The following is a 48,922-nucleotide window of genomic DNA, read 5'->3' as shown; positions in this document are numbered from 1 at the left end:
TTCTTTATGTCCAGACAGGGCAAATTGTCAAACAGTGCTTATGTGGGGGAGTCAGTTGTTGTTTAATTAAGCAGTCGGCGGCTGAGATATGCCGCCGCATTTTTTTTCTCACTAATAATCACATAAGTCATGAAACTTATTCAAAAATATCTTCAGCCCGGTCATTATGCATTAAGCATGGAGTTTACCGGCATCGTAGTCAGTGTACTAATTTTTATCACTATTCCTTATGCTATCAGGATGATAGATATAAGCGCAGCCCCGATCGATCCCGGGATCTATAGTGCGATCATCCTGGCAATTTCGGCCATCCTGATTTTCAAAGCAGGAACCTGGTGGATCATTAAGGTTATCTGGCCCGTGTTTGCTGAATACTCCGTCAGGCACTTTGAGTATAACTTCAAATCGCTGCAAAGCATTCAAAAGGTATTAATCTATCTTGGATTCTATTTATCTGTTTTTTACGCATTTGTCATTGTTCTGGCAGCTCTTATTTGAGCTTTAAGAACCATAAATAAGCTCAAATAAGACAATCATGGAAACAAGTCATAACAATCCGGACACATTAATCATGGTAATGATGAAACTATCGATTTTCTTTTTGCTCTGCCTTGCAATCCTCAATGCTCCGCATGTAAAAGGGCAAACGATTCCTGGTCAGGAGCCAATGATTAAGTTCAACAATCTTAATAAGTATGAAATGTTAATTCGGTCAGGTACTCAGACCGCTTTAGCCGGAGCCAATTCCAGGGCTTTGTTCCTGGCTGAAACGACTGCACCCTCCATATAGCCACCGTGAGAAATGGAAGTTTCTGTTCCGCAGAAATGCAGTTTGCCATTCATGTAAGCTTTAAGCAAGTCAGGATGACCATTATTCTGGTGTGGATGCGTGATCATCTGATTTCCAGCGCTTATGAATCTATCTGTCCAAATCTTGTCCTGGTAATCTGTTGCAGGCAGGGCTTCCTCTCCAAAAAGAGTGACAAGCTGCTTAATAACCAGTTCTCTTCGTACCTGTTGATCGTAAATTCCTGCACTTCCATTTAGGAAGCCGGTGAAACCGAACTTCTCCTCTTCAAAGTTAGTATGGTCGTACATCTCAACGATCAATCCTGCATGACTGTATAACATTCCCGAGTATCCTTTATTTCTCCAGAAGGGAACTTTGTACTCAACGACAAACTTTATTGCACCCATCATCCATGTTTGAACGCCAGGTAAAAGTTCTTGAAAGGCTTTAGGTAATGAAGGTGAATAACTAATTGTTGAAGCAAGTTGTGGCGGTATGCAGAACACAACTTTGTCAGCTTTAAATTGACTACCAGTATCAGTAAGGACGGACAGTTTATCACCAGACTCAATAACACTAATGACGGAATGGTTTAAAATTATCTTGCTGTTAGAAACCTCTTTAGCTAAAGTATCAATAATTGCCTGACTACCTCCAACGATTCGGTAAGATGGCTGCTCAGATTCCGGAACGTAGAATTGTTGACTAGGCTCGAAAGATTTAGTCTGAAATAAGGATATACCACCAGAGAACTGAGGATATTTACGCAAATTCAATTCCCCGAGTAAGGTGATTAACTCAGAATGCATATCTGAAAGCCAGGTAGCTCCAAGTTCTAAAGGTGTGTCCAGTTTACCTTTAACGGTGTGAATCCTTCCACCAAGTCTATCAGAGGCTTCGATAATAGTTATATCGGCTACAGAATTTTTTAAATAATACGCGAGAGTTAAACCACTAAGGCCAGCTCCGACAATAATGATACTTTGGGTCATTCGGCAAAGATAAAAGGACTGCTGATAGTGAATGTCAATGACGTGTCAGTTATGGATTCAGGCGAATAGGCGACCTGTATGTTCCCGAAACAGCGTCTACTACGAAAATATAACGGATTACTGATGCAGTTGATTAGTCACCTGCACACCTGAATTTAAGCAGGATTATTTCACCCTGTTTTGAAAGTGGAGCTGAGAACACTATTATTTGCGAATTTTAGACTAAAGGGCTAAAAAGCTAAAATTCCTTCATTTATCAGAAACACTTTGAAACACAAAACCCCTCAGAATTAATCTGAAGGGTTTTCTTTTGTGGGAGACAAGGGTTAGAACCTTGACTTTCCCGACCATAGGTCGGGATGCTCTGTACCAGCTGTGCTAATCTCACTTTTTTTAAATTAATCTTTTTGCTTCTTAAGGGGAGTAACTATTACTTCCCCAATTGAAAACTTACTTTCAACCATTATTGCTACAAGTTCTTCATTTAAGGGCAAATCCTTTTCATTAATAGCAACTTCTTTGGTTTCATAACCAATAAAAAGAATTTGTAATGTCACTTTCCTTTTTAGAAGCTCCTCCGGGATGGACAATTGGAATTTACCATTTATATCCGTTACAGCCTTAATTTTTGTCCCTTTAATAAGGATATGTACCCCATATAAAGGAATTTTAGTATGATCCATTACCAGTCCGCGGACCACGTTTTTCATACTATCAGTGAGGGAATTTTGAAGGTGGTTTGATCTAATGCTATTTATTTTTGAAAAAAATTGTCTTTTAATATCTGTTCCAAACGAGAATGAAGTTCCTGTCATACTCAGCAAGAAAATACCCGACAATATTTTGTAAAATCTTGAACTTATTCTCTTTGGCCTAGCAATTTCTATTGTCCGATTAATTTGTACATCAGTTAACAGGCCGCAAATTTTTTCAGTGTTCCCGCTTAGAATTTGAATTACCTGTGTGTCAGTTAATCCGGTAAAATCTACCACGTTCGTTGAGCATTTAGAACAATACTTACCGTTATCACTCTGAATCATTGAATCCCATTCTTTTTTACACGGATTGTTAATGTGTATTTTGTAGTATTCTCCTTTCATAGCTGAATCATCACTAGGCACCTTAAATATAATCTTTTAAATCTTCAATTTGATCTGCGGTAGTCCATTCAGATAGACCTTCGTACCAAACACCCTTTCTTCTGCCACTTTCATCTTTTTGTAGATGGATGACCATTCAGTTTGAAGAAACTTAAAGTTGCTCATCTATAATTCTATTTCATAAAAGTGCATGAAAATAATTTGCAGTATCGAACAATTCTACTTTTCTTAAGCTTTCTAACACTTCAAATTCATCCATATTTGGGTTTTTTCTATTTAACACCATTTCTTTGAATGCTTTGATGGCGATATCTTGATTTAAATCTATGATGTCTGTTAAAAAATCGTCTGCACTCTTAGCTTTTATACCAAATGAATTTAAATATTCCTCAGGGAAATCTTTAAGATTATTAGTCACGATTACATCGGCATTAGATTTTATGGCTGCTGCTACAACATGTCTATCGTTTTCATCAGGCAAAGTTAGATTCGCTATCAAACTTTCATAATTAGCAACTAATGCATCTGGGAAAGCACTATTTGCTCTTTGCACTCTTTTTTCTGCCTCTTCATTTGTTATCCCTTTCCGAATCATCACCTCTTTCCATTCATTAAAGATGGTATTACTCCATTTAGGTGTATACAATTCGTAATAGGCAAACCAAAACAACAAGTCGCGAATGACAATTGGATATATGACATTTGTATCTAAAACAGCTTTAAATTTTACACTATGAATCATATAAACCTAATTCTTCGTCTTGGTTCATTATATCTATTATATGCTTTTTCTGCTCTTCTTTCATTTTTTGTTTGTACTTTATAATATCTTCAAACATAATTCTACGATGTTTACCTACTTTTACAAATTCCATTTCGCCTTCCTCTAATAGTTTTACTAAATGAGGGCGTGAACATCCCAAAATTTCAGCTGCTTTTTGCGTGGTAACTTCTGTAGCAACTGGCACGATTGAAATTGGCTTTCCTTCACTCATGGCTTTTAGAATATCTCCTAAGAGTTGCAATGCACGAGAAGGAATTACAATTTTATCTTGTGTTTCTTCAATTTCTATTTCCGTTTCTGTTTCTTTGATATGCGTTAAAGCAGCAACCAAAGCTGCATAGGACTTTATGGCAACTTTTTGCTCTACTTTTGAAGGTTTATTGATGCGATCTAATGTTTCCATAATCTTTTGGTTTTAAAGTACAAATATACAAAATAATCAAAACAATCGAAACAATCGAAACAATCGAAACGATTTTGCAAAAACATTATTTTTATATCTGGCTTTTTACCCCAAACCTCCTTTAAAGGCCTTTTGCATCAGGCTGTTAAACAAACTCTCTGATTTCTCTAAACTTTTTTGTGCAATGGCCTTTTGTTCTTCTACTTGTTTCACTCGCTCTGCAAATTGGTTCTGTAAGTCAAGTGGCGGACAAAAAAGTTTATATGATTTCAAATCTGTAAAATTCAATCCCTCTGTCCGTAGAGTTTCCATCGATTACCAAAATTAATTTTCCAGTACAACATTCATTAGCTGTAGTACAGTTTATGACATCCACTAGTAAGGTTATTCAATAAGCTCCAGCTTTAGCTGGAGCTAAGATTTTGCTCGCTTTCGGGCTTTAGCCCAACATTCAGCAAGATATGAGGAAAATTACATGGGGCTTTAGCCCGATAGTTGGAATCTATCAACTGTCTGGAGAGTTTCCATTGATTAAAAAATTGATATTTTAGCGCAACATTCATTAGCTGTTGTACAGTTTAAGCGCAGCGTCTCTCCGGATTATGCAATGAAAAAGAGTCTTCAGACTCGATTACAGATTTCCGAAAATCAAGACGAATAATTAAATTATCCTGTAAATAAATTGGATTTTAACTCGATTTCTGTTTTTAGAATAAGTGATATGTACAAACAACATTTTCCTTAAAACAAAAAACCCCTCAGAACTGAATCTGAAGGGCTTTCTTCCGTGGGAGATACTGGCTCCGAACCTATTTCTATAATTAACTACAAATCAATAACTTACAAAGAAAGTCAATACCCAGGTAGTTACTTAGGTAACCAAACCTATTGACCTATACAAATATACTTATTTTTAACCTTAAAAGAGGTATTGCAGACTTAGAGTGAAAATAAATTAAAGGAGAGAGTTAGGTGTGGCAGGAGCCGAACACTATGCTCTAAGTATCTTTTTATCAGTTATTTACCGTAACGATCCAAACTTGGGTCACCTATTGGTTCTCATCCTGTTTGGTGAAACAAATATAAGATTTTAAACTTCCTGGGGAATAGATATTTTGTTTTCTATTAAAATACTTACAGGTTCATAAATATCAATATTTTGGACCTCTGTTTCGATAGAAATAACTAAACTATAACGAACGATCGAATCATACATGTTTTTATTCTTGCGTGTTCTATACCAACCATTCTTAGGATATATTGCAAGTAAGTTTCTTCTGGCTAATTCGACACCTGACACGGTTATAAAGTCTTTTTTAACGGAACCTTTGCTCCTTATTCTTTCTTTTAGTGTCCAATCTTCAGATTTTAAATCTGGTTTTTCGTCTGTGTTTTCTTCACTACCAACAGCTGAAGCTGAAATTCGCCTTTTGAAATCATCAATATCTTCAAGTGGTTTAATTAATTTAAAGTCCAACTCATGTGAATGATATCGGAAGCTATTTGCATACTGCCTATTTCCAGGATTTGGATCTATATAGTAAGATAGCGTTACTTTTAATGTAACGTCTTTATCGCCTATTTCATCTCTGAGAACATCTGAAGGCCACGGCAAAGCAAGAAAATGATATTCATTATATCTAATGGCTGAACCTTCCTTTCTGTAGGGCTTAATGGTGTTTTGGGCAATTATAGTTAATGAATTCTTCGCGCTGTACAAAGCCTTTTCTAATACAGGTACACCATATCCAACAGACCGTAGCAGAGCACGACGATCATCTTGTGAATTTAAATTTCTCGATCTTACCATTTCTTGAGTCCAATCGGCAGAATGAATCATTAATGCTCTGACGGTCTCTGGCCAATAATTTGGATAAGCTAGTTTAATTTGTGCAGCCATGTTTGCAGCTAATGCTACTGCAGCACTTGTATCGCCAAAAGTCTGAAAAATCTTTACTCTAAAATCACTATGGGTGGTGAGTAATCTTAATGTGTCGGCATGTGAACAATCATCTGCAATATTTCCACCTTCCATCACAATGTCCGGTTTATTAGGCCATTGTGGTTCCCAAGTCGCAGAGGTTGAATTAGAGGGGGCAAAGGCCCCGTTAGAGGCTAATGGCTTTAGATCACCAATAATTTTATCTTTTCGAGTATAACTACCTACAGTTATTACATTATAGGCCTGACCAGGGTCATGAATAGATTCGTAATAGTTTTTATCTGGATACTCGGAAGAATTTTCAATGTTTACATTTCCGCCACTCACTAATAGTAGTTGAGGTTGAGAAGGATATAAAAAATTCCCAAATGAGATTTTATCAGCAGAAGCAGAACTTGAAGAAGGTCTGCCGTAGAATATAAAATGCTTATTAGTTACTGATAAACAAAATACTCTTGGGTGATTTGGACGGTCAACTATTGGTGTGCTACAGGCCAATTCGGTTATTGCACCATACAGATCTGGATCATTTGGGGAATCGGGATTAAAAATTTTATAAGATTCTAGACCATGAAAAAGCTTAATGCGATGATTGTGAGCCATAGCATCAGTTAAATCACCATATAGAGCAAGGCCAGCCATTCCAGTTCCGTGTCCGCCTGAACCATATTTCCCCCAACTTGGGTTACGAGTATAAAGATGCGTATCTGGTAATACTGGAGCGATTAGAGGATGCTTATTATACACTCCACTATCTAATAGACATATTAAAACGCTTTTATCATTAAATACCACATCAGTCCTTTCAATTAGATCCTTTAACCATGCCTCCTTATCAGTTGACATAACGTCTGGATGAGTAAGAAAGTCATTCATTTCTTGCGGCTTACGTAATTCAGCAAGATTATCTAATAGAATTAAGGACTGGGCAAGTTGAGCAGCAGTTCCCTTAACTAAACGGACAGTATGTTCGGCAAACTCCAATTTAGAAGCGCCAATTTGAACGCCAATAGTTTTAAGATTTTGAAGAACCTTTTCCTGGCCGTCGGTAGTTTTTCGAAACCAAACTTCCCACCACGTATCCTGATCGTCTAATGGGAAATCATTCTCTGGATAATCTGCCCAAAAAGCTCTTAAAGTAGCTAGTTTGATGCTTTCGATGTTTCCAATTAAATCATTTGCTTTTGGAGTAGTTGTTAAATTGCCCTTTTTATCTTTTGTGTTCTCATTCAAATAAATACTTACTTTATTAAGGAAGTGACTAATCCCTCCCTGGGTCAGCATTAATACAACAGTAGACCTAAACTTTTCTTCATTTGGATGCTTTTCTCTTCTAATATTTAGAATCTGATACTTTGGGCTTTCTGAATTATCATTTAATTGATCGAACTTTAACTCAAATCCCCAATCAGAAGAAATTTCAACGTATATAGCATCATCTCTAATGATATTTTCAGGCAGTAACACATCCTTCTCAAGATTAAATTGGTTTCGTACTGTTTCGAGCTGATGTAATATCCTATTTCCATGTGCTGCTCTATTACGAGGCTTGACAGGAAATGTAACTACTACTGTTTTAGGATATTTGTATTGTTCCGAATTGGTAAAGCCTTCAATTGATAAGTGTGGTCGGTTAAAGTTATCAGCCATTATGCTTTTCTTTTACCCAAGGAAGCGATAAGATCAGATTTATTAAGTGTTTTTGCACCCGATAAAATCATTTCTTTAATAGTTTCTTCACAGGCTCGTACAATTTCCGAATAATTCAAACCTATAGCTTCATTAGCAACTTGTGAAAAACTAATCTTTTCCTTAAATCCAAAACTTTGCAAGTTTCGTTTTAAAGTATCTTGAATTTCTTTCTTTCCTGGAAGCGGATATTCTATAATGTCATCGAACCGCCTAAATAAGGCCTTATCTAGTGACTCTGGAATATTTGTAGCAGCTATTATTATGCTATTACTTTGATCTTTTTCAATATTAATTAAAAAGCTATTTAGGACCCTTTTAACTTCTCCAACATCTTGACCTTGGTTTCGATGAGAACCAATAGAGTCGAATTCATCAAATAAGTAGACTCCTCTATGATCCGGCATAGCATCGAATATTAAACGCAATTTAGTTATAGACTCGCCCATGAATTTAGACATCAGACCATCTAACCGAATAATAAATACGGGAATTCCAAGACTGCCCGCTAACGCTTGTGCCGTCATGGTTTTACCGCAGCCAGGAGGGCCTGTTAATAATAATTTTCTGCGAGGTGTAAGATTATGCTGTCTAAGAATTTCCCATTTTTGCTGTTCAACTATTAATTTTGAAAGAGCATTATGAATATTAGATGCTAAAACCATATCATTTAGCTTGATTTTAGGTTGAAAGACATCTATTAACTCATGTAACTCCCTTTTTGGCTGAGATATAGATATGGTTTTTCCTTGGTCTAGAAAATTTAAGGAGCGACTCTTTCTTGCTTTCTCAATTAGTAATTTAAGTTCGTGAGCAAACGTCGTATGTCCTTGACGTGCTTCGGAAGCTGCAATTTGCATAGCCGATGCAAAAAATCTATCCTCGTCGCTCTCCCCGAAAGATTTTATTAAACTTTTTATTTGATCCGCTGCTGCCATATTAAGGTTGCAAATTAACGATTAAAGTGAAAAAGATTTTTTAAAACTTTATACCCTGTAATCTAGGAATTGGTTAATGTTAAAATGATATTTTGTGTATAAATAACGGCCTTGTTAAGAATTAGATTGTTTAGCCCTACTTTATGCATATTGTCACATCAAGAACATTCATCGCAACCAACAGTCGGTAACTGGAGCCAACAATTTAAAGATATACCATTTAAAAGTACCAGTTTTGTAACTTTCACCCGCTTTTAAAAAAGGTATATAAGTCAAGATAAGCGATAGTGCTAATCAGAATCATTGCCATGGCAATAATTAGCAACTAATTTACTAATAATTTTAGTAAATTGTTTCAATTGTTTTTCCTTACCTATCATCATCAGAGAGGTAAGCATATTTCAATAATTCCCCGTTCGGTAGATTTTAGAAGTCTATTCTGGACTATAAAGTCTTTTTTATAATTTGATAGCTCTTATTTATCTTTTTGAACTGCTCATATATGTCTCTCCTTTGCTGCTCAAACTGGCCTGACATACTGAGTGAAAGCGCTTCTTCCGAAACTCCCGATTTTTGAAAATCATCATACTTTGTAATTTCAGAAATAGCTGAGGCTTTCGTGATATTACCTTTTTTTATTAATTCCATACCGATGTTAGTCCAATAAACAACTCCCTTGTTGCCAGAGAAGACTGTTTCCTCTTTAATAAAGAAGTCCCCAATTGTCATTGGCTTTATTAATCCTAAGGCTTCTTTCCATGCATCTTGTACAATCTTTATTGCCGTATCGTGATCATCATGGGTTGTAGTAAGGTCAGAAATATAAGCTTTAGCTTCTTCTACTAAAGCCTGATGGTATTCGAATAATGTTTTTTGGTATTCAAGTCTACTTTTCAGTTGTTGATTCTTGAATATTTTAACCTTAGCAACGTATCTTCTGGCTTGGTTCTCTGTCATTTCCGGTTGGCCAAATAGGTGTCTCAGCGCCTCTAAGCTTTTAGAGGGGATGGTACTGGAATAATTTGACTTATTGCTTTTTTCCATTTGTAATTAACATGAAACTTTGACATTTATCCTCTGCAGATTATTGGATCATCTAATTTAATGTTTTTTTAACCTTCTTGAAATTAGTTTTTAAGGCAATACTCTATTTGAGAATTCCTCGAAGCTCTGCTTCGGGTATTATATATTAAAATATGCCGAAATTTCGTCAATGGCGTAAGCATAAAAAAGGGGTTTCCCCCTTATATTATTCCTTCATCCTCAAATGAATAATATCCTTCAGAAGTCATTATTAAATGATCCAGGACGGCTATATCCAAAAAGCTTCCGGCATTTTTTAGTTTATGTGTTAATACGATGTCTGCCTCACTTGGCTTTAAATTACCAGAAGGGTGGTTGTGCGATAAGATGATGGAACTTGCGCAAGCCTTTAATGCAGTTGAAAAAATCAGCTTCGGATCAGCTACCGTTCCAGCCATTCCACCAGATGAAACTTCATATATCCCTATTACTCGATTTGCTCTGTTCAATAGGAGAATTTTGAACTGTTCTAAAAGTTCGATCTTATCGAGATCCCAGTTATTGAACAAAATGTCATACACTTCCTTTGAAGTTGATACTTTGGGTCTTTCAGAGGCTTTAAATTTTGGCCTATAGGTCACATTGATTTCTGATACATGGTACAATGAAATCTGATCTTGAAGCTTTTCCATAATCTTTGGTTTTAAATAGTTAAAAAATTAATTATGGTGCTTCCAGGGGCAAAAGGCTTAAATAGCGCAAAAGGAAACGGAATAAATGAAGGAAATGAGCATGGGGTTGTGTTTATGCCGTAGTCTTTTGCAAGCGTTTTATAGCCTGTGCCTAAATTTGTGCTATAATTGATTGCTTAACTCTCTTTGACACTGACCGCCTTTAGGTTCCTGTATTCCATCATCTTCTTAAATGAGTAGCCCCCGATTTTCCGAACGGAAAATCGGGGGCTACTGGCGAATTTTAAGAAATGCGAGCTATAGCCCGCACTCCTTTTAAATTTCAAACAAATTCTTAATTTTCCATTTTCTCAAATTCAGTACAAAGGCGAAAAGCATTTTGTGATTTGTTAAAGCCAGTACCAAAAAGAATAGATTTTGCTTTAGCTTCCTCGTTTTTATAGTCTTTCACATTTTGAAAATATCCGGTGATGGCATTGTATGCTCCAAAAAGTGTCCCTTTGGTGGTTGCGGTCTGTTGCGTTTGGTTACCAAATGCGTACTCGCATACGCTGCCGCATATATTATTAAAATAACTGGAATGTTCATCTTCCCTGCCATTCAGAACATTTTGTAAAATTTCCTTAGATGGTGCCATAGCCTGTTGAACCAGTTTCAAAACTTCTTTGTCTGTAATGCGGACTTTTGCCCAGCGGTTAAAAATTCCGTTTAGTTCATCCGAAAGCGTATTTGAAATGCCCATAACCTTATGCGCTTCTTTCAATTTATCGGGTGCGCTTTGGGTATGACGGATTTTAATACAATTGCTCATATTACCTAAAGCAGCATTCAGCGTATTGTTACATACTATCCGTACAGGGGTAAACGCTGCCGTAATGCTGCCATAGCCATCATGCGAAGTGGTCAGGAAAAGATATTTTTCAATCAGATCATCAGAACCCACACGAATATACCCCGGAAGTTTCGCAGTAATAAAAATCTTCTCTCCTTTTCCCAATGCTCCTGCGGTTTCGTAAAGAATGCCTTCTTTACCGCCTACAATTGCATCAAAAAAAGAAAACGCATCCCCGTTTTGTATCACTTCATATTCTTTACCAACTACCCCTAAAATTTGCTCGTTATCGGTGCGGATAGTTGCAAAAAAATCGGGAACATCGATTTCTGGAATTACAAGTTCCGTTTCCTTGTTTGCCCTATAGTTTTCAGAATCATACGTAAACAAAGGGCGTTTCTCCACGGTATAATCTAAGCCTGCAAATTGTATGGCTTCTGCGCTGGTCGGGTAGCTTTCTACAATCTGCCCTAATCCGTGCCATGCTTTTTCTTTTACGCTGAAAAAACTATGCTTTCCGGTATTTTCGTTAAAATTCAGGTTGTGTGCCATGCTGTTATTTTTTAGTTACTGTAAGTGCTTAAAAAATCATTGAATTCCATATTAAAAACCTGTGGGTTTTCTTTGGCTAATTGTTCGGCGTAACCTTCCCAAAATAATTGGTCTGTTACTTCTATAAAAACTTCAATCATTGTAGCTCCTGTTAAAATGAATAAATAAAATCCCCCAATTATTGAGGGGGATTTTTTTAGTTAGGCATTCGGAAAAATGATATTTGCTTCGATTTCAGTTAGTTTTTCCTGACAGGCATCGTAGATAAATTGAGAAACCAATTTGATCAGCCCTGCGGTATTGGTTACAAACTTTCTGTTTTTATCATCAGAGATGATCAACTGGCAGCCCTGAAAATGATTGCTTTCCAGTTCGTCGCTATCTTCCATTTGCGCAATTTCAAAGGTTTCAAGCTGTTTAATACGATCAAGCAGGTTGATCCGCTGAAGGCTTTTGCGGTGTAAGCCTTCCACCACTTTTAAAGTACTTTCTAGATTCAAAGCTGGCTTAAAGGGTTTTACTTCTTCTTTTGCTTGTTCTTCCTGTGGTTTTTCCTGTCCGTTTTCGGCTTTTACAGGGGCTTCAACGGCTTTCGGCTTTTCTTCTAAAGCTTTGATTTCTGCTTTAACGTTGGTGTGAGCTGCGCCGTTTCCATTAGTGGAATCAACGATTTTCTCATTTTCTTTTTTTGCTTCTGTTCCTTGCACATTCGGGCGGTTTTTTTGTGTAGTACTCATGATACATGAATTAAGTGAATAAATTATTTATTTATCAAATCCCTTCGGCATACGCCTCATTTGGCTTTTGATAGAGGCAAAATATTTGTGCGCAGGGCTGGCAGACAAGGATTTGAGGCAAAAAAATACTACCCGCAGGGTGGAGATTTATTTGTCTAAACCCGAAGGGCATGGCCTTTTCTGCCGAAGAGGTATAAATTTGCCTTAGCAAAAGCCAAAAGAAATCTTCATCAATAGCGCATTAGAGAAGCTTATATCAAATAATCATCTTAACCTGCTTTATTAAAGGTGTTTTTATAGGGGAAAGGGCTGGAATGAAGCGGAGCGGAATGAAGCTTTTTCCGCGGATATCTTACAGTCTTTGCGGTAAACTGTATTCCGGAAATTACCGGAACGTGCACCCGGAGGGCGGTTAGCTTTTCGAGGAAGGAGAAGGGCTGACCGGTTTAGTTGCAAAGACTGCACATTAAAACCTTGCTGCTCTAAACAGATATTTTCAAAGATAAAAATCCTCTAAATATGTCCAGCAACCGTGATTATCTTAAAGTCAGGAGTAGTTGGAAGAAGCATAGGCCTATCTGCTTCAGGATGATCCAGACCCAAGACAAATCCAAAAGAATGATTCTCACCTATGCTATCTTTAAAAGCATCAAGTTGAGCTTTATCAAATTTTAAATTAGGTATTGTTATGTGAAAGTCTTCTACTGCATCAATGAAGCTGATAGTTAGCATCTTTCCGACTTCTATTTTTAAGTATGTAGATTTTATTGAAACTAGGTCGATTAAGTTATTATATGCGGTTATACCTTGTCTTTTTTCAAAAACTAATATTACCATTTCTGGTTCATCCGGTTTAGTACTCGGCCAGAATTCGATTCTTATAGCTTTTGAAAAAGATTTAACAATATCATCTTCTAAGGAGATAGATTGCATATTATCATCAATTGGGATAATTTCAGGATTGTATATATATTCTCGGCCTTTTTTATTTTTAGTTTTGCGCCAAATACCATTGGATATAAAGGTTTGGATGCCTTGGCCTAACCAAGTTACAGGTGGATAACTTTCAGATGTTTTTGTAGAATCAAAACGAATTCCATATTCTGAATCTGAAAAATTAAGGGTGAAAGTGTGACGGCCTGTTGTCTCATTTTTTGTTACAATAAATTCGTATGGATAAACATTTAGGTATTCCTCAACGAACTTATTGCCTTGTTTCAAATCTTGGAAAATTAATATAACCAAGATCGCATCATCATCATTGATTTTAACAATCACAATATCTTTCCATAAAAATTTTGATAAGGCTGCTTTATTCAACATAGCTTCTAATAAGTAGCATAAACATAAAGAAATAAAGCCAGATCTGAAGATATAGAGGATGAGAATAGCCTTTACCCTTATTTCTCAGGAAATTCCAATCCAGAATTTTCTTCCAACCGCCACCCATCATCATAAAGCGAAAAATAAGCTTTACGAGTATTTTTTTCATTAAGCTTTAACGTTGATAGCGGAGAAAACGGCGTAATATCTTTAAAAGAAGTCTTATATTCAACAACAGCCCGTTTCTCACCATCCAGCATTTGAATGCCTGAAATTTCTTCTAATACTTCCTCCGCAATTTTTACACGCTGTACCTTACTCTTTTTGTCTTCATTGCTTACAGGCAATAAGTATGGCTTAGCTTTATCGGTAAAGGAAATCAAAGGGCTACCAATATCCACTAGTTTTTGTGTACGTTGAACCTTTAAAAGTCCTTCCTTTTCTAATCCGGAATCAAGTATCCTTTTAGCATCCTGGGGATCAGCTGTATAGATTTCTTCATCAAGAACTTTAGGATATGCCTTTTTATCTTGAAGTAGCTTTAGAGCTGTTTGCCTGTCTAATTTATCAGATGAGCAGGCTGCAAAAAGAACAACAGCCATAAATAAATTCATAATCTTCTTCATAATAACGGCTTTAAGAGAAATTGAGGCAGGATTACTATAAGTTAATTTAACGTATTTAACACTACTGTGTTATGAGTGGAAAATAAATCAGGAAAAAAGAAGCCCGCAAAAGCGGGCCATCTTTTAAAGGACTATACGGATAGTTTCCGCTTTCTTGATTGCTTTTGCTTCGGCTGACTATCATCTGCATCATTTTTCTGCTCCTGCTTTTTAGCAGGTTTCTGGCCTTCTCTTTCCCCCGGACCTTCATTTACTTTAAAATCCTGAATATTCTGCCTCCTGACCATCTGCATTTTCTGGTCATAAACATTAATATTCTTAAACTGTGGGACAGCTTCTATGTAGTACTTGGCTTCTTTCTCATCTTGCTTTACGGTAACCTGCTGTACATTACCTTTTTCAAGGGAGCTAAGCAGTTGTTTTTTCTGCTCCGGGTCACTAAGCTCTTTGATCGGAAAGTTAGCAAGTGTTTTTTCCAGGTTAAAACCGTATTGATCGCTGAACTGCTTTATCTTATAATTGACGTGCTGGTCACTATTTTCGAAATCCAGCTTTAACCAGACATTATACTTTTCTCCCTCTTTATTAACCATCTCCTTAAATACCGAACGCCCTTCAAGCAGGTTAAATGCGTTTTGGTTGACAAGTCTTAGCCTAATCAAGCAAACGTAGGTCTATCAGATCAGACTTCGGAAAAAGTCACTCGATCAGTTTTACTTATCAGTTGGCCAGGTTAAACGATCAAGATCTATTTAATATTTTCCAAAGTCGCTGCCGGCTTTCCGTCCATGCCAAGTTGCACCAACTCTGCTATAAATTTTGCAAATGGGGTTATATCGCCTGTCACGCTTGCCGTTTCCAGGCAACTCATATACTCCGCCCGTTTTTCGACAGGTATTACTGTCCAGGGATAGCCGCCGGAAGCAAGCATCACGTTCATCATAAACCTGCCGATCCTGCCGTTTCCATCCATATAGGGATGGATATTAACAAACACAAAATGACCCAAAACGGCACGTACCGATGCCTCAGGCTCGCTGGCCAAAAGTTCGAACAACAATGGCATAGCATCTCTCAATGCAGGTACATTTAACGGAACATGCTTGGACCCGCCTATATACACTTGGTGTGTCCTGTAACCGGCCAGATCGCCGGCCTTTAATATGCCAGCAGTTACACTCGGGCCGAACAATTCCCGATACCAGTCCTGGTGTTCCTCGTCTGCTATCGTTCCGGCATTTGCGCCATCTAATATTTTATGGATACTCTCTTTGACGACCTGAAATGCCTGCCAGTAACCGCGTGCCGCCATCGCATCTTTTTGCTGACGATCATCCTTGTTCCCTTCACTATTCCACTGCCCGCTTCGAACCCTTTCGATCAGCTCAGGCGTAACCCGATATCTTTCTATGGACAGTGAGTGATAGGCATCGGTTACATAAACCTCTTCGACCGCTTTAAGATAAGTGTCTTTATCCTGAGGTATACCGGGTGCCCTTGGGGATACCTCGATCACCCCGTTGCGCATGGTGTTCCACATTAGCCTTATTCTATTCGCATAAGGAGACCTTTCTTTGAATGACAGGCCCACATCTATCTTTGTTTCAAATGGATCGGTCTCCCTTATATCGTAATCAGCCGCCTTCATCGCTTTTAGAATATCATTGGCGATCCTGTCGCGGCCAATATTCCGGAAAGCGCCGCATAGTCTTCCGGCGATAGTAGTGTGTCCTCCGTTCAACAGGATGGTCAAAACTTCGGATGAATCGCCAATCAGTGCCAATGCGGCCCGTGCGTCTGTCGGGCTTTGTGTAAATATGGATTGACCACAAAACACCAGTGCGGCAGGCAGTGTATATAACATGATACCGTTCTGCTTTTCCCTAAGATCAGCTGCCGGCAGTTCCCCCCTCATATGGAACAGCGAAGTATGATGGGGCAGATCTGTTTTGAAGTTGGACGCCTCAGGTGCCCGGATCACCAACTGAGCCGGCACTGTTTGGTTTCCGGAATGGAGTTGTAAAGAATGGTCAGCGGAAACGATATAACTATTGCCGTACTTTTCGCTAATGTAGCGGCTGCAAAAATCCCAATAGTTAGCATACCAGGATGTGCTATCCCCGGGCCTTTCATCGGGATGTGATGGTATGTACCAACCTTTAAGTACCTCCTTCAGGAACCCGTTCTTTGTTAAGCGCTGCCTGTAAACCGTACTGATATCATCGGTATGGATCGCTACCATGCCTTTATTTTGTAGCGCGTGTAGTGTGTCTAACGCATCCGCCAATTTCTCTGCTGGTGTTGCCATAGCTGTGTTTAGTTTAATTCTGAAGATGAATTCCCCGCGTAAATAACCGTGTTATTTTCATAATAATCAATAGTACGAAAATTATAATAATCAAACGTATTAAAATTATAATAATCAAACGTGTAAAAATTATAATAATCAAACGTGTAAAAACTATAATGATCGAACGTATTATTTATATAATAATGAAACGTGCTCGAATCATTAAGTTAAGGAATTTAGGATCCCACCATTAAACATGGCATATTTTTCCTTAAAATGATTATATTATAGTAAGGACAAAATAAAGCAACAATGGAAAACACAACCTATCCGTGCCGACCTTAACTTCCGTTTCTTCAGTTTTTTCTAGATTGAGTCCCGTTCGTTTTTCCTCCAAAACTACGTTATAATCATCTGTGCAGAAACGAGCAGTATCTAGGAAAAGCGTATAGATCTGAAATAAAGAGGCCCGCAACGCGGGCCATCTCTTAAAGAACTCTAAACAGATAATTTCCGCTTTCTTGCTTGCTTTTGCTTCGGCTGACCATCTTCAGCATCCTTTTTCTGCTCCTGCTTCTTAGCAGGCTTCTGTCCTTCTCCTACCCCTTTATTTACCTTAAAATCCTGAATGTTTTGTCTTCTGACCGTATGCATCTTCTGGTCATACACGTTAATATTCTTAAATTGGGGGACGGCCTCAATATAATATTTCACCTCCTTACCATCTTTACTAACGGTTACCTGCTGTGCGTTGCCTTTTTCAAGGGAGCTAAGCAGTTGTTTTTTCTGCTCCGGGTCACTAAGCTCTTTGATCGGAAAGTTAGCCAGTGTTTTATCAAGGTTAAAACCATATTGATCGCTGAACTGCTTGATCTTATAATTGCCGTGCTGGTCACTATTTTCGAAATCCAGCTTTAACCAGGCATTATACTTTTCTCCCTCTTTATTAACCATCTCCTTAAATACCGAACGCCCTTCAAGCAGGTTGAATGATTCCTTAGCGGTTATGCCATGGCCCTTGTTCACATAAAATCCCTGTATTTTATCCAGCTCCGGCTTACCATTCTGCAAGGCTGCATCGTAGCGGTTAAAGAAATACATATCCGACTGGCTGGACTTTTTAAAATGAAGTGTATAATCCATTTTATTATTAAAATGGGGGATCTCGACCTTCAATTGAAATTCAGCCTTTTCGTCCTTGATGTTTTTTTCCAAAGCTTCATTCAGCTTGTCACCGAAACCAAAATACTTTAAATTGGTTTGCAGGTATTCTAAATTTTGTGTGTTCATATTGCTTTTGTTAATTGTTTCTAAAAAAATTCTTATAGATTCAGTTACCATCCTGTCAAAATCGGAGGTATTATCATGAGCATATTGCTTTGCGCCAGGTGGATCTTTAAAACAGTGTAATTCATTGGAATTTTTAATAACAGAGCCGGCTTCATATACAAGCCACTTTTTACCTGATGTTAATTCCTTATCCAGGAAATCGAAAACTTCTGCTTCTTTCTCTTTTATAATTTCCATATAAACAAGTTTTACTTAATTTTCCTGGCGTTTTCGATATCCTTTTGTTTTACCTTTAAATACAAATGCCGCCCACCATTTTTTTCGTATACTTCAACAAAAAGTGCTTTATCCCTGGTTATGGGGAATTTATTAAAAGCAAAAACAAAGGTTTCGCTACTCTTTCCTTCTATACCCGGAGCATCTAATCCATAAGAGCCAACCGGATATATTTCCTGTTCCTGTGTAACTGTTCGTTTAGCTCGTGTTAGGTCACGGACATAAAACCTGATAAAATCGATATCATAGCTGATATTGGAGCGGTTGCTTAACCTGATCTTATAAAAAAGCGTATTCCCTGAAATAGCGATGTTTCCTAAAGCTGATTTCATCTTGCTGTTTTTATCATGTGTAACCCGATTAAACTTCTTGTTTTTCGCGATACGCTGGCTGATAGATTCAATTGCGTTTACTTTCACCGGTATCGCTTTTTCCTCCGGTCGTGGACTTTCAGAAATCCTGATCAGCTTGCCTGCTCTACCATAAGAATAAGAGATAGGAAAATGATAGACTATTCCGTCGAGATCGACCACTTCAAGAATACGTTCAGTTAATCCAGTTTTGATAGCCTTTAGCGCAAGAGTATGATCATTCGTCATATTGGCTGCGATTCCGTCCGTACTTACAGGGTTTCGGATTCCTGTAGGGAATTCAATTGCAGTCGTTTTATCATGGCTAACGAAGATCGTATCCTGAGCGAATACGGATGCCTGCATTAACAAAATGTAAAGCAGTGTTGTTAATTTTAATGGTTTCATGATCTTGATGTTTAATTATTCTTTTGATTATTATCTCTGAGTAAAAGCTGGTATCCGGCCTTCACTTTCACCTTAACCTGCTTCGCTTTTCTGCTGAATAAGCCTTTGGCTGCCTGAATACCTGCCCCGGCTACCTGCGCCGAAACAGAAGGGTCCATCGTCATGATCTGCAAACTTTGAATGGCATCATCCACACCGCTTTTAGCAGCATCTCTTGTTATTGCCCCTGGTATATATAAGCCTTCCAGGCCATCCATATCATAAGCAGAAAGGGCTACGGGTAGAATAGAATTACGATGGCGAAGTGTAGCAATTTCGATTTTCAGGCGTTCAGCATCAACCGAGGCGATACCATAAACAAATTCATTTTTTGGAATGAGCGTTCCATTGACATAAATACTATCCAGCAAGCGAAGTTTTACCACCGAACCAGATACAATTTCCTGATCCTGATGAATAACAGCTTGTATGGCATTGGCAACATAATCCGACTGCTTACTGTTTGTGTCCTTTGCCACAGAGAACAGGCTTTGCTTAGTTTCCTTACCGTCTGCCAGATGTACAGCGTATGCTCCCTCTGCGTTATTTAGAGATGCTTCTTTTTGTTTTTCCCTTGCCCTTCCGGGATGCTGAATATCCAGTACCTTTTCGAGTAAGGTATTCAGTTGTCGCATTTCCGGATCATCCCCGTTTCCACTTTGCATGTTTTGCATCAGATCCTCAAGCCGGTTTACATCTGTGCCCATGTTCCCGGAATAACCATTAGTTCTGCTTCTCCCGGAGGAGTAGGGGCTACCTTCTGAGGTTTGCCTGTTTATTTCAGAATTGATCTGAGCCAGCTTCTCATTAATACGATCTTCATTAGGATCGGTCAGTCCTTCCCCGCTTTCCGAAAAAGCAAGCTGGCTGTAGATGCCATTGGTTTCCTGCGTATCCTTTGCCGAAGACTCATAAATGCTGAACTTATCCTGTTTTTCATCCGGGTTAAACTTTGCTTGCGGCAATTCAGTATTGAAACCTTTCTGTGCATCCTGAACGGCGGTCAGATTACGGTTTCCTTTGCCTCCGCCTAATGCCCAGAATGCCATGGTCAGAAAGGGTAATACCAAAAGCGGCAGTACCATTAAAAACTTTCTGTTTCTTAAAAATTCTGCTGAATGTTGTTTTTTCATAACGCCTCCTTAGCTTTTTAAAGCTTGTTTTAAATTGTTTAATTAATTGATTTAAGAATGATATACAGGCTGATACCTCCAAATACTGCGCAGATGCTTATCAGAATCCCTTTCTTCTGATCCTGTGAAAAATGAACAGCTTTTGAGTTTAAATAATTAGCTATAAAAACCTGTAGTCTGATGATGCGCTTAGCAATCCGCATGGCTAAAACATCCTGATTAAAGTCCTTTTCGTGTTTATTCTTTCTTTTGATTAAAAACATGGCTATTGATTTTGCAAAGTGGTATCCCTGTTACTGATGGTCTTCCACCGTTCGATTAGAAAGCCATGCGGGTTATTGTCTGATCGGCTGACGTTGCGCAAAAACCCTTCAGTTATTAAGGTCCTGTTTGCTGTTGATGTTGCCCTAATCAATTTTTGCGTTGCAAAACACCGGAAGAAATAGGGGTACTGATTGATGTCCAACTCGACACTATCTACATTGATTTCCTGGCTGATGTTGGCAGCTATCAGGTTTGAATAATAGCCGTTCTCCTTCAGGTTATCATATTGAGACTTAGCTGACCGGTCAGCTAAATACAGCGCCTTACTTACATTAGCCTGGATTACCTTATCATCAGGGTCTAAGCCAAAGAAATACTGATGGAAGGTTTTGACGTGATCTTTGGCTTCAACCTGTATGTTATCCTTACGACCTGCAGAAAAAGCTTCCAGAGCTTTACCATTTGCCAGAATATAAATCCTGTTTTGTGCGGCTTCTGTTGCCCGATAGCTTTTTACCAGCGCGAATAAGGAAATCACTATACATGCCACTATCATGATAATGCTGAAAGCCTTGATATGCTTAAAAGCGGTGTCTATATTTTTGAGTTGATGGAACATGTTTTGAGATTTTAGATTTGAGACATGAGATTTGAGATTGATCAGGACTTGCCGGAAAGCCTTTCCTCCTGATGACTAGATGAACTTTCTTTGCCATTATTGAAGTAGCCGGAAGAGTTTGCAAATCCAGACATTCCCTGAGTCATTCTTCCTCTCTGATCACCTAATGCATCTGCCATCATTCCTGATTTTGAAGCCCCGGAAGAAATCAACCCATTAGAGGAATTGCTAACTATGGTATTTACTTTTTGAAGCAGGGCATTTCCTCCACCCGCGTGAACAATGTAATTGGCAACTCCGGGAACTGTGAAATAGCCTACAATTCCAATGACCATAAATATGAGATAGGCTGTGTCAGTAGAACTGAAAAATGTGTCACCTGCGCTTTGCACTTGCGATATATCCAGTTTCAGCATATTCTCCTGAATTTTTCCTAGAATTGAACCGAAAATATTAGCTACCGGCAGCCATAGAAACACGTTTACGTATCGTGCAATCCAAACAGTAAGAGTATGTTGAAAGCCGTCGAATACGGCAAAGCCAAATACCAATGGCCCCAGAATAGCCAGAACTACCAAATAAAAGGTTCGGATGGTATTGATACATAAAGCGGCCGCTTCATAAAGTACCTGTAATACTTCGCTCATCCATTGTTTAATGGTGTTCCGGAAATTGTAACTCTGTTTATCCATCCAGAATTTCACATCATTTCCGAGGCTTTCGAATGTGCCTTCTCCTGAACCTATAGCATCTTTTGGGTGGGTATACTTGTACCATTTATCGCGATCACCACTACCGTTCTCGCCTACATACATTTGCCAGACTTTTGAATCTTTTACAGCTTCTGCCTTTTTCTTTAATAAAGCTGCAATCGCCTTATTGGAATCCTTCACCATTCCGCCTGTAGCGCTTACAATAGGTTGTAATACGCCATTCATCAGTGCTAATACGGCAGGAAAAAGAAGTATGGCCATGCCTAAAGCAAAGGGGCGTAACAAGGGGTAGAAGTCAATCGGTTCTGCCGCTGCTATCTGCCTCCAAACCCGTGCGGCTATGTACCATAATGCTGCAAAACCCGCTATCCCTCTTGCTACCCCAATTAGTTTGCTGCAAAGCGGGATCATGTCTTTATAAACCTGATCCAGCACAGATTGAAGGCCCTGAACATCGGTCGCTAAGCCCTGCGCCTTTGAAATTTCGGGAAAGAGTATCCCCGCAACCATCAGAATGACGGCTAAAATTTTAAGTTTTCTCATGATTCTTTGTTTTACTGGTTTCCCTGATAAAGTTGCTGCATGGTTGCAACATCCTGTTTTTCCCTGCTACGCTGAATGGCCAGGAGATTTGCCTGTTTATTAAAATCTCTCAGGAATTGAAGCTTGTCTTCGGTATCTGCAAAAATCCGGTCAATGGCCTGCAAGCGTTCATCATCACTCATACTCAGCTTTGAAGAAGTTATGACGGTTGCCAATTCATCCAGGTTCTGGATACTTTTATTGAAAAGCTGTCCATAAATCTCCCCCAGATATTCAATTTCATCCGGGCTAAAACTTCCGTTCTGCTTGAAACGGATAAAAGCAGATTTGTATTCCCTGACGATATTTTTCTGATAGCTGATGATATCAACTACCCTTTTGTAATTTTTGATTGCAGGATTAACAGCCATCAATCCATCTATAAAGGCTTCATGCAAATTGAAGTTACCTTGTGAAATATCCTTAATGGCAGTATAGCCTTTGCTAACTATCTTATAGCCTTTTTTCATATCCGAAAGGATATTTTTAAGCTGATTAAGCTTTTCGTAATTCAGCAGCAATTGCTGTATTTCTGTAGACTGAGCCCTCGAAAAGGTGGTAGTCCCAATCAGCATGACTATTATTATCCAAAATGCTTTCATAATCTTCTTTTAATTAGTTGATACCATAATGCTTTTTCGACGCTTCGTTATTTCTTTCTTCCTGTTCTTTTTGGAGGCTAAGCGTCTTGACCTGGTTTGAAAAGGATTGAGTGAACTGATATTTATCCTTCATGCTTTCATATACTTTATCCAGGCGGTTAATCCGTTCATCGTCTTTCATTTCCAGTTTGCCCTGAGTAATTACCAGGAGTAATTCTTCCATATCCTGTTCACATTCTTTCATAACTTTTAACCTAACCTGCCGGATATAGCTTTTGTCGGATGCTGGCAGTTCGGTTCTACTGTTAAGAGTAAGCAGACCTTTTGAAATAGTCACTTGCCAGGCAATCACCTGGGCTATTTTACTATTACCGGCAATAGCAGGATTAATCATTTTCAAAGACGTAAAAAAGGACTGGTGTAAATCAAATTCACCCTTTGAGATATCCTTAATAGAATTAATACCCTTATTTGCTATGTCGTATCCCTTTTTCAGGTAACCAGCGTACAATTTCATAGCTGCAATTTGCTGGATGAGATATTTCTTTTGGGTTTCCTTCTGCTTAAAGACCTCATTCCATGTCTGTGCCCTGGTTACAGTAGCCGTCATGGTGATCAGTATAATTAATAAGGTTTTCATATTAATTGGCGGTTTGAAGGTCGTAGAGTTTTTGAACGTTCCGAATCTCTTGCTGACCTTTTGAACGCTGTACGCTCATCAGAATATTCTGATTATTGAATTGCTTTAGGTCAGAATAATTTTCATCAATACGGTCAGCAGCTGAATTGATGATTTCCAGCCGTTTAGAATCACTCATCTGCGTTCTGAAGGAATTAACTACCAATAAAATTTCATCGAGGTTTTTTGCACTTTCTTTGAGTATCCCGCTATACACGTTGTACATATAGTCCAGTTCCTGAGGCTTAAAATTCTTGTCCTGTTTGGCCAGGTTCCATGCCTTTTTATATTCCTCTACAAGGAACACTTGCTTCGTTGTGATTTCTTTAATTCGATTATAGTAAGTAATGGCCGCTTTAACCTTCCATAGTTCTGAATAATACTTGCTGTATAGTTCTTTTTGCTTTTCCGTCCAGTCCGATATTTCGGTAAGCTTTATCTTAGAAAGCTGATTTTCCATAACCTTCTGCGCATTTTGTAGCCAGATGGTTTCGTTCTGCATCCGCTGGATCTTCAGGTCCACTGCCTTAATTACTTTCTTTACTCCGGCTTTAATCACTTCCAGCACGGCAACCTGTGCATTAGCATGTTCAAGCGGTAATGATACCATCAGCACAATCAGGCTGGTTGGCATTAAAATCATAAACTTTTTCATAGCACTCCTTTCATTTAAGTTATTTAACTATTGATTCCTTATTTTCTCTTGAGAGCATGGCAATGCCATTTTGGATACTGCCATATTTCTTTGTGTATTGTTGGACTTTTATCTTTTCTGTTTCTTCTGTGGTATAGGCCAGATACTCCTCGGGACTTACTTCAGTCCGGTAAACCTTGCTTAACTGACCACCCAGGCTAATGAATACTTCTTTATATTTCAGATTGGGATCGTTTGCCTTGTTGACAGATAAGATTTGCACTTTTTCCTTTTCTGTTAACCCCAGTAGGTCCTGAATAACATCGAACTTGTTTTGGTATTTTGATTGATCTAAGAGGATTTTGCAATCGGAATTATTGATAATCGTTTCCTTCACTACGGGCGAGCTGATTATGTCTTCAATTTCTTGTGTTACGATTACAGCTTCACCAAAAAACTTTCTGACTGTCTTGAAGAGATATTTGATGTATTCTGCCATACCTTCTTTGGCTATGGCTTTCCAGGCCTCTTCTATCAGGATCATTTTTCGGATACCTTTCAATTTCCTCATTTTGCTGATAAAAGTTTCCATGATAATGAGCGTAACTACAGGGAATAGGATAGGATGGTCTTTAATATTATCCAGTTCAAAGACTATAAAGCGTTCATTTAACAGTTCCAGATTTTCTGTCGCATTCAGCAAATAGCCAAATTCTCCATCCTTATAAAATGGCTTTAAGACGTAAAGCAGATTATCCAGATCAAAATGCTTTTCCTTTACATTATCTGCTTTGAGTTCTGCTGCAAATTCATTTTTCAGGTAATCATAAAACGTATTGAAACAGGGGAACAAATCAGGGTTTTGCAAAAGCTTTTCATAATACCCTTGAAGCGCAATAGATAAAGCAACATACTCCGGTCTTTCCAGGACTTCATCTTCCTTTTTCCAAAGAGCCAGTATCAGACTTTTCAAACTTTCCTTTTTTTCGGTATCCAGTATGTCTCCTTTGCTTATATAGAAAGGATTGAAGCGGATAGGGTTAGTTTCATCGTAAGTGAAATAATAACCGCCAACCAGTTCACATAAGCCTTTATAACTGTGGCCAACATCAACCAGCAAAATATGGGTTCCCTGTTCGTAATAACTTCTGACCATGTGATTGGTAAAAAAAGATTTTCCAGAACCAGAAGGTCCAAGAATGAATTTATTACGGTTGGTACAGATCCCCAGTTTCATCGGTTCGTCTGACAGATCCACATGAATGGGCTTACCGGTTAACCGGTCGCCCAAACGGATTCCTATTGGGCTGATAGATGACCGGTAACTGGTTTCCAGATTCAGGAAGCAGCAGGCTTGTTCTGCGAACGTATCGAAGGTATCGTTCATTGGAAAATCAGCTTCATTTCCCGGCAATCCTGCCCACCATATTTGCGGTGCGCCATCTGTTTCCTGCTTCGGACTGGCATCCATTTGAGCCAATGCGGACGATATGAGTGTTTTCAGTTCTTTTTTATGCTCCGGATTGTCTGTCCACGCAAGTATGTTGAAATGGGCTTTTACTGGTAACCGCTGCTGACTGATCGCTTCGTTCAGAAAATCATGTGTGGCATCGCGACTGATTGCATTTTCACGTGAATAAGCAGAAAGCGATTGCAAACGAAGGCGCTTAGATTCCAGTTGCTTCAGGGTCTTTGCAGCATCATCAATAAAAATGTATTGATTAAAGATGTGGTTGCAGTTCAAGATTTGTCCAAGGGGTGAAGCAAAACCGGTGCTGCACTTGGTACGATCTGTACTATATTTATCGTAATTAATCCGTGAACCACACAATGCTGGCAGGTATTCTGTTTCGGAAAGACTATATAACTGGCAATATTGGTTACCAATTTTTAGTTCATCTTTCAGCTGAATATCCCGGAGGATAGGTCTTTCTGCTTCGTCCAAAAGAAAACAGTAACGCTCCAGTAAACCTGTTTTTTGCTGATTTCCGGCAAGCTCGTCTTCGCTGAGCCTTTTCAATTTTACAAAGCTGCTGTCCTGCAATATTCTTTCAAACTGATTGGCTTTATCTGCAAAATCATCAATAAAGCCTTGCTTCAAAACTTGCTGAGGGACAATTGATTTTCTGAACAGGCCTGAATAGGCTGAACTGGAAGTGCGCCTTCCTTGTGGTTTCTTGGTCAAAAAGATATAGCATTGGTGTTTTAAATACGGTCTTTCATTAAAGAAGCGCTCGCTGGCCCCTGATAAAAAGCCTGTTGCTGAATTACCTAATTGAGCTTTGCTGTTAAAATCAGCCTGATAAGTATCTTCTATGTACCAATCCTGTTTATGAAAGCAGCTATGCTGGGGAAGTACCCGGATCGCTTTGATCCAAGCCTGGTGAAAGGCTTCATATTCGTTATCAGATAGCGTAAATATTTCAGGGAGCGTTACTTCATAAGCAATGGTTATATCCCCGAACATCGAAAGAATGGAGTTCTTTTCGACCTTATAAATAGGCAGCATTTTCTCTATTTCTATTGCATTTGCCATAATTCCTCCTATTTTTTTAAGTGAATGAATATTTTTCTGGACCGGAATTTTATAGAGTGGGGGATGTACCGTTTAGCTGCCTTTTTCAATAGACCATATTGACCATACTTGTTGTTCAGATAATACACGATCATAAACAAGGCAGTTCCGGCAGCTACAATTATAAACAGGCAGATAAACAGGTTAATCCCGATAATGTACATGGATGCGAAAAGTATCAGTAACAACACCAGGCCACCTGCCAGATAAGCAATGTATTGAGCTTTCAGTCCTTTGAATTCAATCGGCTTGTTGATACCCTTGTTAATGTGATACACGCTGGCCATCCTAAATCCCGAAAAATGACTCCAATACGGTTGCTACAATGACCAGGAAGACACAACTTCCAAACCATGCAGATGCAACCTTGCCTGTATCATGGTCGCCGCTGTTCCACTTCTGATAGACTTTTATGGCTCCCACCAAACCACTAACGGCGCCTATAGCATACATCAGGTTAGTGCCTGTCTGGAAGTAGCCTTTTACTTTATTGGTCGCTTCATTGATTCCGGCATTGCCGTCTTGTGCGTAAAGAGTTACGGTTATAAGCAACATCGCTACAATTGAAGCTAGAGTGGCCAATGACCTGCTATGTAGCCTGACAAAATTTGATATAGTTTTCATACAATTTGCTTTAGTTTTCATTTTCCTCAGTAGCATCACTGAACCGCAGATCTTCAGATAAGAGTAGGGGTGGGGTTGATTCCTGGTTAATATCCCCAAGGATGGGATGTTGATTCAAGTGTGATGGTTCAGGGGTAGTTTGCTGACTGGTGCTGCGATGAAAAAGTGCAATCAGCTCAATACGATAATAGAAGAACAGAATTATCGCATAATATACTATTCCCATGGTAGCGATGATCAGCAGATACTGCTGCCAGTTGATGGATGTTAACATATTCCTTCATTTAAATCTTACTGCTTTATTGCTGTAAGTGAAGGCAAATGTGGGGTTACTGGAAATCTAGAATTCACACCTTATACATGAGGTAGGTGTTTTATTTATAGCCTCTGTTAATTAAACCCAATTCTACGCTGTCTGGGCTCTTTTAATTCGAATTTGTCATCCATTCTTCGCAGCAGGCTATTTTTCAGTTTATCAATGAACACGGTACGTTCCTTTTTTCTGTTGGTTATGTCGGTGTATTTATGATAATAATGGTTTAGATCAATTTGGAAGACATTCTGAAAATACATAACCAGGTTCTTAATATCTATATTACCATTATTAAATGCTCCGGCTTCTACAAGGGCGTAAATCAGTTCAACAAGGTCTGTCTGATTACTGGTCCAAACAATTTGTGCTTCATTGACAGGTGCAGCGTCTCTATCAAGTCTGCCAAGTTGTACATTAAGGTATTCCTGAAATTTCTCGTTGGCAATGATTTTTGAGAGTTTATAATCATGACTGGTTGAAAACATTTCATCGCCCTGAAAGTCCTCCAACTCGGCATAAACATCAAAACCGCCCCTTGTGAAATATAGGTGATCCAGCTCATTACCACCGGAACGGTAATATTGATAAAATGCCTGATTATGATCGAAGAAGCGTTTTAAATCAGCTAATTCAGAATTAATATACTCCTTAACAGTATCATCACTTCCGGTTGGCTTCTTAATCTGGAAGTTATAAATGCTGATATAGTAGATGAGTTTGCTGTAAAATGGGGGTTTCATTTGTCTGAAAAAATAAACCTCGTCCTCAATGTTTTCAATTAAATAGCTCGAAACGTAATTTCTCAGCTTAGACATTGCTTTCTTGCAAAGTTTAATCGCGGCTTTTAATTGATCACATTCCGATCCTTGATTTAGGGAAACCCCATTTAATTGATTTTCCAGTGCCTGGTATAAGCGTTCAGTAAATGACTTCATAGGTTTTAGTTTTACTAATATTTCTGCTCGGCCTGTTAAAGGCTATACTTGTTACACTTTAGCAGAAATTGAGTATCTGTTTTACCATATGTTGTCTTTTTTAAAGCTAATGACTTTAGATTATGCCTAAATATAATTGCACAAACCGAAATTGAGGTTTTTTGCAACGCGAAAGAATACGTGATTTATAGTATTTCAATACGTAAAAAGACGTATTTATACCCCTAAAGAAAGGAATTTATTAAATTGAAGCATTTAAAGGGGGTTGTTGCTCCAATTTATGAAGAAGTTCTACTCTATTAAAAACATTCGTCTTTTCGAATATATTCTGGACATGTTTAGTTACAGTTCTTTCTGATATAAATAAGGTTTCCCCGATTAATTTATATTTAAACCCTTGTCGGATGAACTGCACGATTTCAATTTCACGATTAGTTAATTGATAATGCTGGTAATTATCTTGAAATGAAGAAGGTTGGGTACCATTAATTGTCAGTTCCATTAACTGCTCATATTCAATTTTTGCTTGGGTTATGGATTTGGAAATAAAAATGATAGTGATCACCAAAAAACCTCCATTTGTAAAAATTACCTCAATCAATTGTCCGACATGGAAATAAGCAAAGACTGTTAAAGCAGACCAGGGTACTACTGCGCAATATACAGCTACCATTTCCATGAAATTAGTTCTGGTACTATGCTCCTGATATTTTATTCTGATGGCCCGTAAAATTGCCAAAAGCAAAATTATCGAATAAAAGAAAGGTATAATAATGCCATATTCTATTGCGAGGTCCAGATTTTTATTGATGGAGTATCCAATGACAAAAAAGATCAGATAGGGAACAATCAGGAATAACAGAACTCCATAGATGGCTTGAAATCGCAATCTCGGCAAGTCAAAACCTTTATAAAAATAATATGGGAAATAGGCAGCCATTAAAAAGCCGCTCCCATAAGCAATAATGTTTTGGGTAACTATTGGGATATTGATCTGCGGATCAGGAAAAAGCCCTCCAGTGATATTATATACAATAAGTAAAAACAAGAGGATCATATACCACATCCTATTTTTGTCCTCAGGCCTCGATAAAGTGTAAATAAGCTGATAGAAAACCATCGCAATTTCCAGCGCAATGAAATTGAATGTCACAATATGCATTTCTGTTCCAAAAACCAACATAAGCCTAGGTTATACCTGCCTCTTTTTTAAGGAAAAATAATTTATAACTTAAATCAAGTTCATTATATATATCAAAACCAAACTTCTTATACCAGGGCAGATTCTTCAATGTTGAGGTTTCCAAATAGATTGGTCTTTCCTTCAGGTTACTATCTTTAATTACATCATCAAGAAGCTCAGTCCCAATTCCTAAATTTTGATGCTTCGGGTCAACTCCTATAAACCATAGATAATACATCAATTCCTTTGGCTGAATCGCCTTAATCTTTGATTCTCTGTTAAGAGCCTTTATAATATTACTTAAACCTACACACGAAAGAATCAATTTTACATCCAGTAATATGGACTTGAGCGTTGTCTTCTTTTTATCCGGAAACAGGATTAACGCACATGCTTTCTTATCATCAGACAAAAAAACTTCTCCAAATGAATAACAGACTTCAAAAGAATAATCCATCAACGATCTAATCCTGTTTACCCTCTTTTTATCCTGCTTAACTATATAATTGACACTTTGGTTGGTTTCAAAGGAATCAGTAAGTATGTCCACAACCAGATTCTTGTCGCTATATGCTGCCTTTATCATAGATTTGAATTTGAGATGATAATATTAATTCCAGGTAGTTTTTTGATGCGAGCGATAATAGGTGCAAAAATGATACCATAGCATATTAAATCTCAATGAGTTATCGAATGAGGATGGGAAAACCACATTATTTTAGAGCCTGATTTAGTAGAAATTTGTAATTACAATGGAACAAATATCCTGCTGAGTGAATAATTACAATTGAATACCTCTCATAATCTCCCCCCTGTACTTGATTGAGATTTGGAAGTCTCTCTGGTGCTACTTTCTGATCCAAGATCACTAGCAAGTAATTCCTGAATATCTTGCTTACTAAGAAGTTGTTTTTATTGTTTTAATCATCCAATTCTATACATCCGTAATCTTTAGTCCTCAACATTTCATTCACTTCATCTTTATCAAAATGTTCAGGGTCAAATACTCCTCCCAACCACTCAATATAGCTGTCATATTCTTCATGGCCTGGTTGTTTTAATATTTCCAATATATTTGAGTAGCCCCATACTCCTCCACAATCTTCTGGTGGACAGTTCATCTGATTGAAATAATTAAGTTTCACTTCTAAGCACACTATACACACACCTTGCAAGGGCTACCGGCTCTTCCTTGTCATTTTGAAACAACTCTACATCTGCTTTGATAATTGTTTTTCCGTTTTTAATGATTTTGGCTTTTGCATAAATATCGGCTTTAATTGCTGCATGCAAATAGTCTATTCGCATATCAATGGTATTTAGTCTGTCGTCAGCATAATTTAATACCGTTACACCGGCAATACCTCCTGCAGTATCAGCAATGGATGCTAAAATGCCTCCATGCCATCTGCCCTGCACAAAATCGCCGATAAACTCTTCTTTAAACGGTACATGCAGCAGAACGTAACCTGGTTGAATTTCAATAATTTTTATACCAAAAAATCTATTGGCAGGCATCAAATTCTCAATCCCCTGTTTTATCAGGTTGTGCTTCTCTTCTATGTTTTTGAAAGAAAAATCCATAAATTAGTTTGTATCTTTTTGAAAGAAACTTGACAGCATTTCGGGATTACGCAAATAGTTGGCAACCCAAACCAATAACAACATTACTGCTTGAGGAATAAACATTTCTCCATGCTCCATGTGTGTGGCTATTGCACCTCCCAAATGAGCTGAGAGCAACAGAACTCCCAATGATGATGTTCGGGGAATTAGAAACAAAATTGCTGCAATGAGTTCGCCCATTCCTATTAACATCAGTTTGCCTTCTAAGCCCCACTTGACAAAGTTTACAGCTATTTCGGCATCTGCACCTGCCATCAGTTTCATTATTGCACTCATAATGAATAACGCGGACATTAGTCCTACAAATGTCCAGTTTATGATTTTTCTTTTTTTTGACATTGGGTTTGTTTCTATAATTGATTTTTATTTTAGAGTTAATTGAAGTTTTCAAACAGGTAAATAATAAAAAATCAAAGCGGCAATTATGCCTGCCAATATGCCTGTGTTTATCATCTGCCATGCTTTTGCACGGTCTTTCTTTCTGAAGTTGGCTTGTTCAACTGTGTCATTTTTTCCGAGATTGCCGAAATTAATAATGCCCTTTATCCCGAATGCAACGCAGAAACGGAAATACCACTGCTGAAAACTAACTGCGAAAGATGTAACTGGAACAAACAGCGTTAATCTCCACAGTCGGTTTTCAGGCAGCAGCAATAAAACCATTATCAGGATAACGGTAACCACCAGTGATGCTAAGGCAGCGACTTTTCGTCTTTTTATTTCCTCTTTCCCGATATTGCAAACTCCCGGGATGTAATGATTATCCGTTTCATCGTTACGATTGATGTTACTCCCAAATTCTGTCATAGAAAGAATTTGAGGATTTAGAGTGATTGTTTCCATATTTATTTAGGTTAATTATAATAAAACCGTTCGTGAATAATTTGTCCGTCTTTCCATTTTTGTACCGCTACCTGTTCCATTTTTGCACGATGACCTCCTTTATAAGTCATGTCAAACATCCATTCGACCATGGTAACGTCTGGGCCAACAGCCACTGCTTTTATTTCCGCTCCGTGAAATGCTTCCACCATTTGCGCTGATTGGTTTTCTCTCTCGCGATTGGCTGATTTTCCAACAGTAGGAGATTGATTATTTTCCTGCATTACCACATCTTCATGATAATATTTTTCAAAGGCATCCATTTGTTTACCTGTAAGAATCATTTGATTCAGGTCTTCGATTTTTTCTTTTAAATTCATGGTTTGATATTTTTTCGTGTATGGAATAATTCTGGTTTTACAGCAAATAACTATGTAAGTGCCGGTGGTGAATAAACAGTTTTAAGAAAATCCTTTAAATCCAGAGGTTTATGACCTATTAATGTTTCTAAGGTATCATCAGCATAATCAAATTCACCGGCTTTCATAGTCTCTGCAATACTTGTCATCATAACAGCAACATCTTCCGGCAAGCCATGTTGCAGCATGCCATTTTTCAAATCCTCCAGAGGAATTTCCACATATTGGATGGGTTTATTTACAATATCTGAAAGCATAGTGGCAATATCTTTAAATGTATAAGCTGCAGATGCAGTAATATTATACACTTTGTTCTGATGGGCTGATGGATTGGAAAGTACTACCGCATTGGCTTCTGCCATGTCATTTCGAGTGGCAAAATTAACCCTTGCATCACCTGAGCTGTAATAAATGGTACCGGTTTCCTTAAAATCACCCAGCAGCATCGGCAAAAAATCAGCATAATAGGTATTGCCCATGATGGTATATGATATGCCTGAAGCTTTAACTTCAGCTTCGGTTTTTACATGGTCAATTCCGGCACTAAATTTAGATTCAGGTGAAGATTTTAGGACACTGGTATAAACGATATGGCGTATACCGCTTGCCTTTGCCGCTTTTATAACATTGGCGTGCTGTTCATAGCGTCCGGTTATGGAACTGGATGAAACCAATAAAAGGGTATCAATACCCTGCAGGGCGGCAAGCAGCGAATCATAGTTGAAGTAATCTCCAATAGCAATATCCACTCCTTTTTCTTTGAATGCAGTTCCTTTTTCTTCGGTTCTTACCAATGCCCTGATTGGGGTCTCAGGATTTTTTTTCAATAAAAATTCAATAGTGGCCGACCCTAAATGTCCGTTGGCTCCTGTAATTAGTATCATAATTTTTTTGGTTTTTAATTCTTACTTACAAACTTAACTATATATGGTTTATATTTGTAACCAGTTTACCAAAGGATACTAGTATCCTTTGGTAAACCTGCTTTGAAAAAAAACTATATTTGCAAATCATTTCAAAATACTCCATACAGAATGGCTGAAAAAATAAAAGAAGAATGCAACAAACTACTTCTTCCTGTGAGCGATGCACTAGATATTCTTAGCGGAAAGTGGAAACTCCCAATTATTTTTGCTTTGTTTTTGGGCAACCACCGGTTTAGGGAATTACAAAGAGAAGTTAAAGGGATAAGCGGAAAAATGCTATCGAAAGAGCTGAAAGATTTAGAAATAAACCAATTAGTTAAGCGAACCGTTTTTGATACTTCTCCTGTAACGGTGGAATATTCATTGACAGAATACGGTAGGACATTAGAGAAACTGATTACTGAATTACACAATTGGGGTCAGCAACACCGAAATATTATTTTTAGATAAGACTAAGTAAGTCTTGCACTTTATGTTTCTTTTTTTTCGCGGTGAGGAATGTTTGGCACGATGGCAAATATGGAATTTTCGGTTTGCTTGCGAAGCTTACCAATAGAAAAATCGGGATGGGTAGTGCCAAATAAATAGACTGAGATTTTTATAGTTTATGAATTTAAATATTTTGAAAATGCTTCTTTAGCAGCCATCTCACCTGCTTTTATCAGTTCATCTGCTTTATGAAAGTCGAATGTATTTGCTGAATCATTAGGGATATTAATTAAGATATCCGGTCTGAACCTTTCAATATGTTGTTTTGCGATCTTATGTATCATAGCAGAAGTAGTAGCAGTTAACATGGAATAATAGCCTAAACCTCCATTATACCCTGAAGATCCTAATTTGGGCATGCTTTTCTTCAAGCCGTTAAGTCGGGTGGAATTCTGGTCGATATTTGATAAACTTGTTTTTACCATTTCATTTTTTTTACCGCCATACAAATTCACCACAACAAGAATATCATCTTGTACACGTTCTACATACTCAATGGGAACCGGATTTAACACCCCCCCGTCAACCAGCAATAAGTTCTTATACATAACAGGCGTAAAAATGGTTGGGATTGATACCGATGCCCGAATGGCCTCATAAAAACTGCCCGATTTAAAAATTACTTCCCGCTCATTTAAAAGATCCGTTGCTACTGCCACAAAGGGGATACTCATTTCTTCAATGTTCATGTCAGGGATAATGGTTTTCATTTTGGCAAATGCTTTTTCCCCTTTTAATAACCCGGAGGTTGAAAGCGCAAAATCTAAAAGTCCCCAAATTACCTGTCTGTTCATAGTTTTTACCCAATCGGTATATTCGGGTAATTTACCCATCGCATGAAGTCCACCAATAACAGCACCTATAGAAGATCCCGAGACAGAGGATATTTCAAACCCCTGTTTCTCCAATTCATTAATAACGCCAATATGAGCAAGCCCTCTTGAGCCACCGCTTGATAATACTAATGATACTTTCCTTTTCATGTGTATATAATCGCTTATTAGGAGTCTCTGAAATCTGCTTCTGGATTCTTCAATATTTCGTTTATAAAATCAATTCCTTATTTCAATCACTTTGACTCAACATTATCTTTAAAAAAGTCCTTTAACGCTTTATTAAGCCCATCCATGTCATGTTTAAGTTCCTGTTTGATTGAATCACTTTTAGCATCTACAGACTCATCCAGTCTTTTTAAACTCTTCTTAAATTCATCGTTTCGTTGATTTAATTTTTTCTTAAGCTTATTTAAGTTTTGTTCTAACTTATCTAACTCACCGTTGAGTCTTTCTTTTTCCTTTTTATTTGCTTTTGAAATTTTTTCTCTATACTCCTTTACCTGATTTTCCATTACAGCAATGGTGCTGTCCGATTCGTTCTTGAATTTTGTCCAGTTTTCTGTTGCTCTTATTTTAGCTTCTTCCTCTGCATCTTTTACCGCTTCTTTCATATCTTTGTTGGCTTCTTTAACATTTTCTTTTGCCTCTTCTGCGTGTTTTTTTGAAGCGTCACCACAACCACTTAACGTCAGTGCAACAGTAAGACCTGTTATTGCGATTATTCCGATTGTCTTTTTCATTTTGATTGTATTTAAAGATTAAATTATTTGAATAAGCATAGCCTTGGCTATAAAGACTTTATTGCTTTTTTAAAATGATCGTATGCCAAACGAATTTCATCATTGAATTTTTCAGCCTTTAATTTTGCCTCATCCTTCTTTTCTTCCAACTGCTTACTGACAGAAACTATTACTTCTCTGGCGTTCTTCATTTCATCTTTAAAAAGTTCAGTCAACACAATTTTCTTTCCTTCTATTTCCATTTCGAACAGTTCCATTTGCAGTTTGATTTTTTCCAATGAGGCAGTGAAATAATTTGCCAACTTTACCACTTCAGGATTTGTCTTTATTTCGTTTTCTAATCTTTCAATTGCTCCTATAATGCTTTTCTTCTGTTCGGTGAATATTTCTCTTGACTCTGCTATTCCTTTACTCAACAGACTTTCAAGATCCGTTAATTTAACATCAATGGATTGAGGCCATTCCTTGTTTTGTTTGTATTCTGCATCAATTGTGTTTTTAAAGTCCTGAATACTTTTTTTCATTTGCTTTTTAGCCTCTTCGAATTTGTCTTTTGCTTCCGCTTTGCCAAGTGATAATTGTACGGCTAATGAATCCAGTTCCTGCTGGTCTTTCAGTAGTTGTGCTGCAATCTTTACTAAGATTGGTCTCTGATTTGATGTTTCTGTGTTTTTCATGATTTTTAAATTTTAATTTAGCACTAACGATTTCTATATATCATTTAATCCAGATGCATTTTAGCTACTTCTATTCTTGTAAGCACAGATAGCACTGCTTTAACGCTTGTCCTTATCTTCTCTACTGGTACCGGTAACCTGCAAATAGGTTGATACAGCCTGATGATATTGCGTTTTGGCTTCAATCAGTTTATCGGCAGTTTCTGTTTGTAGTGCTTGGGCTTCCAGTAAATCGGAGAGATTAACAATACCGCTGTTATAACTGGTTTGTATCACTTTCAGATTTTCATCGGTCTGCTTTACGGTTTCTTCCATCATTAAAATCTGACGGTAAGATTCGTTCACATCTGTCCAGGATTTTTCCATCTGAAGTTTTAATAATCCTTTGGTATCATTGAAATTGTTTTCTGCTATTTGCACCTTAATTTTTTGTTCTTTAATGGCGTGCGAGCCTCCCCACCAATCAGATATAGGTATGGACACCGTTCCATAAACCAAACCATTGGTAGTGGCATCATTTTGCGGGCTTAAGCCACTAAAGTAATAACCGGCAGCACCTACAGCAACTTGTGGTAAGTAATCGCCCCTTTTCATTTTTGTTTGTAACCGGGCTGCTTTTACGGATTGTTCCAATAACCGGTATTCCATGCGGTTTGGCAAAGCAGTTTCGAGATCTGCATAATAAGCGTTGGGTAATTGTATGTTTTGCAAATCTTCCTGCAATACCAGCGCTGAGTCATACGCTATGCCGATGGTTTGACAAAATTGCATAATGGCCAACTGTTTGCCGCTTTGAAGTTTGCTTTTATTGGTTTTTAGTTCACTTTGCTTTATTTGCACTTTGAGCACATCATTTTTAATAACTAATCCTGATTTATAGGCATCATTTACTTGCTTGTTTACATCGTTCAACAAGGCTTCGTATTGTGCAATGGTCTTTTCTTTTTCCTGAAGCACCACAATCTGCCAGTATTGCTGTTCTGTTTTTAAAAGGGTTTCCTGTTGACTTAGTTGGTGCTGCTGCTCTTTCACTTCAACCCCAATTTGAGCAAGTTTATTTCCATTGGTGATTTTCCCTCCTACAAAAATGGGTTGGGTAATATTAATTAACCCGACAGTTGCCTTATCCAAAAGTTGGAGGTTTAAACCGGGGAAATAGGCAAACTCTGTAGCCGTTGCGAGGTTAGCAGGATTGCCATCATAAACCGGTAAATTCCCCCCCGGCATATTGAATTTAATGAGGGGATCCATTGCACGCATACTGAAAGCTGTTGCACTTACTTTAGGAAAGTAATTGGTATAAGCATTTTTCTTTACCTCTTGTGCCGCATCAATTTCCAATGCACTGTTTTTAATGGCCATATTATTTTTAGAGGCCAACTCTTTACTTTGTTGTAAGCTAAGTATTGTTTGGCCGTATCCTTCCGTTGTGAGGAATAAGGCAACAGCTATAATGATTTTCTTTTTCATTCTTAAATTTTAAGCATGTGTTTTTTTAAGGGACTGATGATACAGTACAGGTAGTATATATAGTGTTAGTATCATGGATACAAGAAGTCCGAAGCAAACTACTGCACCTAAAGGACCCCAAAGTGATGAACCACTTAAGATCATCGGTACCACACCCATGGCAGCCGCAAATGACGTGAGGAATATAGGACGCATTCTGCGTTTTCCTGCAGCTATAGCAGCTTCTGCTAAGGGCATACCATTTTTACCGCGAAGTTCTTCGGCATAATCAATCAGGATAATGCCATTGCGAACTACGATACCCATCAAACTCATGATTCCCAGGAATGAGGTAAGCCCGAATGGGTATCCTGTGAGCACTAAACCTATAGCTGCTCCGAGGAAACTTAGTGGCATTGTTACCATCACCAGGAATACCAATTTAGGTTTCTTGAATTGGAATAGCAGGATGAAGAAAATCAGTAACACACCCGCCAGCAAGGCTTTGCTTAGCGGCACATAATTTTCAACTTCGCTTTCTTCCTCACCGCCATAAGCAATCTGTACATCAGAATCTGTTTTAATATTATTGATATCTCCTTTGAGTTCAGAAAATATTTTATAAGGCAGCACACCTCTTTTGACGTCTGCCCTTACTGTAATAGTTCTTATTCCATTCCTGCGGATGATTTGTCCTTCGCTCCAGTCGTTGGTTAGGGTAGCTACCTGGCGCACGGGAACTGTTGCGTTCAAAAACAGTGAGGTTACATTTTGATTTTCGATATCATCAAAACCATCTCTTTTATCTGTTGGGTTAATTATCTTTACATCTATTGGATAATCGCCCTCCCAAACGGTACCAATAGGTATCCCGGAGAAACCGGATGCTATGGACGAAGCTATAACCCCCCGGGTCAAACCCAACCGGTTGGCAAGTTCATCGTTCACATCTACATGCACACCTTGCCTGAGATTGAGATAATCAGTTCTGGCCCATATTACCCCCTCGTTTTGTTGCATAATGTGCTTCACATTTTCAGCTACGGTCTTGATGGAATCAAGATTATTGCCCGAAATCCTTACTTCAATCGGAGCGTTCGTGCCGAGCATATCCAATTGTTTCATCCGCACATAGGCATTGGGAAAAGTATTACGTTTTGTTTTTTCATATTCACCCAGTAATGCCACTGCATCACCAGCGGTTTTGGTATTGACTACCAACTGTGCATAATTCTTCGATGGAAAATTAGGTGCGTATGTAGTGTGGAAACGAGGGGAGCTGGTGCCGACGAATGAGGCTACATTTACAACCCGGTTATCGCTCATGAGTGATGCCTCCAAACTGTCTGCCACGGTAGCGGTTTGTTCAAGTGTGTATCCTTCAGGGAGGTATATTTCTACGGCAAACTGATTTCTTTCGACTTTCGGAAATAACTGTCGGGGAAGCAGCGCCAATATCGCCCCACCCAGCACAATGGATAGTACACCAATGAAAATAGTCATCATCGGTTTGCCAAATGCCTTTTCGAGGGTACGATTATAAAAGTATTGCAACCTGTCGAGCAGCGATTTTTTCCCTGGCTTTGTTTCTTCTTTTTTGACTCCTTTCTTAATGAATACATAACTCATATAAGGAACAAGAAAGTAGGCCACCAGCAAGGATGTAAACAAGGCTACCCCTATGGTGACGGGCAAAGAGCCTACAAAATCACCGGTCATTCCGGATAGAAAAAACACCAGTGGAATATAGGTAGCAATAATGGCGAGTGTAGCAGAAAATACAGGAACAAAAAGCTCCGTAGCACTTTTCCATGCAGCATCCCAGGGGGTATCTCCATGGTCTATTTTTTCTACGTGGCTGTCTATGACCACAATGGCATTATCTACCACCATTCCCAATACTACTATTAGCCCTGCCAGAGAAACGGTATGCAGTTCTATGCCTAATAAATACAATATGCCTATTGTGATAAATATAGAAATGGGGATGGTAATCCCCGCAACGGTGGCTACCCGAAAAGGCAATAACAGCATGGTAACAATAATCACCGCAATAATGGCAATGAAAAATTCTCTTAGAAAATGTAAAATCGAATAATCAACGGCAGCAGGCATATCTGCTATCTTATCCAGGTTTACATCAGGGGATATTTTTGTTCGGATAGAGGCGAGCGATCCATCCACCTGTTTCCCAAAATCAACAATATTGTTTCCGGGTTGCATTTCCAGCGAAATGAGAAGACTATTTGAGCCGTTATTCTTAATGTAAGAATCAGGTTCTTTATATTTTCTGACTACCGTTGCAATATCTTTTACGCGGATGATATTACCTGTTGGATCGGCATACACAATTTGCCTTTTAATATCTTCTTCCGACTTGTAATTGGCAGGGATGTGTATAGGTGTAATCAGTTCTGAATTATCCAGTTCGCCGCCATAATATACAGCTCCCTCCAATTGCATAGCTGCAAGCACCGTAATGGGGCGGACTCCGTAATAAGCCAGTTTAGCATTATCGAGATAAATGGTTATTTCTTCCGACAGCAATCCGTAATGTTTTACTTTGGAAACAGCCTGTATTTTACGCAATTCAGTTTCGATGATTTTCAGTTCATCTTCCAGTTCTTTATAGGTTTTGCTTTCCGATTGTACGGTAAGCAACAAAGCGGCTGTGTCTCCAAAATCGTTATTGGCAATCAGGGCAACTACCTGAGGAGGCAGCTGCATCTTTAATTCGCTGAGCCCGAATTTAATTTTATCCCAAAAGCCATCAGGGTCTTTTACATTGTTGTTTACTTCCACAAACACAATCAGCATTCCCTCTTTGGATATGGAATAGGTTTTCTCCCGGTTTACTTCCTTAAACCCATAAAGAAAATTTTCAACTTTGCTTGCCAGCTGATCCTCCACCTGTTCGGAAGTAGCTCCCGGAAATACACCGATTATCAATCCCTGCCGAATCGTGAATTCCGGAAATTCATTCCTGGGCATTACCCAAAGCGAAAAAACACCGAAAAGCACTAACATAACCGTTATTATAATGGCTATTTGCTTATGCTTCATAGCCAATTCTATGATATTGAACTTCCTTGTTCCCATGTTGTTATTGTGCGATGTTTATAAGTGAACTCTGGCGAAGTTTATCCTGCCCTGCTATGATTATTTCATCTCCTTCTTTCAGATTGCCGCTTACCAGTATTTTTTTGTCGATTAAAGCAATGGTTTTTACCTCTCGCTTTTGGGCTGTGTTATTTTCTATCACATACACAAACTGGTTTCCCTGTAAATCTTGTTGCAACGCTTTGTTGGAGATAAGAAAACCGGCAGCATTATTTTGAGTGGCAAAACTGACAGTACAAACCATGCCTGGCTTAATGGTAAAATCAGAATTCTGAACTTCTATTTTCACCGGATAGGAGTATGAAAGTATATCTGCCGAAACACCAATTTCTCTAACAGTTCCGGCAATTGTTTTAGTGATAGCGCCTACCGTAATGGTGGCCTGGTCTCCTTTTTTGAACGCACTGATTTCATCTTCCGGAACTGGAATTTTTACATATATTTTACTGATGTCTAATAGTTCAAAGGCTTTGACACCCGGCAATATATTTTCTCCTACCATGATTGATTTTTTTCCTATAACACCATCTGCAACAGCATAAAGTTTAGTATCGTCAAGCCCTCTTTTTGCAATGGCAGTAGCCGATTTTGCCTGACTTAATCCTGTTTCTACCTCAACCCATTTTATTTCAGGAAGAGTGCCATTTTCCTTCATAGGTTTCAACCGGTCATAAGCATCCTGAGCTTGTTGTAGTTTTTGAAATGCCATTTGGTATGTGTTCTCCATATTCGATGGATTTAGTTGTGCCAGCAATTGACCTTTATTTACCTGTTGTCCTTCTTCTACGGCTATTTTTGAAACGATGCCCATGATCCCAAAACTAAGCGAAGTGGATTGTTTTGGCACTACAACCCCGGAATAACCGACATTGTAACTTCCGTTGTAATGGATTATTTTTTCAGTTTTTACAGTAAGTGAATTGTTGTTTTCCTGTTGTGCATTATTTTCAGGTGAACATCCTGCCAGGATAATTGGAAGCAGGATGAAGAGGTGCAATTTATTGATTTTCATATATGTTATCATTTCTATTTTACAATTAGACTATTTTAGTTTTTTGGTCTGTTTTAGGGCAAAAAAAATTATTTTTTCATTATTCCATAAAATAACACGTTTAACAAGCCGTCGAAACGTTTTTCTATTTGGTTGTTGTTTTTCTCTATGTATAAAGGGTATTCTAAACCTTTCAAAGCTGTTACTATTGCAAATGCTGTCAGTTCTATGTCTTCTATCATAAAATCACCATTTTCCACGCCATTACTTAATATGCTTTTGATAGTATTTACCTCTTCGGTATCATACCTCACTCTTACCTTTTCAATAAAATTATAATGCTCCCAGTAATCATCTTTTAAAGCACTATATAAATTGGACAATTCACTAATCGTTTCCATCCTTGTCAAAACATAAGCTCTTATTTTATTTTTAGGTGTAGTTTCTGCGTGAATTGCTTTTGTAATGGCTGCATTTAATGTAAGTGATTCTTTTTCAACTATTGCTTTAAAAATTTCTTCTTTGCTTTTAAAGTAATGATAAATGGAACTTTTCGCTTTTCTGGCAGCTTCTGCAATTTCGTCCATAGTGGTTTTTTTGAAACCGTATTTGCCGAAGATGTTTTTAGCCACATTGAGAATAGTTTCCCTCACATCATCTTTATTATCTATGTTCGTTTCCATTACTTTCCTTTTCGAGTTTATCGACTAAATTAGTATTTTGTTTTGGTGCAAAAATATAAAAAACTTTTTGAATAGCAATTTTTTCTCGTGGGTGAGAAAATTTGGCTCTTTTGACTTTGCCATCGCGTTGGCCTTGTGTGGTTGGAGCAAAGGTAAATGCCCAATGTGCCTCTGGCAATAAAATTATTTTTTAAAATGTGCACGAGTAAAAAAATTTATAACTTTTGGGTTGGCTTGCGTGTCGGGTTTTTGTTGTCCGTGTCCAATTGAGGTGAAGTGCAACGTGTCATAATGAGACCGTTGCAGAGTAAAAATAATATAATATATTGTTAGACAATTAGTTATATTTTTTATATTTAAGTATGCAAAAAGTCACCCATCAACTGAGTTTTTCCTCCATTTCGATCGCTAAACGTAAGCTAAAAAGTCAATTTTTTGATCAGATGAGCCTTTTGTTAGACTGGCCAGCCATAGATTCAGAAATTAAGAAATACTATTCAAAAGTCGCTGGCCGCCCCTCGTACAGCGTTTGCTATTGTTTAAAATGTCTCTTTTACAAACATGGTATGGTTTGAGCGATTATGAGGTAGAAGAAAAGGTGAACGACTCCTTGAGCTTTATGAAATTTGTAGGTCTAACCTTAGAAGATAATGTACCTGACAATACGGTGTTGAGCCGGTTTAGATCGGAGTTAACGTTCAAGCAAGGCTATGAGAAACTGATGGATATGATCAACGGCCAATTAGAAGAAAAGGGGAATAACAGCAGTGCTAGTAACCGCAAATATCTTAAATCCAAGGGGTTAAAAGATGGTATCATGCACAAAGCCGTAAAAAATAAACCACTCAGCAATCATCAGGTAAGGTTTAATAAAATAGTAAGTCAAATAAGGTTTAGGGTAGAGCGCACATTTGGGGGAATTTCCTGATGGTTTAAAACAGGCCTAGCAAGATATGTGGGCAAAGAAAAAACACATACGCAACACCTGATGGAGGCGATGGCCTATAATTTATATCGTTCACCTGGGATAGTTATGTCCAATGCAAATTTATTAGCCAAATAGCAGGTAACAGAAGGGCTAAAAGCTCTTGAAGAAAAATTATATTTAAAATGGAAGTTGAAATTAGGCCAGATAAAAAATAAAATGACAACTTTTGAAAAAAATATTTGCCGAAATCAACGAAGTCCTATTTTGCAACGGTCTCAAACGATTTGCTCTTTCTCCTTTTTTAATAAGTCGGATATTTTCATTTTTTTGTAATCTACATTATCCATCTCATCCCATGTGTCATCACCTGGCATTCTTTCTGTGTAGAAAGTCTGATTTTTAATAAATTGATGTAAATGTGAATTTTTCCAACCCATTGAAGTTTGAATTATCTTATGAAAATCTGCCAGCAATAAGTCCGATTGGATCAATAATCTTCTCCAAATCTTAGGTTTAAATTCTTTTAATGCTATCTGAATCTGATATGTTTTCTTTGTCATGTTTTTTCTTTCAAATATAGCTAAAATGTCAATTCGGAGCCTTGAGATGGGTGGCAAAAGAATGACGCAGCGAATGAAAACTAAGGGGTTTGATTATTCCTGCCTTTTAATGGATTCCCTGAATACCTATTGCAGGAAATTTAATGCTTCTTAAAAATATATGCGCTTACAACCGCATTCCTTTAGTAATTCCCCCTCCACTCGCATTTGTCCTATCCTGGATTGTACTTTTGTCTTCAGCTACTGATCCAAGTTCACTGACTAATAATTCCTGAATATCCTGCTTAATCTGCAAATAATTGATTTGGACAATATCCGAATCGATGGTTCGGATTTTGGGAATCTCTTCATACTGTGCTTCTTCCTGTCGGATCGCCTCATGATCGTTTTGAATCTCGCTGTGAAATACTTTTAGGTCGATTTTGTTATCGGGGTTGTCCGCTACCATACCTACGAACTCACCGGAAGACAGGGAAGATATTTTAGACGCTGGTATGGCATAATCAAGCTGAGTGGATCTGCTGACAGACGTATCTGAACTGTTAATGGAAACACTCTGCCTCTCCTGTATGATTTTGCCAAAGCGTTCGGATAATTGCTTTGCTGTATCTCCGGTTACCTGGCCTGAAATGATATTGCCCACTATATTCATGATCACTTCGGCCTGTTCCCTGCCGTAATCCTTTTTCAACTGGCTGTAATCCTGCACAGCTAAAGTGGTGGCGACCTTATTGGAACGGGCAGTAGCGATCAGGCTGTCGATATTATTAAAATAGATGGTGGGAAATTCGTCAAAGATCAGGCTGCATTTTAATTTGCTCTTCTGATTAACCAGCTTGATCATGCGGGAAAGATACTGGGTTCGAACCAGTGACCCCCTGCTTGTAAGGCAGTAGAATTATACCTTTTAAACCTTTGAAACCTCTTCTTTTTCTATTTATACACCTTTGTACTATCAATGCACTATCAGATGACGCGGTTAATAATTTGATTAATTAATATTTATGAATTATTTACTCAGTGAATCTCATATAGCCATCACATTGACTACAGGCCACAACCATCTTCCTCCAATCATCCCTTATAGGTACTTCATCTCTGCAATCAGTACAATACCTGTCTTCTTCCAGCATATATGCACATTGAAGTTGCCAGGGATCATCATCTGCATCAGGCCAGTCATACCTCATAATAAGGTCTCCATCTGACAAGGTGTCTTTCTCCTCTTCACAATGGCTACAAGTCTGATAACTCTCCATAAGGTTAAATACATCATATTTAGTATCTATAAAGATAATTGTACGGTGTCCACAGTCAACGCATTTGTAGTCTCCTGCATAAAATGTACTTCCTGGCTTAAATAGTCCAATCATAACTCACATTCTAACGATTGATGTTCATTATAGAACATTTCAATAATTTTATTTAAACAGTAATTCTGATTTTCCAGAAGCACCTCTGAAAAGGGCTTAAGAATAGTTTCAACTTTAGACCAACCTTCATTAGGATCAACTGCCCATTTCAACACATCTGGGAAAGCAATGTAAAACCAAGAAGGATAAAATCTAACTTTGTATTTAAAGTCATCTCTAATTATCTTCAAAGATGGTGCAATGTGTTTATCTTGACTTCCTAGTTGTTGGTAACGATTTTCGTAATAATCTCTGTTAAATGAATATTTAAGTACACTTATTCTATAAGGAATAAGGAAATCCTTAATAGCTGTCTCAAATTCTTCATCTGTTCTTTCATCTGCAAGAACATCTTCCCAAGAAAGCATTTTTTCACTGTCAAGTATTTCCTGGTCTATATAATCTGCTTTTAATAAATAATTGACTTTGATTTTAGGGAAGGCAGGTATACTGTTTTTTTGGATAAGATTTTCAGGTTCTTGAACTTCAACCTGAGCCGTATTGAATATTTCCAGTTTGGGTTCTAACTCAACCGCAGCAACTGATTTTATTTGAATGGCTTTATTTAGGAAAAAATAGGCTAGTAAGCCGATTATTATTACTGCCGCAATATAAGGCAGGTCGATTTCTTTATTTCCAGAAGTAAGTTGCATAATCATGCTGAATTCTGCTAACAACATCCATCCAAAAAGGATATAGTAAATAATTTTCATGTTAATTAAGTTTAGGGTTATGTAAATATAAAATTATAAACGAAATGCCCAATGTATTGGGTGGCATAGAATTTCTTTTAACATCATTTTTCACCTGTGATAAACAACAGGGATAAAGAAGTTTTAAAAGCTTTTGGTGCTCATTTAAGAAGCATCAGAGAGAGTAAAAGTATATCCCAACAGCACCTGGCGCTAAAAGCTGATATCTCTAAAAATCAGATAGGTAATATTGAAAGAGGAGAGGTTAATTCAACTGTTATCTCAATTACCGCAATTGCTAAAGCATTAGATATCCATCCAAAAGAACTCTTCAACTTTTAATCCAATAATCAACTATCACTTAACATATTATGTTCACCAGAAGAGGTGAAGATAAATTAATCTAATCTGGGGACGTTATTCTGTAATTATCAAGAATGTCGTTGCCAAATTTAATTATTTCAGGATCAGTAATCAACTCATGATCTTCTAAGGATCTTAAGTAAAGTGAAAAAACGTTGAAAATGGCTGTAAAAACAAGTACCTCCTGGTAATCATCACTTGAAGGAGAATAATATTTGATTTCTATCCTTCTGTTTTCAGGTATCTTTTTATAGTTATCCAGAATATACAGGTAAAGGTCATTAATCTGAGCACGGAGTTTCAATTGAATAATTTCAGGAATTCTACTTTCATCCTCTTCCAGATCATCCTCAATCGGCTTATTTAACATTTCTTCAAAATGTGATCTGAAGGTATTATTGAGCTCCCTGATCTTATTCTCAAACTCAGAAGCTACAGCAAATATGTCTGATGGGAGGCTATCCATTTTTATTTGTTTTTATAAATCATCTACTGATATCAATCTGAAAATAAGATAGGCATGGCCTTCATATCTTTATTCCCACAGCTTGGACAATCAATTAATAATGGTGTATCTCTAGTGTCAATAATCTTTAATTCCTTTTTTTTAAACTGGAACCAGTTATTTACTCCTAAATCACAAATTGGACATTTTTTATTTTTGGTACCTACTAATTTTAGACAGTTTGGACATGAAGCTAACTCTATGGCAGGTTTTTTTGCAAGGCATTCCATTTTTGTAGTACCTATATACAATTCTTCCTTATACTTGCATTCTGGACAGTAGAATTTGTATGTTATCGCCATTGTAAATTGCTTTGTAATGTAGGAGCTTCAATAGGCACTGTAGTAATAATACTGCCAAATTAATTTAACTACGACAGTGGGTATTTATTAGTTTGAAAATAAGACTGACATAGTCTTACATCAAATCCACAATCCTTTGTTTCAAATTTGGCAAATAATCGAATTCTCTATTGTTTTCCAGATTTTCATTGTATTGCTTTATTAATTCTCCTGCTTCAAGATAATCTTCTTCATGAAGAAGCATTTTTATTTTTGTGTAGCGTATCAGATACAAATAGTGGTGTGGCTTTTTTTCAACCTCCCACAACTTGTACAAATATTTAAAATATTTCTCTTTAGCAACCTTATCTCGCTTGACACAAAAATATACGGTGTAAAGCCTTAAAATCTCCATTGGCGACTTGAATGATTTGAAAAATTTAATAAGTTTCCCATCATCCCCCAAGTGTGGCTCCAGTTCATTTAAAAGGATTTCTAGTTGATCTCGACTATCTTCCGGATCATATTTGTAATCCGGGAATCGTTGATAAAATGTTTTATAATAGGGATTATCGTGTTCTACCTGAAGGAAAATGTCCAAGAAATCTAATTTTTCATCTTCACTCATAGAAATAAATAATAAACTAATTCCAGCAGATAGCTTAGCAAGTTCATCTAAATTAGTTGAAGTTGATTGTGTTTTTTTTGTATCCAATATTTTTGATGTCTCAGGCAGAGTTGATTCCCTTTTAATCATTGGTTTTGGTCTATGCTGGATATTATGTGGTCTAGTTCCGACATTCTTAGGCAGATTAAAATATTTAAGTTTGAAGATAAACATATCATTCAATGTAAAACAGAAAATGATGATGAAGAGCCACTTTGATAACCCATTCCAATCTTCAAAATTTATGCTTAAGCTTAGAAATGACGATAAAATATACAGGATTCCTATTCTTACTAAGAATAAAATGATTTTGTTCATATGGAAAATTAGTTAATAGTTAATTAATATGTTGAATTTAGACACACTCAAATCAGAGATTAATTAAATCTCAAATTATGAAATACATTTCATAATACAAGAAAATAATATGCCTCTTCTTTGAGGTGTGATAAGCATTAGGGATAAAGCTTTAATTATCGCCTTTGGAAACAGGGTAAGAGAACTTAGGAAGGAGAAAAAACTTTCTATGGAAAAGCTTGCTGAACTTTCAGATATTGACTACAGACAGTTATCATATGTAGAATTGGGAGAAGTCAATCCTACAATTAGTACAGCATCTGCAATTGCAAAAGGACTTGATATCCCTCTGAAAGACTTATTTGATTTTAGCCAGTAATTGCAATCATTTCAAAAAATCATCACTTTCTGACCGTAGAGATTCTGTGTTGATTTCCAAATAAAATTGTTTTTATCTTTGTTTTTTAAGACGGTCAAGAACCAGTCTGTGTAGCGTACTGATCCTTA

General features: G+C 37.7%; 56 protein-coding genes and 2 pseudogenes. 5 read left to right on the top strand and 53 right to left on the bottom strand.

Annotation, left to right across the window (positions count from 1 at the left end):
* Positions 1-129: 129 nt before the first annotated feature.
* Positions 130-498, top strand: coding sequence for a hypothetical protein (locus tag BLR27_RS16220; RefSeq protein WP_090706628.1), 369 nt, complete (start codon positions 130-132; stop codon positions 496-498).
* A 222-nt stretch (positions 499-720) separates the two neighbouring features.
* Here BLR27_RS16220 and BLR27_RS16215 read toward each other — a convergent pair whose 3' ends face one another.
* From BLR27_RS16215 to BLR27_RS16035, 38 genes are all read right to left on the bottom strand, one after another.
* Positions 721-1,782 carry a flavin monoamine oxidase family protein gene (locus BLR27_RS16215; RefSeq protein WP_090706627.1) on the bottom strand — a complete coding sequence of 354 codons (1,062 nt, stop codon included), beginning with the start codon at positions 1,780-1,782 and terminating at the stop codon, positions 721-723.
* A 398-nt stretch (positions 1,783-2,180) separates the two neighbouring features.
* Positions 2,181-2,882 (bottom strand): carboxypeptidase-like regulatory domain-containing protein, encoded by a 702-nt coding sequence (locus BLR27_RS16210; protein WP_090706625.1) that lies wholly within the window; start codon positions 2,880-2,882, stop codon positions 2,181-2,183.
* A 36-nt stretch (positions 2,883-2,918) separates the two neighbouring features.
* Positions 2,919-3,047: a hypothetical protein gene (locus BLR27_RS18835; RefSeq protein ID WP_262485661.1), complete on the bottom strand. Its 129-nt coding sequence runs from the start codon at positions 3,045-3,047 to the stop codon at positions 2,919-2,921.
* A 13-nt stretch (positions 3,048-3,060) separates the two neighbouring features.
* Positions 3,061-3,624, bottom strand: coding sequence for a PIN domain-containing protein (locus tag BLR27_RS16205; protein WP_090706623.1), 564 nt, complete (start codon positions 3,622-3,624; stop codon positions 3,061-3,063).
* The gene (locus BLR27_RS16200) at positions 3,614-4,069 is read right to left on the bottom strand and encodes a helix-turn-helix domain-containing protein (protein WP_090706621.1); all 456 of its coding nucleotides are present in this window, start codon (positions 4,067-4,069) and stop codon (positions 3,614-3,616) included. The genes BLR27_RS16205 and BLR27_RS16200 overlap by 11 nt, the downstream gene beginning before the upstream one ends.
* Positions 4,070-4,174: 105 nt before the next feature.
* The gene (locus BLR27_RS16195; RefSeq protein ID WP_090706620.1) at positions 4,175-4,381 is read right to left on the bottom strand and encodes a restriction endonuclease subunit S domain-containing protein; all 207 of its coding nucleotides are present in this window, start codon (positions 4,379-4,381) and stop codon (positions 4,175-4,177) included.
* A gap of 778 nt (positions 4,382-5,159) precedes the next feature.
* On the bottom strand, positions 5,160-7,661 hold the full coding sequence (locus BLR27_RS16190; protein ID WP_090706618.1) for a S8 family peptidase: 2,502 nt from the start codon (positions 7,659-7,661) through the stop codon (positions 5,160-5,162).
* Complete coding sequence (locus BLR27_RS16185; protein WP_090706616.1) at positions 7,661-8,638, bottom strand: AAA family ATPase; 978 nt, start codon at positions 8,636-8,638, stop codon at positions 7,661-7,663. Before BLR27_RS16185 ends, BLR27_RS16190 begins: the two co-directional genes overlap by 1 nt.
* A gap of 444 nt (positions 8,639-9,082) precedes the next feature.
* Positions 9,083-9,682, bottom strand: a complete 600-nt coding sequence (locus BLR27_RS16180; protein WP_090706614.1) for a hypothetical protein — start codon at positions 9,680-9,682, stop codon at positions 9,083-9,085.
* A gap of 200 nt (positions 9,683-9,882) precedes the next feature.
* Entirely contained in the window at positions 9,883-10,353 is a 471-nt protein-coding gene (locus tag BLR27_RS16175) for a JAB domain-containing protein (RefSeq protein WP_090706612.1), read from the bottom strand.
* A 334-nt stretch (positions 10,354-10,687) separates the two neighbouring features.
* Positions 10,688-11,737, bottom strand: coding sequence for a DUF932 domain-containing protein (locus tag BLR27_RS16170; protein ID WP_090706610.1), 1,050 nt, complete (start codon positions 11,735-11,737; stop codon positions 10,688-10,690).
* 200 nt (positions 11,738-11,937) lie between these two features.
* Positions 11,938-12,444: a hypothetical protein gene (locus BLR27_RS16165; RefSeq protein WP_245704540.1), complete on the bottom strand. Its 507-nt coding sequence runs from the start codon at positions 12,442-12,444 to the stop codon at positions 11,938-11,940.
* Positions 12,445-12,987: 543 nt separating this feature from the next.
* Positions 12,988-13,797 carry a hypothetical protein gene (locus tag BLR27_RS16160; protein WP_090706606.1) on the bottom strand — a complete coding sequence of 270 codons (810 nt, stop codon included), beginning with the start codon at positions 13,795-13,797 and terminating at the stop codon, positions 12,988-12,990.
* Positions 13,798-13,874: 77 nt separating this feature from the next.
* Positions 13,875-14,423 carry a hypothetical protein gene (locus BLR27_RS16155; protein WP_090706604.1) on the bottom strand — a complete coding sequence of 183 codons (549 nt, stop codon included), beginning with the start codon at positions 14,421-14,423 and terminating at the stop codon, positions 13,875-13,877.
* 131 nt (positions 14,424-14,554) lie between these two features.
* Positions 14,555-15,085, bottom strand: a complete 531-nt coding sequence (locus BLR27_RS16150; protein WP_090706602.1) for a hypothetical protein — start codon at positions 15,083-15,085, stop codon at positions 14,555-14,557.
* An 86-nt stretch (positions 15,086-15,171) separates the two neighbouring features.
* Positions 15,172-16,731 (bottom strand): Fic family protein, encoded by a 1,560-nt coding sequence (locus tag BLR27_RS16145; RefSeq protein ID WP_090706600.1) that lies wholly within the window; start codon positions 16,729-16,731, stop codon positions 15,172-15,174.
* Positions 16,732-17,211: 480 nt separating this feature from the next.
* Entirely contained in the window at positions 17,212-18,240 is a 1,029-nt protein-coding gene (locus BLR27_RS16140) for a hypothetical protein (RefSeq protein WP_090706599.1), read from the bottom strand.
* An 11-nt stretch (positions 18,241-18,251) separates the two neighbouring features.
* The gene (locus BLR27_RS16135; RefSeq protein ID WP_090706597.1) at positions 18,252-19,037 is read right to left on the bottom strand and encodes a DUF4138 domain-containing protein; all 786 of its coding nucleotides are present in this window, start codon (positions 19,035-19,037) and stop codon (positions 18,252-18,254) included.
* 11 nt (positions 19,038-19,048) lie between these two features.
* Positions 19,049-20,209 carry a conjugative transposon protein TraM gene (traM, locus tag BLR27_RS16130; protein ID WP_090706595.1) on the bottom strand — a complete coding sequence of 387 codons (1,161 nt, stop codon included), beginning with the start codon at positions 20,207-20,209 and terminating at the stop codon, positions 19,049-19,051.
* Between the two features lie 38 nt (positions 20,210-20,247).
* Positions 20,248-20,472: a hypothetical protein gene (locus tag BLR27_RS16125; RefSeq protein WP_090706594.1), complete on the bottom strand. Its 225-nt coding sequence runs from the start codon at positions 20,470-20,472 to the stop codon at positions 20,248-20,250.
* Positions 20,473-20,474: 2 nt separating this feature from the next.
* The gene (traK, locus tag BLR27_RS16120; RefSeq protein WP_090706592.1) at positions 20,475-21,092 is read right to left on the bottom strand and encodes a conjugative transposon protein TraK; all 618 of its coding nucleotides are present in this window, start codon (positions 21,090-21,092) and stop codon (positions 20,475-20,477) included.
* A gap of 41 nt (positions 21,093-21,133) precedes the next feature.
* Positions 21,134-22,348: a conjugative transposon protein TraJ gene (traJ, locus tag BLR27_RS16115; RefSeq protein ID WP_090706591.1), complete on the bottom strand. Its 1,215-nt coding sequence runs from the start codon at positions 22,346-22,348 to the stop codon at positions 21,134-21,136.
* An 11-nt stretch (positions 22,349-22,359) separates the two neighbouring features.
* Entirely contained in the window at positions 22,360-22,989 is a 630-nt protein-coding gene (locus BLR27_RS16110) for a hypothetical protein (RefSeq protein WP_090706589.1), read from the bottom strand.
* Between the two features lie 13 nt (positions 22,990-23,002).
* Positions 23,003-23,629 (bottom strand): hypothetical protein, encoded by a 627-nt coding sequence (locus tag BLR27_RS16105; RefSeq protein WP_090706587.1) that lies wholly within the window; start codon positions 23,627-23,629, stop codon positions 23,003-23,005.
* A 1-nt stretch (position 23,630) separates the two neighbouring features.
* Positions 23,631-24,323, bottom strand: coding sequence for a conjugal transfer protein TraI (locus BLR27_RS16100; protein ID WP_090706585.1), 693 nt, complete (start codon positions 24,321-24,323; stop codon positions 23,631-23,633).
* A 19-nt stretch (positions 24,324-24,342) separates the two neighbouring features.
* Positions 24,343-26,838, bottom strand: a complete 2,496-nt coding sequence (locus BLR27_RS16095; RefSeq protein WP_090706583.1) for a TraG family conjugative transposon ATPase — start codon at positions 26,836-26,838, stop codon at positions 24,343-24,345.
* An 8-nt stretch (positions 26,839-26,846) separates the two neighbouring features.
* Complete coding sequence (locus BLR27_RS16090; RefSeq protein WP_090706581.1) at positions 26,847-27,164, bottom strand: DUF4133 domain-containing protein; 318 nt, start codon at positions 27,162-27,164, stop codon at positions 26,847-26,849.
* A gap of 1 nt (position 27,165) precedes the next feature.
* Positions 27,166-27,432: a DUF4134 domain-containing protein gene (locus BLR27_RS16085; protein WP_407641207.1), complete on the bottom strand. Its 267-nt coding sequence runs from the start codon at positions 27,430-27,432 to the stop codon at positions 27,166-27,168.
* A gap of 79 nt (positions 27,433-27,511) precedes the next feature.
* Positions 27,512-27,775 carry a hypothetical protein gene (locus BLR27_RS16080; RefSeq protein WP_090706580.1) on the bottom strand — a complete coding sequence of 88 codons (264 nt, stop codon included), beginning with the start codon at positions 27,773-27,775 and terminating at the stop codon, positions 27,512-27,514.
* Between the two features lie 116 nt (positions 27,776-27,891).
* Complete coding sequence (locus BLR27_RS16075) at positions 27,892-28,749, bottom strand: RteC domain-containing protein (RefSeq protein ID WP_090706578.1); 858 nt, start codon at positions 28,747-28,749, stop codon at positions 27,892-27,894.
* Between the two features lie 241 nt (positions 28,750-28,990).
* The gene (locus tag BLR27_RS16070) at positions 28,991-29,932 is read right to left on the bottom strand and encodes a helix-turn-helix transcriptional regulator (protein ID WP_090706577.1); all 942 of its coding nucleotides are present in this window, start codon (positions 29,930-29,932) and stop codon (positions 28,991-28,993) included.
* 4 nt (positions 29,933-29,936) lie between these two features.
* Positions 29,937-30,518, bottom strand: coding sequence for a GNAT family N-acetyltransferase (locus BLR27_RS16065; RefSeq protein WP_090706575.1), 582 nt, complete (start codon positions 30,516-30,518; stop codon positions 29,937-29,939).
* Positions 30,519-30,852: 334 nt separating this feature from the next.
* Positions 30,853-31,053, bottom strand: a complete 201-nt coding sequence (locus tag BLR27_RS16060) for an IS1096 element passenger TnpR family protein (RefSeq protein ID WP_090706636.1) — start codon at positions 31,051-31,053, stop codon at positions 30,853-30,855.
* A 13-nt stretch (positions 31,054-31,066) separates the two neighbouring features.
* Positions 31,067-31,516, bottom strand: coding sequence for a PaaI family thioesterase (locus tag BLR27_RS16055; RefSeq protein WP_090706574.1), 450 nt, complete (start codon positions 31,514-31,516; stop codon positions 31,067-31,069).
* Between the two features lie 3 nt (positions 31,517-31,519).
* Entirely contained in the window at positions 31,520-31,852 is a 333-nt protein-coding gene (locus BLR27_RS16050; protein ID WP_262485662.1) for a DoxX family protein, read from the bottom strand.
* 93 nt (positions 31,853-31,945) lie between these two features.
* Positions 31,946-32,401: a hypothetical protein gene (locus BLR27_RS16045; RefSeq protein ID WP_090706570.1), complete on the bottom strand. Its 456-nt coding sequence runs from the start codon at positions 32,399-32,401 to the stop codon at positions 31,946-31,948.
* Between the two features lie 11 nt (positions 32,402-32,412).
* Positions 32,413-32,760, bottom strand: coding sequence for a nuclear transport factor 2 family protein (locus BLR27_RS16040; RefSeq protein WP_090706568.1), 348 nt, complete (start codon positions 32,758-32,760; stop codon positions 32,413-32,415).
* Positions 32,761-32,810: 50 nt separating this feature from the next.
* A complete protein-coding gene (locus BLR27_RS16035; RefSeq protein WP_090706566.1) occupies positions 32,811-33,683 on the bottom strand; it encodes an SDR family oxidoreductase in 873 nt (290 codons plus the stop codon).
* Between the two features lie 150 nt (positions 33,684-33,833).
* On the opposite strand from BLR27_RS16035, the gene BLR27_RS16030 reads away from it, so the two are divergent.
* Positions 33,834-34,175 (top strand): winged helix-turn-helix transcriptional regulator, encoded by a 342-nt coding sequence (locus BLR27_RS16030; protein ID WP_090706565.1) that lies wholly within the window; start codon positions 33,834-33,836, stop codon positions 34,173-34,175.
* Positions 34,176-34,330: 155 nt separating this feature from the next.
* Here BLR27_RS16030 and BLR27_RS16025 read toward each other — a convergent pair whose 3' ends face one another.
* The 8 genes from BLR27_RS16025 to BLR27_RS15990 all read right to left on the bottom strand — a co-directional run bounded on the left by BLR27_RS16025 (position 34,331) and on the right by BLR27_RS15990 (position 42,888).
* Positions 34,331-35,197, bottom strand: coding sequence for a patatin-like phospholipase family protein (locus tag BLR27_RS16025; RefSeq protein ID WP_090706563.1), 867 nt, complete (start codon positions 35,195-35,197; stop codon positions 34,331-34,333).
* Between the two features lie 86 nt (positions 35,198-35,283).
* Entirely contained in the window at positions 35,284-35,790 is a 507-nt protein-coding gene (locus BLR27_RS16020; RefSeq protein WP_090706561.1) for a hypothetical protein, read from the bottom strand.
* Between the two features lie 47 nt (positions 35,791-35,837).
* Positions 35,838-36,467 (bottom strand): hypothetical protein, encoded by a 630-nt coding sequence (locus BLR27_RS16015; protein WP_090706560.1) that lies wholly within the window; start codon positions 36,465-36,467, stop codon positions 35,838-35,840.
* Positions 36,468-36,566: 99 nt separating this feature from the next.
* Positions 36,567-37,937, bottom strand: a complete 1,371-nt coding sequence (locus BLR27_RS16010; RefSeq protein ID WP_090706558.1) for a TolC family protein — start codon at positions 37,935-37,937, stop codon at positions 36,567-36,569.
* A 9-nt stretch (positions 37,938-37,946) separates the two neighbouring features.
* A complete protein-coding gene (locus BLR27_RS16005; RefSeq protein WP_090706556.1) occupies positions 37,947-41,015 on the bottom strand; it encodes an efflux RND transporter permease subunit in 3,069 nt (1,022 codons plus the stop codon).
* Between the two features lie 4 nt (positions 41,016-41,019).
* Complete coding sequence (locus BLR27_RS16000) at positions 41,020-42,048, bottom strand: efflux RND transporter periplasmic adaptor subunit (protein WP_090706554.1); 1,029 nt, start codon at positions 42,046-42,048, stop codon at positions 41,020-41,022.
* 68 nt (positions 42,049-42,116) lie between these two features.
* Complete coding sequence (locus BLR27_RS15995) at positions 42,117-42,710, bottom strand: TetR/AcrR family transcriptional regulator (RefSeq protein WP_221406364.1); 594 nt, start codon at positions 42,708-42,710, stop codon at positions 42,117-42,119.
* Positions 42,691-42,888: a hypothetical protein gene (locus BLR27_RS15990; protein ID WP_090706552.1), complete on the bottom strand. Its 198-nt coding sequence runs from the start codon at positions 42,886-42,888 to the stop codon at positions 42,691-42,693. The genes BLR27_RS15995 and BLR27_RS15990 overlap by 20 nt, the downstream gene beginning before the upstream one ends.
* Before the next feature lie 184 nt (positions 42,889-43,072).
* Between BLR27_RS15990 and BLR27_RS15985 the strand changes: the two are divergent.
* Positions 43,073-43,773: pseudogene (locus BLR27_RS15985) on the top strand (transposase).
* 140 nt (positions 43,774-43,913) lie between these two features.
* Here BLR27_RS15985 and BLR27_RS15980 read toward each other — a convergent pair.
* The 4 genes and pseudogenes from BLR27_RS15980 to BLR27_RS15965 form a co-directional block, all read right to left on the bottom strand.
* Positions 43,914-44,198, bottom strand: a complete 285-nt coding sequence (locus BLR27_RS15980) for a plasmid pRiA4b ORF-3 family protein (RefSeq protein ID WP_090706551.1) — start codon at positions 44,196-44,198, stop codon at positions 43,914-43,916.
* A 166-nt stretch (positions 44,199-44,364) separates the two neighbouring features.
* A pseudogene (locus BLR27_RS15975) lies at positions 44,365-45,066 on the bottom strand (type IV secretory system conjugative DNA transfer family protein); the annotation flags it as partial.
* 145 nt (positions 45,067-45,211) lie between these two features.
* On the bottom strand, positions 45,212-45,457 hold the full coding sequence (locus BLR27_RS15970; protein ID WP_143007770.1) for a hypothetical protein: 246 nt from the start codon (positions 45,455-45,457) through the stop codon (positions 45,212-45,214).
* 110 nt (positions 45,458-45,567) lie between these two features.
* Complete coding sequence (locus BLR27_RS15965; protein WP_090706548.1) at positions 45,568-46,323, bottom strand: hypothetical protein; 756 nt, start codon at positions 46,321-46,323, stop codon at positions 45,568-45,570.
* Positions 46,324-46,419: 96 nt separating this feature from the next.
* Here BLR27_RS15965 and BLR27_RS15960 point away from each other — a divergent pair, with 96 nt between their 5' ends.
* On the top strand, positions 46,420-46,644 hold the full coding sequence (locus BLR27_RS15960; protein ID WP_221406363.1) for a helix-turn-helix domain-containing protein: 225 nt from the start codon (positions 46,420-46,422) through the stop codon (positions 46,642-46,644).
* Between the two features lie 61 nt (positions 46,645-46,705).
* On the opposite strand, the gene BLR27_RS15955 is transcribed toward BLR27_RS15960, so the two are convergent.
* The 3 genes from BLR27_RS15955 to BLR27_RS15945 form a co-directional block, all read right to left on the bottom strand.
* On the bottom strand, positions 46,706-47,131 hold the full coding sequence (locus tag BLR27_RS15955; protein WP_090706546.1) for a hypothetical protein: 426 nt from the start codon (positions 47,129-47,131) through the stop codon (positions 46,706-46,708).
* 32 nt (positions 47,132-47,163) lie between these two features.
* Complete coding sequence (locus tag BLR27_RS15950) at positions 47,164-47,472, bottom strand: hypothetical protein (RefSeq protein WP_090706544.1); 309 nt, start codon at positions 47,470-47,472, stop codon at positions 47,164-47,166.
* Positions 47,473-47,587: 115 nt separating this feature from the next.
* Entirely contained in the window at positions 47,588-48,436 is an 849-nt protein-coding gene (locus BLR27_RS15945; protein WP_090706543.1) for a hypothetical protein, read from the bottom strand.
* 127 nt (positions 48,437-48,563) lie between these two features.
* Between BLR27_RS15945 and BLR27_RS18830 the strand changes: the two genes are divergently transcribed.
* Entirely contained in the window at positions 48,564-48,794 is a 231-nt protein-coding gene (locus BLR27_RS18830) for a helix-turn-helix domain-containing protein (RefSeq protein WP_262485660.1), read from the top strand.
* Positions 48,795-48,922: the final 128 nt, after the last annotated feature.

Source organism: Daejeonella rubra (assembly GCF_900103545.1).
Lineage (GTDB): Bacteria > Bacteroidota > Bacteroidia > Sphingobacteriales > Sphingobacteriaceae > Daejeonella > Daejeonella rubra.
The sequence above is the reverse complement of the archived record's forward strand: the minus strand, read 5'-3'. Positions and strand labels throughout refer to the sequence as shown.

Bases quoted from the DNA above. Each gene is read 5' to 3' on its own strand.
- BLR27_RS16155 (WP_090706604.1), bottom strand. From the start codon at position 14,423: ATGAAGAAGATTATGAATTTATTTATGGCTGTTGTTCTTTTTGCAGCC.
- BLR27_RS16020 (WP_090706561.1), bottom strand. From the start codon at position 35,790: ATGAAAAAGACAATCGGAATAATCGCAATAACAGGTCTTACTGTTGCA.
- BLR27_RS16175 (WP_090706612.1), bottom strand. From the start codon at position 10,353: ATGGAAAAGCTTCAAGATCAGATTTCATTGTACCATGTATCAGAAATC.
- BLR27_RS15945 (WP_090706543.1), bottom strand. From the start codon at position 48,436: ATGAACAAAATCATTTTATTCTTAGTAAGAATAGGAATCCTGTATATT.
- BLR27_RS16200 (WP_090706621.1), bottom strand. From the start codon at position 4,069: ATGGAAACATTAGATCGCATCAATAAACCTTCAAAAGTAGAGCAAAAA.
- BLR27_RS16170 (WP_090706610.1), bottom strand. From the start codon at position 11,737: ATGGCACACAACCTGAATTTTAACGAAAATACCGGAAAGCATAGTTTT.
- BLR27_RS16035 (WP_090706566.1), bottom strand. From the start codon at position 33,683: ATGATACTAATTACAGGAGCCAACGGACATTTAGGGTCGGCCACTATT.
- BLR27_RS16080 (WP_090706580.1), bottom strand. From the start codon at position 27,775: ATGTTAACATCCATCAACTGGCAGCAGTATCTGCTGATCATCGCTACC.
- BLR27_RS16185 (WP_090706616.1), bottom strand. From the start codon at position 8,638: ATGGCAGCAGCGGATCAAATAAAAAGTTTAATAAAATCTTTCGGGGAG.
- BLR27_RS16190 (WP_090706618.1), bottom strand. From the start codon at position 7,661: ATGGCTGATAACTTTAACCGACCACACTTATCAATTGAAGGCTTTACC.
- BLR27_RS16055 (WP_090706574.1), bottom strand. From the start codon at position 31,516: ATGGATTTTTCTTTCAAAAACATAGAAGAGAAGCACAACCTGATAAAA.
- BLR27_RS16110 (WP_090706589.1), bottom strand. From the start codon at position 22,989: ATGAAAGCATTTTGGATAATAATAGTCATGCTGATTGGGACTACCACC.
- BLR27_RS16070 (WP_090706577.1), bottom strand. From the start codon at position 29,932: ATGTTGGTTTTTGGAACAGAAATGCATATTGTGACATTCAATTTCATT.
- BLR27_RS16220 (WP_090706628.1), top strand. From the start codon at position 130: ATGAAACTTATTCAAAAATATCTTCAGCCCGGTCATTATGCATTAAGC.
- traM (WP_090706595.1), bottom strand. From the start codon at position 20,209: ATGAAAAAACAACATTCAGCAGAATTTTTAAGAAACAGAAAGTTTTTA.
- BLR27_RS16145 (WP_090706600.1), bottom strand. From the start codon at position 16,731: ATGGCAACACCAGCAGAGAAATTGGCGGATGCGTTAGACACACTACAC.
- BLR27_RS16095 (WP_090706583.1), bottom strand. From the start codon at position 26,838: ATGGCAAATGCAATAGAAATAGAGAAAATGCTGCCTATTTATAAGGTC.
- BLR27_RS16065 (WP_090706575.1), bottom strand. From the start codon at position 30,518: ATGATAAAGGCAGCATATAGCGACAAGAATCTGGTTGTGGACATACTT.
- BLR27_RS16025 (WP_090706563.1), bottom strand. From the start codon at position 35,197: ATGAAAAGGAAAGTATCATTAGTATTATCAAGCGGTGGCTCAAGAGGG.
- BLR27_RS15970 (WP_143007770.1), bottom strand. From the start codon at position 45,457: ATGGAGAGTTATCAGACTTGTAGCCATTGTGAAGAGGAGAAAGACACC.
- BLR27_RS16140 (WP_090706599.1), bottom strand. From the start codon at position 18,240: ATGGAAATTATAAAAGAGAAAGAAGCAGAAGTTTTCGATTTCCTGGAT.
- BLR27_RS16030 (WP_090706565.1), top strand. From the start codon at position 33,834: ATGGCTGAAAAAATAAAAGAAGAATGCAACAAACTACTTCTTCCTGTG.
- BLR27_RS15995 (WP_221406364.1), bottom strand. From the start codon at position 42,710: ATGGAAACGAACATAGATAATAAAGATGATGTGAGGGAAACTATTCTC.
- BLR27_RS16210 (WP_090706625.1), bottom strand. From the start codon at position 2,882: ATGAAAGGAGAATACTACAAAATACACATTAACAATCCGTGTAAAAAA.
- BLR27_RS16040 (WP_090706568.1), bottom strand. From the start codon at position 32,760: ATGAATTTAAAAGAAAAAATCGAAGACCTGAATCAAATGATTCTTACA.
- BLR27_RS16050 (WP_262485662.1), bottom strand. From the start codon at position 31,852: ATGTCCGCGTTATTCATTATGAGTGCAATAATGAAACTGATGGCAGGT.
- BLR27_RS16015 (WP_090706560.1), bottom strand. From the start codon at position 36,467: ATGAAAAACACAGAAACATCAAATCAGAGACCAATCTTAGTAAAGATT.
- BLR27_RS15980 (WP_090706551.1), bottom strand. From the start codon at position 44,198: ATGACAAAGAAAACATATCAGATTCAGATAGCATTAAAAGAATTTAAA.
- BLR27_RS16085 (WP_407641207.1), bottom strand. From the start codon at position 27,432: ATGTTGCTTATAACCGTAACTCTTTACGCACAAGACGGCAATGCCGGA.
- BLR27_RS16105 (WP_090706587.1), bottom strand. From the start codon at position 23,629: ATGAAAACCTTATTAATTATACTGATCACCATGACGGCTACTGTAACC.
- BLR27_RS16125 (WP_090706594.1), bottom strand. From the start codon at position 20,472: ATGTTTTTAATCAAAAGAAAGAATAAACACGAAAAGGACTTTAATCAG.
- BLR27_RS16075 (WP_090706578.1), bottom strand. From the start codon at position 28,749: ATGAAGTCATTTACTGAACGCTTATACCAGGCACTGGAAAATCAATTA.
- BLR27_RS16090 (WP_090706581.1), bottom strand. From the start codon at position 27,164: ATGGCCAGCGTGTATCACATTAACAAGGGTATCAACAAGCCGATTGAA.
- BLR27_RS18835 (WP_262485661.1), bottom strand. From the start codon at position 3,047: ATGAGCAACTTTAAGTTTCTTCAAACTGAATGGTCATCCATCTACAAA.
- BLR27_RS16205 (WP_090706623.1), bottom strand. From the start codon at position 3,624: ATGATTCATAGTGTAAAATTTAAAGCTGTTTTAGATACAAATGTCATA.
- traK (WP_090706592.1), bottom strand. From the start codon at position 21,092: ATGTTCCATCAACTCAAAAATATAGACACCGCTTTTAAGCATATCAAG.
- BLR27_RS16060 (WP_090706636.1), bottom strand. From the start codon at position 31,053: ATGAACTGTCCACCAGAAGATTGTGGAGGAGTATGGGGCTACTCAAAT.
- BLR27_RS16100 (WP_090706585.1), bottom strand. From the start codon at position 24,323: ATGAAAAAGTTTATGATTTTAATGCCAACCAGCCTGATTGTGCTGATG.
- BLR27_RS16160 (WP_090706606.1), bottom strand. From the start codon at position 13,797: ATGTTGAATAAAGCAGCCTTATCAAAATTTTTATGGAAAGATATTGTG.
- BLR27_RS16045 (WP_090706570.1), bottom strand. From the start codon at position 32,401: ATGGAAACAATCACTCTAAATCCTCAAATTCTTTCTATGACAGAATTT.
- BLR27_RS16010 (WP_090706558.1), bottom strand. From the start codon at position 37,937: ATGAAAAAGAAAATCATTATAGCTGTTGCCTTATTCCTCACAACGGAA.
- BLR27_RS16000 (WP_090706554.1), bottom strand. From the start codon at position 42,048: ATGAAAATCAATAAATTGCACCTCTTCATCCTGCTTCCAATTATCCTG.
- BLR27_RS16180 (WP_090706614.1), bottom strand. From the start codon at position 9,682: ATGGAAAAAAGCAATAAGTCAAATTATTCCAGTACCATCCCCTCTAAA.
- BLR27_RS15965 (WP_090706548.1), bottom strand. From the start codon at position 46,323: ATGAAAATTATTTACTATATCCTTTTTGGATGGATGTTGTTAGCAGAA.
- BLR27_RS16005 (WP_090706556.1), bottom strand. From the start codon at position 41,015: ATGGGAACAAGGAAGTTCAATATCATAGAATTGGCTATGAAGCATAAG.
- BLR27_RS15955 (WP_090706546.1), bottom strand. From the start codon at position 47,131: ATGGATAGCCTCCCATCAGACATATTTGCTGTAGCTTCTGAGTTTGAG.
- BLR27_RS16135 (WP_090706597.1), bottom strand. From the start codon at position 19,037: ATGAAACCATTAAAATTAACAACACTGCTTTACATTTTGTTAATGCAG.
- BLR27_RS16215 (WP_090706627.1), bottom strand. From the start codon at position 1,782: ATGACCCAAAGTATCATTATTGTCGGAGCTGGCCTTAGTGGTTTAACT.
- BLR27_RS16195 (WP_090706620.1), bottom strand. From the start codon at position 4,381: ATGGAAACTCTACGGACAGAGGGATTGAATTTTACAGATTTGAAATCA.
- BLR27_RS15950 (WP_090706544.1), bottom strand. From the start codon at position 47,472: ATGGCGATAACATACAAATTCTACTGTCCAGAATGCAAGTATAAGGAA.
- traJ (WP_090706591.1), bottom strand. From the start codon at position 22,348: ATGAGAAAACTTAAAATTTTAGCCGTCATTCTGATGGTTGCGGGGATA.